This is a genomic window from Microbacterium sp. SSM24, assembly GCF_025989145.1.
In the GTDB taxonomy this organism is placed as follows: domain Bacteria; phylum Actinomycetota; class Actinomycetes; order Actinomycetales; family Microbacteriaceae; genus Microbacterium.
The window spans coordinates 905,209-961,949 of the sequence record NZ_JAPDNQ010000001.1; the positions used below are offsets into that span (position 1 = coordinate 905,209).

Genomic DNA, 56,741 nt, shown 5'->3' on the forward strand with positions numbered 1-56,741 from the left:
CGGCGACGACTGCCACACGGGCACCTCGTGGCACTTGCCGAACTGGGCTGTCGAATAGCCGTTCAGCTTGAGCGTCATCGCCACCGGAGCTTTGGTGTTCGGGCGGAGGGAGCTGTTGCCCGGAGCGGATGTCGCGGTCTCGGTGATGCTGCCCATCCCGACGGAGTGATGGTTCCTGCCGCTCAGCATGGCGGCGCGGGTGGGCGCGCACAGCGCGGTCGTGTGAAACCGGTTGTACGTGAGTCCGCCCGCCGCCAGCTTCTCGGCGTTCGGCGTGTGGCAGGGTCCTCCGAACGCGCTGGATGCCCCGAATCCCGCGTCATCGATCAGCACGATGAGCACGTTCGGCGCGCCCTCCGGAGGGAGCAGCGGTTCGATCGGCGCGTATGAGGTCGCCGGATCCTTGGCGTCGTACGTCGTCAGACCCGGCGCCGAACGGTCGGGAATGGGCAGCATCGTGCGTGCATGACGGTCAGGATTCATCAGCGTTCCTCTGCTCGGGATGGATGTCCGCGCCTGCACGGTAACGCCGCCACCCCCGCGACGCGTCATGCGATCGGGGTGATGCCGCTGGCGAAACCCGCGGCGCAGGTCGACGCCTATCGCGCCGTCGGAGGAACGCACCGAGCTCACGTCGGCTGCGCCGGCCGTCCCCGGCGACGCGCGACGGCCCCGCGACTCAGGGCCGTCGGGCCCGCTGACGGATGAGTCCGAAGACGAGCGTCCCGACCAACAGGATGATGCCGATGATCGCGAGCCAGAACAGGCCCTCGATCGCGAACCCCACCACGGTCAGGATCGCCCAGGCGACGAGCAGAATGACGAGCACGGTCCACATGACCTCAAGCTAAGGCCGACATCGCCCGCCGCCGAGGGGGTTGACTTCGGAGCGCCGACCCGAAGCATCCGGATCGCATCGCATCGCATAGCCCGGCACTGCGAGGCGATTGGGTCGCCGAAGCGCGTGGAGTGCAGCGCAACCCAGTGCGGCGCTACCTGGTCACCTGCTCGAGGATTTCGAGCAGGTGCCGGTAGGGCCGGCCTGTGGCGCGGCTGAGGGCGATCTCACAGGTGCGGTTGACGGAGGCGTACGCGTCGTAGCGCCGGCTCATCACCTCGGCTGCTTCCGCGGAGGTCGCCGAGGCGGTGAGTTCTGGATGCAGCATCCCGCGGTCGCCTGCGAAGGCGCAGCATTGCCAGTCGTCGGCGATGTCGACGCGTCGCGCGACCCGTTCGGCGACCTTCATGACCGCGTCGTCGAGCGACATGCGAGTCGAGGAGCATGTCGGGTGCAGCGCCAGGCTGCCCAGGATCTCTGTGACCGGCAGGGAGGGAAGGATCCGTTCGGCGGTGAAGGCCACGGCATCGATCGTTCGGATGCCGCTGGCGTGTGCGGCATCCAGGAGCAGTTCGAGGCCTTCGCTGCAGGACGCGGCGTCGCAGATGACGGGTATCCGACCGCTGTCGGTCGCTTCCACGAGCACGAGCGCGACGCGGTCTCGCATGGCGTGATACCCCGACACCAGGCCCTTGGACTTCCACGGCGTGCCGCAGCAGAGGTCTCCGATCTCGGGCGGAGCGGCCAGCGCGACGCCTGCTCGCTCGCACAGCGAGAGGAAGGCCTCTCGGACGCCCAGACCGGAGGGTTCGGGGGCGAACATCGTCGTGGTGCAGCTGGAGAAGTAGACGGCTTCCGGATCCGTGTTCGCGATGGGCATCCGCCGCGAGCCGCCCGCAGGCAGATCGGCGGAGTACCGGGGCACGACATCGCGGCCCAGGGTCGCCCTCCCGACCTCGCTCATCGCGGTGGAGATTCCCGAGGGCAGCGCACCGGCAACGCTCAGCGCGACCGAGGCGCTGCGAGTCGCGGTGTCCCAATGGGCGGCTGCCAGACGGCCGATGCGTTCGGCAGCCGGTGTCGCCGCTTCCTGACGCAGTCGGCGGACCAGATCGCCGGTGTGGATGAGGACGGGACATGCGGTCTGGCACATGCCGTCCACGGCGCAGGTCTCGACGCCGTCGTACCGGTACTCGGCCTCGAGAGCGCGCACCAGCGTGAGGTCCTGCGCCTCCGACGCCTGGGCGGCCTCGCGGCGCAGGGCGATCCGTTCACGGGGCGTCAGGGTGAGGTCGCTGCTCGGGCACGCCGGCTCGCAGTACCCGCACTCGACGCAGCGGTCCACCTCGGGTTCCACCTGCGGAGCGACCTTGAGATTTCGCAGGTGCGCCTGAGGGTCATCGCTGATCAGCACCCCCGGATTGAGCACGCCGCTCGGGTCGATGAGCCGCTTGACCTCGCACATCACGTCGTAGAGTTCGTCTCCGACCTGGCGGGGGAGGAATGGCGCCATCATCCGCCCGGTGCCGTGTTCGGCTTTGAGCGTGCCGCCGTGCCTGAGCACGAGGTCGACCACATCGTCGGTGAATCGTGCGTACCGCTCCATCGAACGCGGCTCGTCGAAGCGTTCGGTGATCATGAAGTGGATGTTGCCGTCTTTGGCGTGACCGAAGATCACCCCGTCGTCGTAGCCGTGGGCTGAGAAGAGCGCGACGAGCCCCGTGCAGAGGGAGTACAGCTGGTCGACGGGAACGGCGACGTCCTCGAGCAGCGCCGTCGTGCCCGACGGACGCGACCCGGCGACGGCGGTGAAGAGACCTTTTCGGATGCGCCAGAGGCGTGCCCGACGATCGGGATCGGTGTCGATGAGCACGGGGACGGTCAGGGCATGGCGGGCGAGCGACGCATGGGCCGTCTCCCTGCGTGCGCGAAGGTCGTCCGCGCTCGCTTCCTGGAACTCGACCAGAAGCGCAGCGTGCGCATCCAGGTGCAGCGCACGCAGCTCCTCGGTAGTCCCGGGGTCGGACTGGGCGACACGGAGACTGGCGGTGTCCAGGAGCTCCACGGTCGCGAAGCCCATGTCCACGATCGCCGGCAGCGCCGAGGTCGCATCCTGGAGGTCATCGAACACGAGCAGGCCCGTCGCTGCGTGCGGTCGGATAGGCACCGTGCGGAAGGTCGCTGAGGCGACGAACGCGAGGGTTCCCTCGCTTCCCACGATGAGGTGCTCGAGGATGTCCACGGAACTGTCGTGATCGAGGAAGCTGTTCAGTGCGTACCCCATCGTGTTCTTGATGGAGTGCAGGCGCCTGACGGTCGCCACCGAGGCCGGGTTCCCGCGAATCCGGTCGCGGAGGCGGAGGAGTCCCGCGTGGATGTCAGGCTCGCGGGCCTCGAGCAGGCTGTCCGCCTGGGGGTCGGACGTGTCGACGGTGGTTCCGCTCGGGAGGACCAACTCCACACTGTCGAGGGTGCGGTACGCGTTGTCACGGATGCCGCAGGCCATCCCGCTGGAGTTGTTGGCGACGACCCCGCCGATCGTGCAGGCGATCTCGCTGGCGGGATCGGGTCCGAGCTTGCGGCCGTGCCGCGCAAGGCGGGCGTTGACCTGACGGACGGTCGCCCCCGGTCCGGTGCGGACTGCGACGCCGTCATCGAGGATCGTGATCTGCCGGAATGCGCGCCTGGTGTCGACGATGACTCCCGTCGACCCGGCCTGTCCGCTGAGGCTGGTACCCCCCGACCTGAAGGTCACAGATGATCCGGATGCCCGCGCCTCAGCGACGACGGTGGCCACATCGCCGGCGCTTCGTGCCCGCACCACGGCGGCGGGCACCAGCCGGTAGGGCGACCCGTCGTGCGCCGCGGCCAGTCGGTCGCTGACACGATCGGCGACGGCCAGCCCCGATGCCCGTAGCGCTTCGAGCAGTGCGGGTGGCGGTGGGTCGAGCGTCATGCGGCATCGCCGTGTGGTGCGCTCATCCGGTAGTGATCTGCGAAGGACAGGCGACTCGCCGCGTCCTCGTCCACGATCGCCACCACGTCGGGATGGAGCTGCAGGGCAGACGCGGGAACCGAGGCGGTCACCGGTCCCTCGAGAGCCGCCGCGACGGCATCCGCCTTCCGTCGCCCGGACGCGACCAGGATCAGTCGGCGTGCATCGAGAATGGTCCCCACCCCTTGCGTGATGCATCGGGTGGGCACCTGGTCGAGAGACTCGAAGAAGCGGGCATTGTCGCGCCGGGTCTGGGCGGCCAGGTTCGCGATGTGCGTGCGGCCCGAGAGGGACGAGCCCGGTTCGTTGAATCCGATGTGGCCGTTCCGGCCGATCCCGACGACCTGGACGTCGATGCCGCCCGCGGCTCGAATGGCTGATTCGTATGCGGACGGCGCGTCACGCAGGTCGGCCTGAGCGTCGGGAGTGTGCACCTTCCGGGGATTCAAGCCGAGGGGCACGGCGATCTCCCGGTGCACGACGGCGGCATAGCTTTCCGGATGTCCGGGCGGCAGGTCGAGGTACTCGTCGAGAGCGAACGCCGAGACCCTGCTCATGTCGAGGCGCATGGCTGCGAGCGCTGACCAGATCGGGAGTGGCGTCGATCCGGTGGCGACTCCGAGCACCATGTCGGGCTTCTGTGAGAGGACGGCCGCGAGGAGGGTGGCTGCGGCCGCTCCCCCGGCGTGAAGGTGGGGGACGATGATCACGTCTGTCACGGTCAGATCGCTCCCGCTCTGCTGGCGGCCCAGCTGCTGAATCGCTGCCGGAACTCGGTGAGGTCGGCGTGATCCCGATGGGGATGGACGTTGTTCGTGAGCAGGGCCGCGGCAAGTCGGCGGCGGGGATCGGCGAGCCACATCGTCCCGGTGAAACCCACATGACCGAACGCTTCGACATCGCCGAGGAACGCTGCATCGTTTAGCGCCGGTCCGAGAGCCTGACCGAACGCCGACCCGTGATGTGGTCGCAAGCCGTCCGTCGTCATCCAGGTACGGGCTTGCGATTCGTAGAGGCGATCGTCTGTGAAGCTCTCTGCGAACGCGAGCACGTCCTCGGCGGATCCGAACAGGCCCGCGTTGCCGACGCACCCGCCCAGATAGCGGTTCAGCTCGTCGTGCACCTCGCCCCGCAGCATCCCGGCCCCTGCCCACGGCTGGGCCTCGGTGGCAGCCGCCCGGGCGGGGTCGACAGGTCCGTATCGGACCGATGTCAGGTGGAGGGGCTGCGTGATGAGTTCGTCGAGCAGTGACGGCAGCGTGCTTCCCGTCGCCCGCTCGGCGACCGCACCGGCGGCGATGTAGCCGACGCAGGAGTATCTGTAGACCTCGTCCGGTTCGCTCTCGAGTGCCGTGGCCAGGAGCGCGCGCATCCGGTCCGGCGGGGGAGTCGAGACGTCTCGCCAGATGAAGGATTCCGCCGGCAGGCCCGAGACGTGGGTCAGCAGCATCCGCAGCGTGATCCGCTCGGCGCCCGGTCCCGTCCCGACGGGGAGGACGGTCGCGACCGGTTCGTCCAGGTTCACCCGACCCTGCGCCGCCAGCCGCGTGATCACGGCGGCAGTGAAGGTCTTCGACACGGACGCGAGATCGAAAACGGTGTCTGCCCGCACCGGCGTCAGATCGTCCCTGGCATGCGTCCCGGCGTAGGCGATGTGTCGTTCACCACCCACAGTGATGCCCGCGGCCGCGCCCGAGTACAGGCTCTGCTCGAGACCGTCCTCGAGCAGAGCCTGCAACTGAGCCTGGAGGCTGCCCATCCGCCCTCAGACTGCCTCGACGTTCACGGGCTCGCCGGACTCGATCGAATCGAGGATCGCTCGCAGCACCGCCGTCACCTGGAGACCTTCCTCCCCCGTCGCGAGGACCTCGCCGCGACCATGTGCCGCATCGACGAACTGTGCGATCGCATCCAGCACGAACCCGGTGAGCCGCGGACCGTACGGAGGGACCAGGACGGCCGGGTAGTCCAAGGAGTCGGCCGTGTGGATCTCGACCGTGCGGTTGTGGGTGGTGTCGATGTAGACCGCGCCATCGGAGCCGAGCACCTCGAACTTGAGGTCGGTGTTGGTGGGGTTCCCCGCGGGGAGGATCCAGGCGTGCTCGAACACGGCCAGCGCCCCGGACTCGAACTCGGCCATGATCACGAAGAGGTCGGGCGTGTTGATTCCGCGCGCCTCCAGGGTCCCGGTCAGCGCGCGAGCGGTCACCTTCACGATGCGCTCGCCCACGATCCACTGCGCCACGTCGACCATGTGACTGGCAAGGAACCACAGCGATGACGACGAGGACGCCCACTTGATCATCGAGGCGATGGTGACCGTGTTGCTCAGTCGCGCGTAGACGTACTTGACCTGGCCGACTCGCCCGTCTCGGACAGCCTGGTAGGCGTCGACGAACGGCGGGTTGACCCGGTTGTGGAAGTCCACCATGAGGATGCCGCCGCCCTCTTTCGCGGCGTCGACGATGGCCTTCGCGTCCTCGACGCTGGTCGCGAGCGGCTTCTCCACGAGGAGGTGCTTGCCCGCCTTCGCGGCGGCGACGGCCGGCGCCGTGTGGAGGTGGTCGGGGGTCGCGACGGACACCGCCTCGAGTCCGTCGATGGCGAGGAACTCGTCGATGTCGGTGAACACCGGGACGGGCCCGGACGCGAAGTTCGCGACCGCGTTCTCGGCCAGCTCGCGATTGAGGTCGAGGACGCCGACGAGTTCGACGTCGGGGTGCCGATCGAAGGCTTGGATGTGACGGGACCCGAAGGTCCCGGCGCCGATGACGCCGAACTTCATGATGCTCCTATGGATTGGTGGGATCGCTGAGGTGGAAGGCTGATGAGGTATGGGGGGCGAGAGCGGACGGCGCCCGTCGAGGCGCGCTGAGCGAAGGCGACCGCGCCATCGAGCGGAGTCCCTGCGTCGACCGCGAGGACGAGATCGGGCCCGAGCTCGCGGACGTGTCGTGTGAAGGCCTCCGCGATCACCTCGTCGCGGGAGAGCCCGCCCACGAGCGCAAGCCGCGGCGAGATCGCCTCGCCCATCACGCTGAGCCCCGTCTGGGCGAGTTCTCGCGCTGCCGCAGAGATGATCTCCTGTGCGATCACGTCGCCGCGGCGAGCCGCGGCGGAGACCTGGGGCGCGAACGCTGCGAGCACGCTGGCGGGATTCGGTGCGGAACGCACCGCCTCGGGGACTCGGAGCGGGTCGCCGAACCGCTCGCGGAGGCCATCCAGGAGTGCCGGGGAAGCACCGGGTCGGCCGTCCACTGAGCGCAGAGCGGCAGACAGCCCCCGAGCGCCGATCCACGCAGCGCCACCGTCGTCCCCGAGCTCATGGCCCCAGCCGTCCGAACGCCGCCAGGTCTGTTCGAAGTCGGTGCCGAAGGCGATGACTCCGGTGCCGGCCGCGACAATCGCACCGCCGGTCGAACCCCACGCCCCCATGACGGCGGCAACGGCGTCCGAGACGACCACGATCACCGCATCCGGCCAGAGCGTCGCGGTCGCTTCGCCGAGCACGTCGGGATCCCCGAGCGAGATCAAGCCGGCCGCGCTGACGGCCACGGCTGTCACGGACTCTCCGGCCGGCGCGCGCCGCGCGAGGGCACGCACGGCGTCCGCGTGCGCGGCGTGCCCGCCGATGACGGCGAAGGGGGGACCCTCAGCCTCGATGCGACGGTCGCCCACGACAGCGATCCGGGAGCCCGAACCGCCGAGATCGATCCCGATGACCGCCATGTCATCCGTCCCCGGTGAGCCGACGGATGGCGTCCCGCACCGATCCGTGGGAAGCCTGGAGGGCAGCAGCAGCCGACTCTGCGGACACGGCTGCGACGGACGTCACGACGGCGACGCGGAGATCTCCTCCGGCGTCGTCGAGCAGCCGGGAGCTTTCCTCAGGCGACTCCCCCGTCACGTTCTCGAGAATACGCAGTGTGCGCTCCCGGAGCTTCCTGTTTCCGGCGACCACCGCCACCATCAGATTCGAGTACGTGCGCCCCATCCTGACCATGAGAGTCGTGGAGAATCCGTTCAGGATGACTTTCGTCGCCGTTCCGGCCTTGAGGCGGGTCGAGCCGGTGAGCACCTCGGGACCGGTGTCGGCCACCACGACGTGGTCGGCCAGCTCCGCCAGCGGAGAATCCGGATTGCTGGTGACCAGTCCCGTGAGAGCGCCGACGTTCCGAGATGCGCGCAACGCTCCCTCGACGTAGGGCGTGGTGCCCGAGACCGCGAGACCGATCACGACATCGCCCGACCGCACCGAGTCCATCGCATCGCGGTGGCCGTCCGCGGCGGAGTCCTCGGACCCTTCGACGGCACGCGTGATCGCCTCCGCGCCGCCAGCGATGTGCGCCTGTACCTGAAGGGGATCGATGCCGAACGTGGGCACCAGCTCGGCAGCGTCGAGCACGCCGAGTCGCCCCGACGTGCCGGCACCGAAGTAGTGGACGCGGCCGCCGCCCCGAACACGGTCGACGGCGTCGTCGACGAGTGCGCCGAGGGCCGGGACCGTCTCGGCGACCGCCGTGATCGCCCGCTGGTCTTCGGCGTTGAGCAGTTCGAGGATCTGGATCGTGCTCATGTCCTCGAGACCCGCCGAACGAGGGTTGCGCTCCTCCGTGGCGGGGGTGCGACGTGAGGCTTCGGACGTGGTGGCCATCGGATCCATTTCGCTTTCGGGACCCTCACCGTCGGACGGGAGGAAACTTTATTTCAGAATGCTAACATGTTGGGTAAGTCATTTACTAGCCCGATGGCGACGGATCCCGACTCGCACGAGCGGTATGGTTCTGTCGGCCGCGTATGGGAAGGGGGTGGGGTCGATGAACGAAGACGTCATGCAGGAACTGCGTGCCGCGGTTCCGGCGCTCAGGCCGTCCGAGCGTCGAGTGGCGGAGCTGGTGCTGCAGGATCCGGCGCGCGTGGTGAGTCTCTCGATCACGGACCTCGCCGAGCTGTGCGACACGTCTGTGGCGTCCGTCGTGCGGTTCTGCCGCAGCCTCGGATACACCGGCTACGCGGAGTTCCGGCGCGAGCTGGCTTCCTCGGTGGGACGCGAGCAGGTGTCTCTCGGCCGCTTCGGAGTGTCCGACAGCGACATCGCCGCCGATGATGATGCTTCGGCGGTCATCGCCAAGATCGCCTTCCACGAGGCGCGGGCGATCGAGGCCACCGCCGCGGCGATCGACGCGACGGTTCTCGACGTGATCGCGGACGCGATCGTCGGCGCGCCGAGGGTGGACATCTATGGGGTGGCCTCCAGCGGAATCGCCGCAGCCGACCTCCAGCAGAAGCTGCACAGGATCGGGATGGTGGCGTTCGCCTGGAGCGACGTCCACCTCGCGTTGACCAGCGCCGCCGTGCTCACGCCCGGCTGCGTCGCCATCGGGTTCTCCCACAGCGGTCTCACCGTCGAAGTCGCCGACAGCCTCGCGGCGGCGCGCGACAGCGGCGCCACGACTGTCCTCGTGACGAACTTCCCCTCCTCGCCGATCGCCAAGGACGTCGATCACGTGCTCACCACGAGCGCGAGCGAGACGCGGTACCGGCCGGGCGCGATGTCGGGCCGGATCACGCAGCTGGCCGTGATCGACTTCCTTTTCGTGCGCGTCGCCCAGCAGCTCTCCGATCGTGCCGCGGAACCGCTTCAGCTCACGTACGACGCGGTGCAGACGCATCGCCTCAACTACGGTCGGCGCGGTCGCCGCTGACATGGCTACTTGAGGCTTCCGGCCGTCAGCCCCTTGACCAGCGGGCGTTGCATCGCCAGCACGAAGAGGACGATCGGTGCGAGGATCAGCACCGCGCCGGCGCACAACGGACCCCAGTTGACACCCTGGAAGGTGATGAACTGCGCGGCGAAGACGGTCAAAGTCTGCGCTCGCGTCTGACCGAGCACGAGCGGGATGAGGAACGCATTCCACACCGCGATCGCCGTGAAGATCGCCACGGTCGCGATTCCGGGTGCGACCATCGGGATCAGGACGTAGCGGAAGAGCTTGAACCGATTCGCCCCGTCCACCACTGCCGCCTCCTCGATCTCGATCGGCGAACCGCGGAAGAAGGCGAGCATCAGCCAGGTGCCGAAGGGGATGCTCAGGCCCGCGAGGATGAGCGCGATCGGCCACCAGTTGTCGTAGGCCCCGATCGAACTCACCATGCGGAACAGGGGGACGATCAGGACGACGCCGGGGATGACCTGCACGAGGACCATCACGGATGCCAGCGTGCGGCGCCCCGGGACGCGCAGGCGTGCGAACGCGTAGCCGCCGAGAGTCGCCACGATGACCACGATGAGCGTCGCAGCGAGCGTGATGACCGTGGACGTGACCGCCGCCCGCGCGAAGACCGGCGATGCGAACAGCTCCGCGTAGTTGGCCAGGGTCGGAGTGAAGGTGAAGGCGCGCTCGGCGGGAGCTGCGGCATCCTTGTTCGTCTTGAATGACGTCAGCAGTACCCAGAACAGCGGGAAGACCGCGAGGAGAGCGGCCACGATGAGGGCGAGCTGGACGATCGCATTGCCGGCCAGGCGACGGGTTCTCATACTTTCGTCAATCTGATGTAGAGGAAGTAGACGGGGAACATCAGGAGAGCGAGCGCGATCGACATCGCCGCGCCGTCACTGAACTCGTAGAACTGGAACGTGGTGACGTAGGAGAGCATGGAGACCGTCTCCGTGGATGTTCCGGGCCCGCCCCGTGTCGTGCTGAAGACGATGTCGAAGATTCGCACGATGTCGATGCATCGGACGATCAGGGTCACCATGATCACCGGTGCGAGTGCCGGGAGGACGACGTACCGGGTCGTCTGCCACCACCCTGCTCCGTCGATGGCTGCGGCCTCCAACGGCTCGTCCGACACACCGGCCATCCCGGCGACGAGCATCAGCATGACGAAGGGGATGTGCATCCACGCATCCAGCATCACGATCAGCGCTCGTGCGAGGAGCGGATCCGCGAAGAAGTTCACGTCCCACCCGAAGGCCCCGAGCATCGCGTTGATGATCCCGAGGTCGGGATTGAACATGAACTGCCAGATCAGCCCCACCACCACGGGGGTGAGGAGCATCGGGATCAGCAGAACGGTGCGCGCGATCTGGAAGCCGCGCAGCTGGCGGTGCAGGGCCACCGCCAGCAGGTACCCGAAGGTGAACTGGATGATCAGGCCCGCCACGACGAAGATCAGCGTCGTCCCGAGTGTGCCGAGGAACCGCGGAGTGAAGACCGCATCGATGTAGTTCTGGAATCCGACGAACCGCGACCCGTCGGAGTACAGGCTGACGTCGGTGAACGAGATCCACACCGCGTAGCCGATGGGGATGAGGCCGATCGCGAGCATGAACAGCCACGTCGGCGCAACGAAGCCCAGAGACTCCAGCGCCCCCCTGACGTTCCGCCGCCGCGGCACCCGGCCGGGGCCCCCGCGTGATGCGGGAGCCTCGACCGGCGCGAGTGAGACAGTCACCCCTTGTACCGCCCGGATTGGACGAGGATGTTCATCAGCTGATCCTGGGCCGCGGCGAGACCTTCCTCACGACTCATCTGCCCAGTGGCGATGCTGTTGAGCGTCTGGCTGAGCGCCGTGATGATCTGCGACATCTCGGGGATGCGGTCGATGGGCACACCGGACTCGACGGACTCGCCGACGGCGGCCAGGTACGGAAGCTGCTCCAGGAACTCGGGGTTGGTCGTCGTCGAGATCCGGGCCGGCGGCGGCGCGCCTGCGTCGATGAAGGCGGCAGCGTTCTCCTTGCTCAGCGCCCAGGCGAGGAAGTCCCAGGCCGCAGCCTGGTGGGGCGAGGCACTGGAGATGCCCGCAACCCATCCGTACAGCACGGCGGCGGGGTCGTAGTCGCCGGCCGCCTGCATCGCGGGCGGGAACGTTCCGTAGTTGCCGGCGTTGGGGGACTCGTCGGGGTTGTTGATGGTGCTCCACCAGCCTGATGCGAGCGTCGTCATCTGCCCGACGTCGAGCTGGCTGAAGGAATTCACGGCATCGAAGATCGTCGCGGACGCGGTTCCCGATGGTCCGTACTCGACGAGGTCGATGTAGCGGTCGAGTGCGACGGCCGCGACCTCCGTGTCGAGCATCGGCCGGTACGTCTCGGGATCGAGGAGCCGTCCGCCGGAGCCGACCAGCACCGCGTTGAAGTGATGCGCGGAGCCCGATGCACCGTAGACGCCGACGGCACCGTAGTGACCCGCCTCCTTCAGCGCGTCCGCGTTGTCGTAGACGTCGTCCCACGTCACCGCCGCCTCGAGCCCGAGCTCGTCGTAGAGATCTGTCCGGATCCACTGCAGGTAGGGCTCGGTGGACAGCGGAAGCCCGTAGCTCACGCCATCCTGCTTCGCGTACTCCTTGAGCCCCTCGGGGAAGTCGTCGTAGTCGTAGTCGGCGTCGTCGGCGATGTAGTCGTCGAGCGAGAGGAGACCGTTCGCCGCGACGATCTGCGGAAGGGTGAAGCCGTCCACCTGCGCCATGTCGAAGGTCGACTCGCCACTCTGGCTGGCGAGGATGATGCGCGTCGCGAGCTGCTCGTAGGGCACTTCGACGAACTCGATCGCCACCCCCGTCTCGGACTCGTACTCCGTGGCCAGAGCGCGCAGACCATCAGCGCTCGGGCTCGCGGTGACGAGCATCGTCAGCGAGTCGGGCGTGCCCTCTTCCTGCGGAACGCCTTCCGACGGGGTCGAGCCGGCGCTGCAGCCTGCCAGAACCATGGCCGCGGCAAGGCCCGCGACCAGCAGAACTCCTGATTTCTTCACTGTGTTGCCTCTCTCGATGATGGCGGGACCGCGGCAGACCTTGACGTCATCCGGGTGACTCCCGGGCTCGGGTGACAACACTTTACCGGCTCCTCACCAAAAAGGAAACCTTTTTACTTTTCGGTTCCCTGAGGCAGGAGGAATCGGCACTCGAAGGAACTGTTGCGGGCCCCGTCAAGTCACGTACGCCCAGTGGACCACCTGTGTGGCAACGGCTCCCGCCGAGATCGTGAGAGCGAGTCCTGCCAGAGCGATCGGCCAGCGCGGGTTCGCGGGGCTTCGACATGGCGGTGACGGTGGGATTCGAACGCATGCGGGATGGGGTCACAGGGATCACGTGAGGTCTCAGAGCCGCACGAAATCAACGATCTGGGTTCTCAGGCGCGCAGGAACTCACATTGCGATTCACTGCGTTTGTTCTCGCTTCTGTTCCCACGGCGGGGATGCACGAGGGCGATGAGGACTGCACCACCCTCGCGCACTTCCCAGAGCTCTCAGCTGATGCCGGCGCGGATACGCGCCGCAGCTTCGCCTACGTTGTCGGCACTGTAGATCGCGCTTCCGGCGACCGCGATCCGCGCGCCCGAGGCCTGCACCGAGCCGATGCTGGATGCGTTCACGCCGCCGGCGACCGAGAACGGAACGCCGGCTGCCTCGCCGTCGCGCAGCAGGCTGTCGAGCGAGTAGCCCGGCTGCGCCTGCTCGTCCAGACCGGCGTGCATCTCGACGAACTCGGCTCCGAGCTCCACGACCTGCTTCGCGCGGGCGGGCTTGTCGGCTACGCCGATGAGGTCGACGACGACACCCTTGCCGTGCTTGTTCGCCGCCTTGACGGCACCGGCGATGGTGCTGTCGTCGGCCGAGCCGAGCACGGTGACGAGGTCGGCGCCGGCACCGAAGGCGATGTCGGCCTCAAGCTCACCGGCATCCATCGTCTTGAGGTCTGCGAAGACGACCTTGTCGGGATGCGCGGCCTTGATCGCAGTTATGGCGGAGAGCCCCTCGCTCTTGATGAGCGGAGTTCCGAGTTCGAGGATGTCTACGTACGGCGCAGCGGCCGCGGCCAGCGCGAGCGCGTGCTCGGTCGTGAGGGTGTCGATGGCGAACTGCAGCTTCATGGGTTTCCTTTCGTTTGCTGCGGTCATTCGAGGTTGGAGTGGCGGGGCCACAGGTCGTCGGCCGTCTCGCCGGACGCGAGCCACAGCGTGTGGAAGACCGCGTCACCGATCACGACGACGGATTGTTCGAAGAGGCTGCCGGCGTATTGCGCGGACTTCGCGCCCGAGCGGTCGAGCTTGCCGGCCGCGGGAACGACGACAGTGGCAACGGATGCTGCGGCCAGCGGCGAGTCCGGATTCGCGGTGATCGCGACCACTCGCGCGCCGGCCTTCACGGCGTTGTCGGCTGCCCGTACGATTCCGCCGGTCGTGCCCGATCCGCTCGCGGCGAAGAGCACGTCGCCGGGACCGATCGCGGGAGTGGTCGCATCACCGACGATGTGGACGGCCAGCCCGACGTGCATGAGTCGCATGCCGGTCATCTGCAGCGCGAGACCAGACCGGCCCAGGCCGAAGACGAACACGCGGCGCGCGCTCTGGAGCACCGCGGCGAGCGCGGCGATCTGATCCGAGCGCTCGGTCGCGAGAGTTCCGGTGACGCCGCTCAGCTCGTCGTCGATCAGCTGCAGCGCGTGGGCGGTGGCGGTGGGGGTCATGAGTGGAGGTCTCCTCGGGTCGGGATCAGGGGTACAGTCCGCGCAGTCGGTGCGCATCGGCGACGCGCTCGACGGCGATGACGGTGGCGGTCTCTCGGAGCGAGCGTCCGGTGCGCAGCGTCTGGGCGTACACCTGCTTCCAGCTCTCCGACATCCGCTCGCGCAGGCGTTCCTCGACCTCACGACTGGTCCAGCGATACGCCTGGTTGGCCTGCGCCCACTCGAAATAGCTGACGATCACGCCGCCGGCATTGGCGAGGATGTCGGGCACGACCACGATCCCTCGCTCCCCGAACACCTCGTCTGCCTCCGGCGTGGTGGGACCGTTGGCGCCCTCGACGATGATGCGGGCGCGGACGCGATGCGCGTTCCCCGCGTGCAGCACTCCCTCGACCGCACACGGGGCGAGCACGTCGACGCCCAGTTCGAGCAGCTCGCTGCCGGCGATGGGCTCGGCGCCGGCGAATCCCACGACCGTACCCTCTCGGGCGACATGCGCCTCGAGCTCGTCGATGTCGAGTCCGCCATCGGCGTGGACGGCGCCGTACCTGTCGCTGACCGCGACGACGCGGACGCCCGCATGAACGAGCAGCCGGGCCGCGCCCGCGCCGACCTTGCCGAATCCCTGCACGGCGGCCGTCGGCCGGTACGGCAGCAAGCCGTACGAGCTCAGCGCCTCGAGGGCGACCACCGTGACACCGAGAGAAGTGGCATCGGCGCGACCCAGCGACCCGCCGAGTGCCAGAGGCTTGCCGGTGACCGTGCCGGGCAGAGTCACACCGCGGCCGGTCGAAATTGTGTCCATGATCCACGCCATGGTCTGCTCGTCCGTGCCGATATCCGGCGCGGGGATGTCGCGCTCGGGTCCGATGAACTCGCCGAGCTCACTGGCGTAGCGGCGCGTGACGCGCTCGAGTTCGGCCCGCGAGTGCGTGCGCGGATCGATCGCGACGCTGCCTTTCGCACCGCCGTAGGGGATGTCGACGAGGGCGCATTTCCACGTCATCCACATCGCGAGCGCGCGCACCTCGTCGAGGTCGGCTCCGGGACTGAATCGGATGCCGCCCTTGGCCGGCCCGCGAGAGAGGTTGTGCTGCACCCGATGGCCCGTGTAAAGCGCGATCGAACCGTCGTCGCGACGAAGCGGCACGCTGACGGTCATCTCGCGTCGGGGGCGGGCCAGCATCTCGTAGAGGCCGTGGTCGAGCTCGAGGTAGGCGGCAGCGTCGGACAGTTGGCGCCGCGCTGAGGCGAGCGGCGAGGTGATGATCGGGATGGGGGCTGTGAGCGTCATCACGCCACCGCCTCGGGGACGGGCTCGCTCTCGCGGGCCGCTGAGAAGGCATCGAGAAGGCGGTCCGTGTCGGCCATCTGGTCGTTCCAGATCGCACGCACGATGTCGATGCGGTGCTCTTCGTTCTGCAGACCGGCGAGGTATGCCTGGACGCCGGCGAAACCGCCGGGAGCCTCCTCGTGGAGCGCGATCATGCGGATGGCGAGCTTGGCCTGGACGCCGTACACCGGGATCTGCGGGCCGCGCGGGGCCGCCATGCCGATGTAGTAGAGCTTCTCGAGCCCCTTCGGGACGACACCGCCCGCGAACCGGAGCGGTGCACCGCAGCGGCGCTCGACGAGGTCGTCGGCGAGGAACGGCAGGCTCGAGTGGAAGCCGGTGGCCCACAGGATGGTGTCGTAGTCACGAGCGGTGCCGTCGGTGAAGTGGACGGTCGTGCCGGCGATGCGCTCGATGCCGGGCCGGATCGCGACGCGGCCGTGCTGCACCCAGTAGAGCAGGAGGCTGTTGACGACGGTGCTCCCCTCGGCGAGCGAGCGGTGCTTGGGCACGGGCATGCCCGGGTAGTCCTTGGCCTCGCCGATCGAGACACGGGCGAGAAGACGCGAGATGAGGTCCTGCTCGTCGGGGGCGAACGCGCTCAGCCACGCGACCTCCTGGCGCGGCACGCCGAAGTACGACTTGGGCTGGAAGTACGTGCCCTCCCGGATCACGATGTCGACCTCGTAGCGGTGCTGCGCGGCGTCGACGGCGAGGTCGCAGCCGGAGTTGCCGGCCCCGACCACCAGGACGCGCGAGCCCTCGATGTCGCCTGTGTTGCGGTACGAGCCCGAGTGCACCTGCTTCCCCGTGAAGCCGGCCGAGGCGGCGGGCTTCTTCTGGTGCCAGAGGTGGCCGTTGCCGACAAGCACGCCGTCGTAGTCGATGCGCTCGCCCGAGTCGAGGGTGACAGTCCACCCGGCCGAGCCGACCGGACCGTCGGTGGCGATCGGCGTGACCGCGACGACAGCGGTGTTGAAACGGATGACGTCGGACAGGCCGTGGTGGCGGGCATAGGACTCGATGTACTCGCGCACCTGGTCACGCCGCGGGAAGTGCGGATAGTCGGACGGCATCGGGAAGTCTTCGAAGTGCGTCATATCCCGCGACGTGATCAGGTGGAGAGCGTCGTAGTCGGTATGCCAGTGGCCGCCGACTCGATCGGTCTTCTCGAAGCAGTCGACGTCGTAGCCGGCCCGGCGAAGCTGCTGCAGGGCCGAGACACCGGCGGCGCCGGCACCGATTACCGCGTAGCGGGTCATCTCGTTTCCTTCGTTTCGGAGTGATTCTGGAGGCTTGTCAACGACGCTAGAGAGGTCTCTCTCAGAGGGAAAGACTCAGTATCTGTTGACAGATGAAGGTTTCCCCTATACCGAACGTCTGCCGAGTACGCCGGATGCCGCACCTGCCCGAAGCGGGAGGGTGCGGCATCCACCGCGGTCGGCGAAATCGCCCCGGTCAGGTATATCCGCGCGACAGTCGGCGTTCGACACCTACCGAGATCCACGTCGCCGGGACGGCGATGGCGGCGTAGATGAGACCGGTGATGGCGTACACCGTGAGGTACTCGAACGTGATGTTTGCGATCTGGTAGGCCTGGCTCATCAGCTCGTTGACCGAGATCGAATAGGCGAGCGAGGTTGCCTGGAACGACATGATCGCCAAGCCCATGAGTGCGGGGATCGCCGACCTCAGTCCCTGCGGCAGCACGATCTTCGCGAACGACGTCGACCTGGGCAGCCCGAGTGCGGATGACGCCTCCGTCTGACCTCGCGGCACCGACTGGATTCCGGCACGGATCATCTCGGACGAGTAGGCCGCCGCCGAGAACGTCAGGCCGATGACAGCAGCCCAGAAGTTCTCGAACAGCACGCCCAGCGCAGGAAGCCCGAAGTACACGATGTACAGCACGACGAGGGCGGGGATACCACGGCCGACCTCGACGACGATCAGCGTGGGCCAGCGCAGCCACGGCCTCGCAGAGCTCACGCCGAGAGCGAAGAGCAGTCCGATCGCGTATCCGAAGACCACCGAGAGGATGGTGAGCTGCAGGCTCACCGCGAGCCCCTGCATCAGTCGCGGGAGGTATTCGAGGATCTCCATCACTGCGCCTTCCTCAGCCGGGTGTCAAGCCTTCGGGCGACGATCGCGATCGGGATGCTGATGACCAAGTAGATGCCCGCGGCGATGAAGAAGGGCAGGATGCCGGCGGTCGCGGGGTTCTGCCGGGCGAACATGTTCGCGGCGAACACCATGTCGGCCACGCCGATCGTCGAGGCGATCGATGAGTCCTTCAGCAGCGACAGCAGGAACGTCGTGATCGAGGGGAGCGCGGTGCGCAGCGCCTGCGGGGCGAGGATGCGGCCGAACGTGGTGCGCGTGCCCAGCCCGAGCGCGGCCGCTGCCTCGCTCTGCCCGCGCGACAGGGTCGCGAAGCCGCCCCGGTAGATCTCGGCGAGGTAGGCGCTCGAGATGATCCCGAGCCCGATCACCGCAGCCGTGAGCGAGTCGAGCCGGATGGAGCCGATCTGCACACCGAAGTAGATGAGGAAGAGCCAGACGATCGGCGGGATGCCGCGGATCAGGTCGACCATGAAGCGGATGGTGAGCCGCAGTGGCGACCAGCGGGACCGAAGGCCGAGCATCATCGGGATGCCGCCGACCACCCCGATCGCGAACGACAGCGCAGTCACGAGCAGGGTCATGGGCAGGCCGAGCAGGACGGCCGTCAGGGGATCCATGTCAGCGATCCAGGACGGCGCTGAGGAAGCGGCGCGTGCGCTTCTCGCGAGGGTCTGCCATGATCTCGGCGGGGTCACCCTCCTCGATGATGTGGCCCTCGGCCATCACGACCAGGTGATCCCCGACGTCGCGTGCGAACGACATCTCGTGGGTGACCACGATCATCGTCATGCCTGCCCCGGCGAGCTCACGCATCACCGCGAGCACCTCGATGCCCACTTCCGGATCGAGGGCGCTGGTCGGCTCGTCGAACAGCATCGCTCGAGGGTCGAGCGCCAACGCCCTCACGATGGCGATGCGCTGCTGCTGACCGCCGGAGCAACGACTCGGGTGCTGGTGCGCCTTGTCCTTGAGGCCCACCCGCTCGAGGAGCGTGAGGGCACGCGCCTCGGCCTCTTCGCGGCTTCGGCCGAGGATCTTCTCCTGCGGGAACGCGACGTTGCGCAGTACCGTGAAGTGCGGGAACAGGTTGAAGGACTGGAAGACCATTCCCACCTGGCGGCGCAGCTCGAGGAGCTCCCGATCCTTTATGCGCCGACCCGCCTCGATGGTCTGCGTGCCCACGGTGACAGTGCCCTTGTCAGGGGTCTCGAGCAGGTTGACGCAGCGAAGCAGGGTGCTCTTGCCCGACCCGGAGGGCCCGATGAGTGCAGTGACGCTGCCGGGCTTGACGGTGATGGAGATGTCGTCGAGCACGAGGTTGTCGCCGTAGCTCTTGGACAGGTGTGCGATCTCGACGCCCGCGTGGGCGATCGCGTTGCTCTGGGTGATGAGACCGGGATTCATGAAGAAGCTCCTCGGAGTCGGTGCCGGGCGCCGGCCGTCAGGTCCGGCGCCCGGAGCCTGTCAGCGGATGGAGGTCGCGGCGACGTCTGCCGGGACGAGCAGGCTCGCCGGGAGGTCGTAGTCGGCGAGGATCGACTCGAGCGTGCCGTCCTCGCGGAACTCGTCGATGTGGGCGCTGATCGCCTCTGCGAGCGCGGTGTTCTCCTTGGCGATCGGGAACGCGATGATCGGCATGGACGTCGTGATGGCGATGCGCTCGTCGACCTCTGCGGGCTCGACGATGAAGTCGGTACCGGCGTAGGCGACGGTCGCGACGGCATAGCCGTCGAGCGCTGCCTGGATGCGGCCGCTGACGAGATCCTGCTTGGTCTCGACCGTCCCGGGGTAGGTCTTCAGGTGGTCGCCCAGAACGCCGCTCATGTCAGCTTCCCACGAGAAGCCCGCGACGCTGCCCACGTCGCCGATCGACTCGAGTTCGCTGACCGTCGTCGCACCGTCCTTCGAGATGATGCCCATGCTGTCGTAGTAGGTCGGCGCCGTGAAACCGACCTGCTCGGCCCGCGCTTCGGTGACGTACCACCCACCGGTGATCAGATCGGCCTTCTTCTGCTCGCTGATCATCGGGATGCCGTTGGCGTAGGTGATCGGCACGAATGCGAGGTTCAGGCACTCGGCCGCCGCGATCTTCTTGATGAGGTCGATCTCGAGTCCCGCGGCGTCAGACCCCTTCGTCTGCGTATAAGGGAGGTTCTCGGGGACTCCGACAGTGAGCGTTCCATCGGTGTAGGTCGTGAGGCCATCGTGCGCGGGCTTGCAGCTCGCGTCGACGGTGGATGCAGCCGACGATGCGCAGCCGGCGAGCGCGATGCCGGCGAGGCTCATGGCGGCGACGGTGGCTGCGATTCGGCGGGTGAGAGCGGTGGTCTCCATGGGGTTCTCTTCTCTGTGTGGTCGGGCTGATGGAGCGGGGTGGTGCGGGTTTCTGTGCGGGGAATGGAACGAGTGGTCGGGGTCAGACCGCGGTGAGGCCGCCGTCGATGGTGAAGACGGAGCCGGTGACGAAGGATGCCGCCGAAGAGATCAGGTACTCGATGAGGGGCGAGATCTCGTCGGTGTGCGCGCGTCGACCCAGTGGTGTGAGCGAAGACGTGCCTCCCATCGGCTCGTCGTCGTTCATGGCGGTGGAAACACCACCTGGGCAGATGACGTTGACGCGGATTCGAGGCGCGAGCTCAACCGCGGCGACGCGCGTGAGCGCAATCACAGCAGCCTTGGAGGCGGAGTACGCGGCGTAGCCCGCGGACCCGACGAGCGCAGCCGTCGACGAGACGTTCACGATGGATCCGCCGTCGACGAGCAGCGGGGCTATGGCGCGAATGCCGAGGAACGAGCCGTGGACGTTCACCCGCTCGTGGAGGCGCCAGGTCTCCAGCGTGGTGTCGGTGATCGGATCGTGGCGAAGGATGCCCGCGTTGTTCACGAGCGCCCGGACGCGCTGCTCGGAGCTCGAAAGCTCCTCGGCGAACGTCGCCCACGACTCCTCGTCAGCGACGTCGAGATGGCGGTACACCGCATCGCCGCCGGACGCGCGCAGCACTGCTGCCGTGTTCTCCCCCTCGCGATCGAGCACGTCGGTGAGGACCACCCGCGTGCCCGCGCGGGCGAGGTGGGCGGCGTGCGCTGCTCCCTGTCCGCGTGCGGCGCCGGTGATGATGACGCTGTCGGGGACGGTCATCGAATTACGTCTCCGCCCGACAGCACGACTGTCTCGCCGGTCATGAAGGCGACCGTGCCCGGGGACGAGAGCAGCAGCACCCAGTCCGCGATCTCGTCGGGGTGAGCCACCCGCCCGAGCGGGATGGCTGCGGCCGCGGCATCCATCCGTCCCGTCGCCGCGTTCCCCGGCGTCGCAACCCAGCCCGGGGCGATGCCGTTGACGCGGATGCCGGAAGGCGCCAGTTCGAGAGCGAGGGCCTTGGTGAGCATCACGACGGCGGCCTTCGAGGCGCCGTAGAGCAGCTGCCCCGGCGAGACGGTGAAGGCGTCGACGGACGCGAAGTTCACGATGGCCGAACCGTCGACCAGGCGCGGTCGGGCCGCGGCGATCACGTTCAGGATGCCGAGAACGTTGATGTCGAAGATGCGACGATATGTCGCCTCGTCGTACGTCGCGAGGGTCGTGGGCGGGTAGACGCCGGCGATGTTCGCGACGGCGTGAATGGACGCGCCCGCGGGCAGCAGTCCGTCGATCGCCCGCTCGAGGTCGTCGCGGGAGCGCACGTCGGCGACCGCCGAGAGATACTGGCCGGGCTCGGCATCGTCAGCGTGGCTCGCGACCACGTCGAGCCCGATGACTCTCCATCCGGCGCGAAGGAACACCGACACCGCCGAAAGCCCCATCCCCGATGCGGCTCCCGTGACGACGACGGTGCGCTGAGTGCCCTGCATGTGATTCCGGCCTTTCCGATTCCCGTGAAGCTCTTGAGAACCCAGTGCACCAGCGCACGGAAAGCAGGGCAATGCTTGGTCTCAGATGGTAGACATAGGTTCAACCTTGAGAACGGAGCTCGCCCTTGGCGCTTCCCACCGTCCGCCAACTCGAGTACTTCGTCGCCGCAGCGCGCGTGGGAACGTTCGCAGGAGCCGCCGCCGAGCACCACATCGCCCAGCCGAGTCTCTCCGAGCAGATCAGCGTGCTCGAGAACTCACTGGGCGTGACGCTCTTCACGCGAACGTCTCGCCGGCTGCTCCTCACCGACGCCGGAAAGCAGCTCCTCCCGCTCGCGGAGCGCACCCTCAGCGACGCGCGCGAACTCTCCGAGTGGAGCAAGCGCCTGCGATCCCTCGAAGAGGGCACCGTCTCGTTCGGCACCTTCAACAGCGCGCACCTCTACCTGCTCACCGACCTCATCAGGGAGTTCCACGAGCTCTACCCGTCGGTGCGGATCCAGGTCGTCGGGCTCAACTCGTCAGAGGTGGCCGACGAGGTGCGCGACGGCCACCTCGAGGCAGGACTCGTGCAGCTGCCGATCGACGACCGCGAACTCGACCTCACCCCATCGGTATTCCGAGACCAAGCCGTATATGTGTCGCGCAACCCCGATCACACCACGGGTCCGATCGACATCAATACCTTGGCCAAGCGACCGCTGATCCTCTCCGAGGCGCGGTGGTCTCACGACGATCCGCTCCGCGTCTCGCTGACCGAGCGGGCACAACGCGAAGGGGCCACGATTCTTCCTCTTGTCGAGGTCGAATTCCAGACGCATGCACTCGAACTGGCGGCGCAGGGCGTTGGCGACTCGCTGGTCTCATTCCACGTAGGCCGCCAGTTCATGGAGGCGCGCGGCCTGTCGTGGACCCCGTTGGATCCGCCGATCGTCGAGCACTACGCGTTCGTGACTCGACGCGGCGGGGCGATCTCGCCGGCCACGGCGCAGTTCATGCGACTCGCGCACCGGGTCCTGCAGCGGATCGCCGAGGACGCGCCGTCGATAGACGAGCGCTGACCGCAAGCCGTCGCGATCGCAGTCGAGGCGCGCGACCGGGAGTCCCGCCAGCAGCGAGGTCTGCGACCGTACACCGCCGCCTACGGTCGATCCCCGCCGCTGTCCAGCGCAACGAGAGGCTCGAACCCGGATCCCAGCGCCAATCGACTCAGGGACTCCGCGATCTGCGGCGCCAGAACCAGACCGTCGTCGAGCGCCCTACGCTTGCGTGCGAGCGCGGCCTGGCCGGGCAGCCGAACTGGCGCCGACGCCTGGATGGGGGAGGAATCCCTCACTCGCCGCACGATCTCGCTCGTCGCGGCCGTGAAGGATCCAGAGCCCGAGAACGCGTCGGGATCCCATGCCTGCACCAGCACGTCCGCAGTCCAGCGCTCGGGGGCACCGGCACGGCCGAAACCCGCGAGTCCCTGAGTAAGTGACTCCACGATGAGCGCGAGATTGAAGCCCTTGTGCCCGTGGTCGGATCCGCCGACGGGGAGGAGCGCTCCCCCGCCGGACACGACGCTCGCGTCATTCGTGGGCGTTCCGTCTCTGTCCTGCACCCACTCGCCCGGCAGAGGCTGACCCTCGGCTGCAGCCCGCGCGACGATCGCGTTCGACGTGATGGACGTGCTCATATCGATCAGAATGGGGTCGCCGTCGGTGGGGATGCCGAACGCGATCGGGTCGGGCTGGAAGACCGCGTCGCGGCCGCCGAAGGGCACCACCGTAGCGGCGGACGGGTCCGAGCACGTGATCGATACGACGATCCCCCTCCGAGTCGCCTGCTCGAGATACGCCTGGAGGCACGCGATGTGATGCGCGCGCCGGACCGCCACCGCGGCGATGCCGAAACGAAGGGCTCGATCCACCGCCTCGTCGACGGCTCTGATCGTCGTCCAGACACCGCTGCGCCACTCCGCATCCCAGACGACGGTCGGACCCGTGTCACGGACGATGACCGGACTGGGATCGGCGTTCATCGCGCCGCTCTCCAGATCGTCGAGGTATCGCGCGAGGAGCGCGAGTCCATGAGTGTCGTGGCCGAGAAGGTCCGCTTCGACGAGCGTTCGGGCGACGGCGACCGCAGCCTCGGGGATGAGACCGCGATGGACGAGCAACTGCGAAGCCAGCCGGTGACAGTCGTTGTGGTCGAACCGGGGCGCGCTCATCGCGCCGACCGCACGTATGCCGCGAACAGGTGGACGTCCTCTGGGCGGGGCCCCGCGAAGTGGATGCGCAGCCGGAACGGCGTGTCGGGCAGCCGTCCGACCGCCCAGGTCACGGTGGACTCGAGGTCGGTCACTCGCGACAGCGAAGCATCCGCCGCGGTGTAGCCCTCGAGGGGAGCGAACTGTTCGTCGACCAGCTCGACGCGGAGTTCCGCGAACTCGGACACGAGCTCCGCGTTGAGGACGATCTCGTCGTCAGCGCCGGCGACGAGGACTCGGCTCATGGCGACGGCGGGCTCCGGGCCACGGTAGGCCTCCAGGTGACCGAGCCTGTCCCGCTTCCAGGTCGCGAGAAGCACGGCATCGGCGTCCGACTCGGGCCATGCCGAGTACCAGAACAGAGTGTGGTCGCCGATGTTCGCGAAGCCCTGTCCCTGCATCAGCTGGGGGAAAGCGCTGTGATCGATCGTGGTCTTCGTCTCACGACCCGAAACGATCGGGAAGTCGGGAATCGGTTCGGTGAAGTGGAGTGCGTCGTGACTCACGAGCAGACCGATGTCCATGGTGATCAGCCGCCGATCGTTGGACGGATGCCCGTTCCACATCCCGTAGAACCCGATGACCGTGTCACCGCGGTCCCACAGCGCCGCGCCGAGGTGCACTTGGCGACCATCGATTCCCCCGTGTGTCGTCGGCCTGGGCGGGAGGTCGTCGCGGGCGAACCCCAGCACGCCCTCCTGACTCCAGTTCACGAAGTCGTACGAGACGTGTGTCACGAGCTGACGAGCGAAGCCCGCGGCGGCCCAATGCTCGGTCGCTCCTTGGCCATTGACGAGATAGGCGCCGTGGCGACGGATCCCGCCGGACTGCTCGAAGAAGTACGGGCCGACCGGGTTCGCCTCGTAGGGCACCCACGTCACTCCGTCGGCACTGAAAGCCACGGCCATGCGCTTGTCGTAGAGCTCGGTCTCGAATGAGAGCTTGAACCGACGATCGGGATCGGGATCGTGCGGCTCGTAGAGCACGACTGCGGCCTGAAGATGGCCATCGACGGGGAGGTCGCAGATGTTGTTGTCGGAGTTGCCCCCGTACTCGACGACGCCGAGGCTCGGCTTGGTCCAAGAGCGCCCGTCGGTGCTGCGCGCGAGCATGAGCCGCTGATGGCGGCCTTCGCCGGGGGTGTCGTTCCCGAGGTAGTACATCCAGAGCTCGGGCCCGACGCTGATGACGCTCCCGTAGTACGCCACGGACTCAGAGTCCGCCTCGCCCGGCGCGCCCTTCTCGAGGACCTTGGTGGGCCGGTCGTCGGCCTCCCCGGGGAAGGAGTGCAGACGGAGTCGAAGGCCACGTCGGAAGGGGAACGCGTGATCGTCGAATGCGAACAGGACCTGCTCGCTCATGCGCGACTCTCCGATCGAGCGAGCACTTCCGGGTTCAGTAGCCCACGGGGCGAGCGTCCGCGCATGGCGTCGAGCACGCTCTCCGCCATGAAAAGGGCCGCACGTTCCCGAGCCCGCCGAAGCGCCCCTCCCGCGTGCGGCATGAGGATGGCGTTCGGCGCGTCCAGCAGTTCCTGCGAGATCTCCGGCTCCTTCTCGTACACGTCAAGGCCGGCGGCCGCGATGGCGCCCTCGGACAGCGCGCGGGCCAGTGCGACCTCATCGACGGCCCGCCCTCGACCGGTGTTGACGAAGACGGCAGTCTGCTTCATCTTCGCGAACTCGGCTGCGCCGACGACGTGCAGTTCGTTCTCGGGGACGCTCAGACTCACGAAGTCCGATCGACGCAGCAGCTCGTCGAGCGCGGTGTGCTCGGCGCCCGCGCGGTCGAGCTCCGGATTGGGTCGTGGGTCCGAGTACAGCACCGTGGAGCCGAATCCGGCGAGTCGCTTCGCCACCGCCTGGCCGATTCGACCCGCACCGATCAGTCCGACTGTCGCGTCGAAGAGACCCTGACCCAGAAGGTGGTGGTTGCTCGCCTCGTGGTGGTCCATACGGCCGCCCCGGCTGAAGCTGTCGGCCTCGACCATGCGTCGACCGCCGGCGAGGAACAAGCCGATGATCAGGTCGGCGACTCCGCCCACGATCCAGTTGTACTGATCGGGCGGGCTCGTGACGAGGATGCCGCGTCTCGTCGCCGCCTCGTGGAGCCCGGTGTTCCATTCGCCCCAGTGCGTCGCGATCACGCGCAGGTCGGGGAGCGCCGCCAACATCTCGTCGTCGATCGCATCCGAGTAGGACAGGAGCGCGTGCGCACCGCGAGCGCGATCGATCAGTTCGGCGCGGGAGAGATCGAGATAGCCGTGAACGGTGTCTACCTGCAGCTCGCTCCGGAGCCGCTCGACCGCGACCTCGGGCAGCTCATGGCTGATGAGGGCGCGCCATGTGGGAGTGGTCACGGAGCCGTCACCTCCTTCGTGGGACGTCGTCCCTCGAGCACAGCCACGCAATTGGACACCATCTCGCGGAAGACGTGCTCCCGCTCGAGCAGGAGCGACCCGTCCGAGTGGGGCGTCAGCACGACCTGATCGAGGGTATCCAGTCCTGGCGTGAGTCGCGGCTGCCGTTCCAGCTTGTCGAGGCCCGCGCCCCGAACGCGTCCGTCGCGGATGGCCTCGATCAATGCCGCCTCGTCGATGGCTGTGCCGCGTGTCACGTTGACCACGATTGCTCCCGGCTTGATGGTTGCGAGTTCCTCGCGCCCCAGCTGGTAGTCGGTCCGAGACCAGTCTCCGTGGAGGATCACGACGAAGTCCGAGCGTCGCAGCAGCTCGTCGAGCCCGACCGGTCGGGCTCCGAGCGCAGCCATCTCGGCATTGGGCTCCGAGTCATGATGGAGGAGCTCCAGATCCCAGCCTTGAAGGCGCCGCACGAGCTCTACGCCGGTCCGCCGCGAGCCGTTCAGAATGCCGAGAGTCTTGCCGGCGAGGCCGATGCCCGGGAGGCCTCGCACGCTCTGCTCCGGCTGAACCCACCTGCCGCCCTTCACGAATCGGTCGGCTTCGGGGATCCGCCGCGCCGCGGCGAGCAGCAGACCGACGGCGTGTTCCGCCTCGCTCGGGACGATCCAGTCATGTTCGTAGCCGCCCGTCGTCACCACGATGCCACGCCGACGCGCGGCATCCAGGTCGACTCCCGCGCCGCTCCACTGGTCGGCGATGACGCGCAACTTCGTCGCGCCCGCCAGCGCATCGGCGTCGATCGCGTCGCCGTATGCGACGGCGGCGTCGGCGAGTACCAGGCGACGGAGGAATTCCTCATGCGGAAGCGGAATCGTGTCGTCGTGACGATCGAGTTCGTAATCGTCGCCGACGATGTCGGAGATGTCTCCGGGAAAGTAGCGGGCGATGAAGATGCGGGGACGGGACGCCATGGTGGATCCTTTCGTCGGTTCAGCCCTTGACAGAGCCGGAGATGAGGTCGATGCGCCAGAAGCGCTGGAGGACGATGAAGAGGAGGATGAGCGGCACTGCCGACACGAGCGAGCCCACGATCGCGAGGTTGTTGAAGGCGGGCTCCGTGGGTCCGCGATTGATGAGGAGAGAGAGCCCGACCGTCAGCGGGAACTTGGAGTCGTCGCTGAGCATGATGTACGGAAGCAGATAGTTGTTCCAGATGCCGACGAACTGCAGCAGGAAGACGGTCACCAGACTCGGGAACATCGGTGCCAGCGCGAGTTGGCCGAAGATGCGGTACTCCCCGGCGCCGTCGAGTCGCCCGGCTTCCAGCATCTCGTCCGGCACCGCCGACTGTGCGTAGACCATGCAGAGGAACACGCCGAGCGGGTTCACAAGACTGGGGATCAGCACCGACGCGTAAGAGCCCGCGAGGTTGAGCGACGAGAACAGGAGGTACTGCGGGATCGCGAGCATCACCGCAGGAACCAGGATGCCGGACACGAGAAGGAGCATCGTCGTCGTGCGGCCCGGATAGTGATACTTCGCCAGACCGTATCCTGCGGCAGCGGCGATCAGTGTCGACAGGATCGCGCCGCCACCGGCGTAGAGCAGGCTGTTGCCCACCCATCGCATGAAGGCGCCGTTCTCCCAGCTGAAGAGATTGACGAGGTTGGTCTGCAGGCCGCCGGTGAAGCTCGGGATCAGTGTCGACGTCGTGTACAACTCGCCGTATCCCTTCGTGGACGCGATGAACAGCCAGAGCACCGGATACAGGGCATAGACGACCCCGACGGTGAGCACGACATAGGCGAGCGCCTTGCCGGTGGCGGCTCCCCCGATGAGACGGCCGGCCCTCTGCGTCGTGGCGGCGCTCATCGTTCTGTCTCCGTCAGACGGCGGCGGCTGAGCCCGAGGACGACAAGCGATCCGATCAAGGTCATCGCGGCGAGGATCAGCGACGACGCCGCGGCCCCGTTGAAGTCACTCTGACGGAAGGCCTGGTTGTAGATGTTCATCATCGGCATGAAGTCCGTGGAGATGGCGGTGGTCAGAGGTTTGAGAAGCTGAGGCTCGGTGAACACCTGCAGCGTGCCGATGAGGGCGAAGATCGTCGTGAGCACGATCGCGGGAAGGATCATCGGCAGCTTGATGTTGAGCGCGATCCGCCACTGGCCGCACCCGTCGACCCGCGCGGAGTCGATCACTTCCTGCGGGATGGTGCGCAGGGCGGTGTAGATGAGGACGGTGTTGAATCCGACGACTCCCCAGATGCTGATGTTCGCCAGCGACACGTACAGCATTCCGGAGTCCAGGAAGCTCGGCGCGGAAAGCCCGAACAGTTCGAACGCCTGCCCGATGGGACTCACCTGCGGCAAGTACAGGAATCCCCACATGATCGCCGCGACGACGCCGGGGATGGCGAACGGCAGGAAGATCATGAGGCGCGCGAATCCCGAGAACCGCGTCTTGAGCGCATCGATGATCAGCGCGAGACCGAGTGCAGCGATCATCATCACGGGGGCGAAGATGACGCCGTAGTGGAGCATCCGCTGGACGGACGCCCAGAATGCCCCGTCAGTCAGGACCTCGGCGAAGTTCTCCAGCCCGACGAAGACGGGCTCCTTCGTACCGATGAGGCCGCCGGTCACTCGCTCCTTCTGAAGGCTCAGGACGACCGTGTAGCCGATCGGGATGATCAGGACGAGGATCGACACCGCGATCGCAGGGCTGGTGAACACCCATGGAGCGATCCGGCTGTGGCCGGCTCCGTGACGACGCGCCGCGCGGGCCCGAGTGCGAGGCCGGGCCCGCACAGCTGAGACGAGCATCGCTAGTCAGTCACCTCGAATCCGCCATCTTCGAGATTCGCCACGGTCGCATCCTGCACCGATCCCAGGATCGCGCTGAAGTCGGATCCATCCTGGATGGCCTTCGCGAGACCGTCGGAGAGCTGACCGTAGGCGAAGGGCACGTTCGGTCCGAAGCTGATCGCCTGGCCGATCTGGTCCGCCTCATCCGCGATCACCCACAGGTTCGGGTCCTGCACGAGGAACGCCGGCGGCGGGGTCTCGCGAAGCACCTCACGCGATGCGGTCGTCGTGGTGAAGTTGCCGATGAGCTCGTTGCGCAAGGCCGTGGCCTCCGGGTCCGCCGTGATCCAGTGGATGAACTCGGCCGCACCTTCCCGGTTCTTCGAGTTGGAGGGGATCATGTAGGCGGCTCCGCCCACATAGCTGTCGGCTGTCTCCGACGCATCCCACTGAGGGACGGGAGCAACCGCCCACACCCCGGACTTCGAGGGGTCGGCGGCCTCGATGAGTCCGTTCGCCCAGGTCGAGCCGACGAGTGTAACGATCTGATCAGCCGCGACGGCCGCATTCCACTCCGTCGACCAGTTGCCCGTCACCTTGACCAGCCCCTCGTCGACGAGGCCGCCCCAGTAGTCGAGCACCTTCGCGGTCGGCTCGTCGTCGAACGACACCTTCCACGTGTCACCGTCGGCCGACCACCAATTCGATCCGGCCTGCGTGGACAGTGCGTTGAGCCAGTTGCCGTCGGCGGCGTCCATCGACGCGATGAACGCGTCGGGGTGCGCGGTCTTGATGGTTCGCGCGTCGGCGGCGTACTCGTCCCACGTCGTCGGGGGCTCAAGTCCGAGCGCATCGAAGATGTCCTTGCGGTAGTAGAGGAAGAGGGGGCCGGTGTCGCTCGGAAGCGCGTAGGTGCTTCCTCCGAACTCGACGCTGGCCCATGCGGCCGGCGAGTACTCGTCCTTGAACGAGGCGAGCTCCTCACTCGAGTCGGCGATGGTCCCATTGGCGATCAGGGATGGGATGTCCTGAAGGAACGTCGCTGCGGCGTCAGGGCCGTTACCCGCCTTGTTGGCGGCAGAAAGCTTCGCCTGGTAGTCGTCACCCGCGCCCGGGTTCGTGATCTCGAGCGGCATGTCCGGGTGGGTTTCGTTCCACAGATCGACGATCGGCTGGGTGTCCTCCGACATCGACCAGTCCCACAGCCTGATCACGCCGGACTCGGACTCGCCGCCGCTGTCCGGTCCGGAGCAGCCGCTCAGGACGCCGACGGCTGCGACGGCGGCGGCGACGATGGCCAATGACCTCTTCATGCGCAAACTCTCCCTTGAATTCGATGTCCCGGGTTCGGGCTGAGAAACCGGTTTCTGAACTATATGCACAACCGTCTCACGGCGTCAAACGCCTCGCGGCAATCAGCCTTCGATCGTGGGGAACCCCGAGCTCTCCCGCACCTGCAGCACGCCGGTGAGACGGACGGCCGGCGAGCTGGGGTCGCCGAAGATCACGCGGCGAAGACCGTGCCAGGCTCGCGAGCCGAGGTCTTCCTGAGGAACGGCGACCGTCGTGAGCGGCGGATCGCTGAATCGCGCGAACGGGATGTCGTCGATGCCGACGACGGATAGCCGCTTGGGGACGTGGACGGCCAGCTCGCGCAGGTGCGACAGCAAGCCGAGGGCGACGAGGTCGTTGAAGGCGATGACTGCACTGGCCCCGGACTCGAGAACGGCGCGCGCGCTCGACCATCCCGAGTCGAGCGTCGACCCGGCGATGAGCGTCTCGATGACGACCCCGTCATGTCGGTCCCGCCCTTCTTGGAGCGCCCGCTCGCGCGCTCGATTCGATGCGACGGCATCCGGCCCGCCGAGATACAGGATCCGCTTGTGGCCGAGCGTGACCAGATGATCTATGAGGAGTTCCGTCGCCTGCGCGTAGTCCATGGAGACTTCCGGCACCCCGAGGTCTCCGCGGTCGCGATTGATGACGGCGACGGGAGACGTGCGCGCGAGCACCTCGGCGAGCGCTGCGTCTCCCATGCGGGGAGCGCACAGCACCAGCGCATCGCAGCGGCTCCGGGCCTCGAGAGCCGTCGCGCGCTCGAGTTCGGGATTGCCCTGCGCATCGCCCACGAGCACGCGGTACCCGTCGAGAGCAGCGGCGCGGGTGACCCCGCGCAGGACCGCTTGGAACGTCGGGTTGTCGAGGTCGGGGACGACGACGGCCACCGTGTGGGTCCGCCCGAGCGAAAGATTTCTGGCCGTCTCACTGGGACGATAGTTCAGCTCTGCGATCACCGAGCGAACCCGCTCAGCGATGGCGGGATCGACGGTTGAGAGCCCGTTCACCACGCGCGACACCGTCGCCCGCGAGACCCGTGCTGCCGCAGCGACATCCCCGATGGTGACTGCCTTGGCCTCGGTACGTTTCGCCATGCCCTCATTCCTAGCGTCTCTGACTCCTCACGCTGGCACTTTGCGTAATCGTCGACTTTCAGTCTAGGATCAGAAACCGGTTTCTGAAGGAGTTTAGATGCGAATCGTCGTGACAGGCGCAGCCGGCCGGCTCGGCCGTAGTGTCGTCGCACTGCTGAGCGAGCGCGGACACGAGGTCACCGGCTGGGATCGGGTGGGATCGACGTCCGGCCTCGTTCGAGCTGTCGACGTCTCCGATCGCCCGGCGCTGGACTCCGCCATCCAGGATGCGGAACCGGAGGCGATCATCCACCTCGCGGGCATCGCCGTCCCCTTCTCGGCGCCCGAGGACGTCATCTTCGCGACGAACACGACGCTGGCGCTCAATATCCTCCACGCCGCCGTCGAGCACGCGGTCTCACGAGTGCTGCTCGCCTCGAGCCCCACGGTCGTCGGGTACGGGGAACCCGGATGGACCCCGGCACACCTGCCGCTCGTCGAGAGCAGCCCACGAGCACCCCGCAACGCCTACGCCCTCTCCAAAGTCTGCATCGAGGACATGACCGAGATGTTCACGAGGCTCCATCCGAAGCTTCGTGCCGCGACATTCCGGCCCTGCTACGTGGTCACACCCGAGGAATGGGCCGGTACACCTACACAGCAGGGTCACACGATCGTCGAGCGACTCCTGCGACCGGAACTGGCTGCGGTGTCGCTGTTCAACTACGTCGACGCCCGGGACGCCGCCGCTTTCGTGGACGCGTGGCTCCGCGCCGACGATTCACCGCACGGCGCGCGGTACTTCGTCGGTGCGGCCGACTCCCTCTCCGTCGAGTCTCTGTCCACGCTGCTCCCGCGCAGCGTGCCGGGGACCGCGGTCGCCGCGCCGTCGTTGCACGGCTCTGCCGCGGCGTTCGATTGCGGCGCCGCGTATCGAGACATCGGGTGGAAGCCGACCCGCAGCTGGCGAACCGAGCTCGCCGCCGCCGACCTCAGTGCCATCCTCCCAGCGGTCGCCGCCGGGGACGACAGTGAAGGAGACGCCCATGGGACTGACATTCGATGACGGCCCGCTCTACTTTCCGATCACCGTCTTCGGAGCGTCGGGCGGGGTCGATCTCGCAACGACCGCGAGCCTGATCGAGGAGCGGATGGCGCAGGGCGCCGGCGGAGTCTTCCCGGCGTGCGGCACGGGAGAGTTCGCGGCCCTCGCGCCTGATGAGGCCATCGCGGTCGTCGCCGCCACCGTGCACACCGTCGGAGGCCGTCTCCCGGTCGTAGCCGGAGTCGGCGGAGCGGTCGGCACCGCCGTCCGATCGGCGAAGGCCGTGCAGGACGCGGGAGCTGACGGCATCCTTCTCCTTCCGCCCTATCTCAGTTCGGGACCCCAGGAGGGACTTCGGCGCTATGTCGAAGCCGTGGCCGCAGTGACGACGCTCCCGGTCATCGTCTACCACCGCGCGAACGCGCGGTTCTCACCCGCCACGTTCTCCGGACTCCTGGCGGATCTTCCCAACGTGGTCGGGCTGAAGGATGGCATCGGCGATGTCGCACTCGCGGCAGAGCTCGCGCTCGCCGCCCGTGCGGTGCGTCCTAACGTCCTCCTCTTCAACGGTCTGCTGACGGCAGAGGCCAGTCAACTGGCCTACGCCGGCATCGGCATCCCGCTCTATTCCTCTGCTGTGTTCGCGATGGCCCCAGGCGTCGCGAGAGCCTTCCACCGTGCCCTCGCGCGCGGGGATGCACAAACGTGCGACAAGCTGTTGCGGGAGTTCTTCTACCCGCTCGTCGCGTTGCGCGACAGCACCCCCGGCTACGCGGTTTCGCTGATCAAGGCGGGCATCGCGCTTTCGGAACCCCGCGCAGGTCTGCCCCGCCCACCGCTGGTGGAGCCCTCCGCCGTAGACCTCGAGCGACTCGCCGCGCTGCTGCGTACAGCTGCCGAGCTGACGGCCCAGCCGTGACTCCCACCATCGCAAGGATCTCGATCCACCATCATCGCGCGAGGATGCCGCGCCCCTGGGAGCCGGCGTCACCTGACTGCCACGTCATCGCCGTCCTCGTGACCGACTCCGACGGCCGCACCGGACAAGGCTTCTCATGGACGCCCACGATCGGCGCCGCCGCGATCACGGCGCTGCTCCGCCACGACATCACGAAATTCGCGGTCGGCCGGCCGGCCGACCCCCGCGAGGTCTGGACGGATCTCTGGACTCGTCTGCACGAGATCGGCGGGGGTGGTGTCACGACGATCGCCATGGCGGGGCTCGACACCGCGCTGTGGGATCTCGTGCTGCGATCCGCCGACGAGACATTGCTTGATGCCCTCGGGCGCACGCACGACCGCGCACCGGTGTACGGCTCGGGCGTGAATCTGCATTACTCGCGCGCTCAGCTCGCCGACCAGGTCGGTCGCTGGGTCGCGCGCGGGTATCGAGCCGCGAAGATGAAGGTCGGCACTCCCGATCTCGAACGAGATCGAGCCCGGGTCCGTCTCGCACGAGACATCCTGGGAGACGACCGGCTGCTGATGCTCGATGCAAACCAGCGCTGGGACGTCGAGACGGCCGCAGCATCCATCACCCGCCTCGCCGACTTCGTTCCCGCATGGATCGAGGAGCCGCTGCGCTCTGACGACCTGGTCGGCTATCGGCGCCTGCGACGCCTCATCGATACGCCGATCGCCCTGGGCGAGAACCTGCACAATATCCACCAGTTCCGCACCGTGCTGGAGGCGGGCATCGCGTCCTACATTCAGCCGAACGTCATCCGCGTGGGCGGCATCACCCCGTTCCTCGAGATCGCGCAGCTCGCCGATGAATACGGCGTGCCGGTCGCGCCGCACGCCCTCCCAGACCTCTCCGGCCAGCTCGCGCTCGCGCGGGCCGACACGATCTGGGTCGAAGACATCGAAGATGCCGGCCTCGAGGCACTGGGCGTGCTCACACGGCCATCCCCCGTACGCATCGAGGATGGCTGGGCCGTCGTCGAGGAGCAGCCGGGGTTGGGTTTGGAGTTCGTCGGCGTCGCCTCCGGCGGCGATGAGTCGGTCGCATCCGAGATCGGAGCAGTGTGAACCAGTCCGTCACCTCCACCCCCACATCCTCCGAGGAGCTCGACGACATCCTGGCGCGAGCCGCTGCAGCTGCGGATGCGTGGGCCCAGACGAGCCGCGCCGACCGCGCGGTCGTGCTCGAGGCGATCGCGGATCGACTCGACCACGCGCGGGATGAGCTCGTCCAGATCGCACACGCGGAGACGCACCTCGCACACGCCAGGCTGAGGGCCGAGCTTCAGAGGACCACCTTCCAGCTGCGACTCTTCGGCGACGAGATCCGGGACGGCTCGTACCTGGGCATCAGGATCGACCACGCGGATCCGGACTGGCCGATGGGCGCGCCGCGGCCCGAGCTGCGCCGAATGCTCGTGCCGCTCGGGCCCACCGTGGTGTTCGCCGCGAGCAACTTCCCGTTCGCATTCAGCGTCGCGGGAGGCGACACCGCCGCCGCGCTCGCTGCCGGATGCCCCGTCATCCTCAAAGCCCACTCCGGTCATCCCGATCTGTCGCGACGGACCGGTGCGCTGGTCTCGGAGGCCGTGCGGGACGCCGGAGGAGCTCCGGGCGTGTTCGCGGTGATCTTCGGCACCGACGCGGGCCGCGCCGCCGTGCAGGATCCTCGAGTGAAGGCGGGAGCCTTCACCGGCTCGCTCACGGGAGGCCGCGCGCTGTTCGACCTCGCCAACGCGCGCCCCGACCCGATCCCCTTCTACGGCGAACTCGGAAGCGTCAACCCGGTTTTCGTGACCGAGGCTGCCGCGGCGAGCCGCGCGAGCGAGATCGCCGCGCAATTCGCCGCCTCGATGACGCTGAGCGCGGGTCAGTTCTGCACCAAGCCCGGACTGCTCGTCGTGCCGGAACGATCCTCCATCGTTCGTGAGCTGACTCTTGCTGAGCTGCCTCCGCCTGCCAGGCTGCTGAACGAGCGCATCCAGCGCGGGTATGTCGACGAGCTGCAGAGTCTGCGAAATGACCCCGCGGTGACCGTCCTCGCAGAGGGAGCCGATCCGCTCGCCGATCCGCCAGGCGCAACGCTCTTGCGGGCGGATGTCGACGCCGTCATCGCGCGGCCCGACGAACTCGTCCGCGAATGCTTCGGACCGACCGCACTGGTCGTAACGTACCGAGACGAGACCCGGATGCTCGACTTGGCTCGCATCGTCCCTGGACAGCTGACGGCAACGGTCGTCGCCGAAGGATCGGAGAGCCTGCTTCCGGAACTCCTGCGCCTGCTCGCCGGTACGGCAGGGCGGGTCCTGTGGAATCAATGGCCCACCGGGGTCTCCGTCACGCACGCCCAGCAGCACGGCGGACCCTACCCGGCGTCGACGTCCGCCGGCACGACGTCCGTGGGAACGGCCTCGATCTCACGGTTCCTTCGGCCGGTGGCATATCAGGGCTTCCCCCTCCAGCTGCTCCCCGAGGAACTCCGCGATCAGCCTCCGTGGCAGTCGGCACGACTCGTCGATGGGCTGTGTGAATCGGCGGGCCAGCGGTAGCGGGGCCGGCGTCAGCGCATCCGCGCGCGAGACGTCTTTCGCGCGGCGCGCACGGGCGATGCCGCGACGGCCTCCCCGACCGTGTTGACGATCTCGCCGATTCCTTCGACGACCATTCGCACGACGTCACCTCTCTGCAATGGCCGGGGCTCGAGGATCCCGCGCCGACCCCACAGCTCGGCGAGGCATCCGCCGTTGCCGACGGTCCCCGATCCCAGAACATCGCCGGGAACGACGCGGGAGTTGCGCGAGGCGTACGCGACCAGCTCGGCGAACGTCCAGCCCATGTTCGAGACCAGATCCTCGCCCACGAGCGTGCCGTTCACATACACCTCGGCGCGCACGGCGAGGAATCCTTCGGGGTCGACGTAGGGCGCCAGCTCGTCCGCCGTCACGATCCACGGTCCGAGCGTGGTTCCGAAGTCCTTGCCCTTCGCCGGACCGAGTCTGACCTTCATCTCACGGGACTGGATGTCGCGCGCCGACCAGTCGTTCATGATCGTATAGCCGAAGATGTGGGCGTCGGCCTCATTCGAACGCAGGTTCGCCCCGGTCGAAGACGGCCCCGCGCCGATGACGGCGGCGAGTTCGAGCTCGAAGTCCAGTCGCTCACACGCCGGCGGCGAGAGCTCGTCCTCAGTGCCGATGACGGTGTGCGGGTTGGTGAAATAGAACGTCGGCGCTTGATACCACTCGGGCACGACCTCGCTCTTGCCGTCGACCGCGGCGCTCACCCCCTCGACGTGCTCCTCGAAGGCGACGAAGTCGCGAATGGTGGCCGGGACGAGTGGAGCGAGCAGCCGCACTGCGGCCAACGCGACATGGGCATCGTCAGGACGGAGGCCCCCCGCCACCGCGTCATGAAGGCCGTGGGCGGCCTCGAGTCCGCTCGCGAGCACATCCGCCACCGTCCGCCTCTCGGGAAATGGAATGACGTTCTCGCCCACGACGAAGCCTTCGCTGACGGTGCCGCCGACGGCCCAGCGCGCGATCCTCATGCGCGCACGCGGCTTTCGAGCAGACCCGCCGCGTTCAGCGAGAGGACCGCCAGTGCAACCTCGTCAGGCAGCCCTGCGCGATCGATCGCCGCGACGGGATCCTCGAGCCCCATGTCGAAGGGGAAGTCGCTGCCGAGCACGATCCGATCGGCGCCGGCGACTTCCACGAGAGTCCGGAGCGCGCGGGAGTCGTGAACGACCGTGTCGAACCAGATTCGGCGCAGATAGGACGACGGCTCGTGGTCGCAGTGCCGGGCGTCTGAGCGCACCCGCCACGCGTGGTCGGAGCGCCCGATCGCCGTCGGCAGGTATCCGCCGCCGTGAGCAACGACAAGCTTCAGACGCGGATGACGGTCCAGCACGCCCGAGAAGATCAGATGCGACAATGCCACGGCGTTCTCGACTGGCTGCCCGACGGTGTTCGCCAGGTAGAAGCGGTCGAGCCGCTCGTCGAGACTGCAGCCGAAGGGATGGAGGAAGACGATCGCCCCGAGTTCCTCTACGCGTGACCAGAACGGCTCGAGGCGAGGGTCCGACAGCTCCACGTCCCCGGCGAACGAGGAGATCTCCACCCCGGCAAGTCCGCGACCGAGGACGGCGTCGTCTACGCACTCGAGAATCCGAGCCGGATGCTGAAGCGGAACGACGCCGAGCCCCGTAAGCCGGTCCGCTGACTTGCCGACGTGCTCCGCAACGAGGCGGTTCGTCTCCTGCGCGATCCAGACGGCGAGCTGCTCGCTGGCCCACGGGTAGAAGTGATTCGGCGAGACGCTGACCCATTGCCGGTCCACGCCCTGCGCGTCCATCGCCGCGAGGCGAACATCCACGTCGGTGAGCCTGGGGATGCGTGCGCCCACCATCGGCCCGGAGACCTGGAGGCTCTCGGTGCCGTTGCGGCGCAGCTCGAGAGCGGCGGCGGCCGCGACGCCTTCGGGATCGCGGCGCTCTATCTCGGCGTGCAGCTCAGGCAGAAGGAGGTGAGCGTGGACGTCGGTCACGGGCATCCGCTCTCCGGTCGAGCTCATGCCGGTTCCGCCATCTGTCGTGCGACGGAGAACATCAGCCCAGGTACGTCCGCGTCGCGGACGCCGTCGAGCTGCCATTGGCCGAGCTGGACGGATGCTTCGACTACCGCCGACGCACGTGGCAGACGCCGCGCATGGAAGTCGTCCCACAGCTGCTGATCGAGGGTGTCGCGGGTGACCAGAAGCTCCGTGAGGACGAGCGCATCCTCGAGGCCCTGGGCGGCGCCCTGCGCGATCGTCGGGGGGCAGCTGTGCGCGGCATCCCCGATGATCACGACGTTTCCTCGATTCCATGGCGCGGGCACGAGGTGCTGGGTGAACCAGGTGTAGTTCGCGGCGGCTCCGGCGGCGAGGTCATCGCGGATCGAGTTCCACGGGCCCCCGTAGGCGCGGGACTCGTCGAGCATGATCCGCGTCGCGTCCTCCGCGCTGATTCCCTGGCGGTCCTGCGCCTTCTCGACCAGAAAGGCGTACATGGTGCCGTCGCCAGTCGGGGTGTACCCCGCGATGAAGACGGGGCCGCCGTAGTAGAGTTCGGTTCGCTCGACTTCTGCGGGTCGCGAGACGAATGCGCGCCAGATGCCCATGCCCGTCGGCGTCGGCTCCGTCTCGATGCCCACGAGTCCACGGACGGCCGAGTGAACGCCGTCCGCACCGATCAGCAGGTCGTACGTGCCGGCACTCGCATTGTTCAAGAGGACTTCGACACCGCCGCCCCCTTGGATCACTCCGGTCACCTCGCTGTCGAAGTGCACGTGCGCTCCGGCCTGTTCGGCGTGACGGTGCAGGATGCGCGCGAGGTCCGACCGGGGCATCCCCATCGCAGCGGGGTAGTCCGGTCCGCCTGTCTTCACATCGGGGAGCTCCGCGACGATCGGCGCGCCCGGGCCGGGAGCGCGAAGATTCAAGCCTTCGAACGGGAATCCGGCAGCACGGATGTCTTCCCAGACGCCGAGCGCATCGAACACCCGCAGAGCGTTGCCCTGCAATGAGATGCCCGAGCCGACCGTCGTCAACCCGGTCTTGCGTTCGAAAAGATCGACGTCGACGCCCGACTTGGCGAGCTGAATTGCGGTGGCCATCGCGGCGACACCGCTCCCGGCGATCGCAACGTTGCGCACTGCGGTCATGTCGGAACCTCCTTGTTCTCGATGAATGGTCGCGGTCAGAAGACGGCGACAGGGTTGATGGGCGAGCCGACGGCTCCGGTGATCGGCAGAGGCGGCGCGGAGAGCAGGAAGTCCCAGCGTCTCCGCGCTCGACACGACACCGCGAGGGCATCCAGATCCCACATCTCGCCGATCGTGAGACCGATGTTGGGGATGACGACCTGGTGCAGAGGCTGGAAGCTCGGGGCATCGAACTCGTTCGGCCGCACCTCGAACCCCCAGGTGTCCGTCGCGATGGCGGCGATCTCCGACCGGTGGAGCCAGCCGGCGGTGGTGAGCGACAGGCCCGCGGACGGCCCTCCGGCGTACTCACCCCACCCCTCCCGGCGCGCCCGGGCGAGCCGTCCGGTACGAACGAGGACGATGTCTCCGCGTCCGACCGACACGCCCTGAGCGGCGGCGCAGTCATCGAGTTCGGCGGCGCTGATGGCGTAGCCGTCGGGAAGCTCCGCATCGTCGGGGCGAAGGTGCGCGCCGACGTCGAGGAGCACTCCGCGGGAGACGATGGCGGCGGCAGCGTGCTCGATGCCCGTGACGAGGTCGCCCTCGCTCGTGACGACATCGCCGGCGCGACGGCCGTTCCAGGCCATGCCGTGGTCGAAGATGTGACCGAGCCCGTCCCACTGGGTCGAGCACTGGAGCGGCATCGCGATGACGTCGTCCGCACCGCCGATTCCGTGCGGGAAGCCCTGATTGCCCCGCTCGGCATCGACTCCCGTGTCGGTCATCGTGTGCACGGGGTTAGTGCGGCGCCGCCAACCGCGCTGCGGGCCATCGGTGTCGAAGGCCTGCGAGAGCGAGATGACCTCTCCCTGGCGAACGAGCCCGGCAGCCTCTCTCCGCTTGGCCGCGTCGATGAAATTCAGTGTGCCCAGCACATCGTCGTGGCCCCAGCGCCCCCAGTTGCGATAGGCGGCGGCTCGGGCCGCCACTTCGCTCTCGGGATCGGAGCGGTCGATGTCGGCGGGCGACTCGCTGGGCGGATTCACTCGGCAGCCTCCGCGGTGACATGGACGATCTGCGTGCCGAGCCCGTCGATGGAACCGGCCATGACATCTCCGTCCTTCAGGAACCGCTTCCAATGCTGACCGTTGCCGGCGGGGCTCCCGGTCAGGAGCAGGTCACCCGGAAGAAGCGGCATCGTCTGTGACGCCCCCGCGACGAGCGACGGGATGTCGAACAGCAGGTCGCGAGTCGTGGCATCCTGCATCACTTCACCGTTCAGCTCCAGGCGCAGCCGCACGTCGCCGGCGTCGACGAATGCAGCAGGGACGAGGAACGGACCGGTCGGCAGGAAGCCGGGGGCGTTCTTCGCGCGGTACCAGTCCGTGCCGATCTCCTTCATGTCCTTGCGGAACACGAGGTCACGCGTGGTGATGTCGTTGACGATCGTGTAGCCCGCCACGTGCCCCATCGCCTGCTCACGATCGACCCGGAACGCTTCGCGCCCGATCACGACGGCCAGTTCGAGCTCCCAGTCGTGGACGTCGCTGTAACCCGGCAGCTTCAGCGGCACGTCGTCGCCGACGACGCAGGCGGGCATCCCGACGAAGAAGTAGGGCTCCCCGTTCGCCGCTCGGTCGTCCATCAGCTGAGCCGCGAAGGCACGCGCTTCGTCCGGAGTCCGTGAGGAGTCCTGCGTCAGACCCGCGGCGACGAGTTCGATCACGTGCTGCCGGTAGTTCGCACCGGTCTGCAGCACCTGCCGCGGCTCCACGGGAGCGATGAGAGTGACTTCGGAAAGCGCGAGCCATCGCCCCGCAGTGCTCTCGGCGAGCGTGGACAGGCGCTGCCAGTCCGGTGCGGCGAGGAACTCGTTGAGGCCCCCGGCACCGAGGTCGGCGTCGTCGACCGCTCGGACGCGGTCTCCCACGACGAGGCCGAGGCGGGCCACGTCGCCGTCGCGGAATCGGGCGAGCGCGAACGGAACGGGCGGTGGAGTCGAAGCCATGTGATCTCCTCGCGTCGATGCGTCGGATGAGTGGGATGATGTCCGGGGTCAGCCCTGGCCGTGCTTGGCGTACGGGTTGAAAAGGGCGTCCTTGATCTCGTCAGGCACGCCTTCCTCCGTGGCGCTCGGGCCATCGGCCGGCGGGAAGGACTCCGTCATCGACATCGGCATCGCGCTGTTGCGGTAGAGGTTGTTCGAGCCGAGCGACGGCTTCCAGGTGTTCGGCTGCCAGTCCGGCACGTAGTTGCGGTAGCCGCCGGTGTTGAGCTCGATGCGCAGAGTGGACGGTTCGCGGTAGTAGAGGAAGTTCTGCTCGCCGATGCCGTGGATGGAGGGACCGTACTCGATCGGGATGCCGTTCTCCATGAGCACGTCGGCGGCGATGAGGAGCTCCTCTCGGGTGTCGACCCAGAACGCGTAGTGGTTGACGCGACCTGCGCGCGTGGACCCGTCGAGGACGACTCCGAGGTCATGCGACTTCTCGTTGGTCGTGAGGACGGAGAACACGGAGATCGGTGCCTCGTCGAGGACGGTTCGCGCCATGATGCGGAAGCCGAGCACCTCGTTGTACCAGGCGGCGAAGGCATCGACATCGCTGGTTGCGATGGTGACATGGTCGAGCTGGCGCGGTGCGCCGGCAACCTTGCTGCGGCGGGAGGGGCGGTCGGGGTAGATGGAGGCCGAGTTACCGTCGGTGTCGTGATGACGCGTGACGTCCCAGTGAAGGGTCATGCTGTGGCCCCACGGACCGATGAAACGGAACGCCCGGCCGATATGCGGCACGTCGATCCACTCGCCCACGATGCCGGCTGTCTCGATCCGCTTGGCGGCTTCCTCCAGCGCTTCCAGGCTCGACGTGCGCCAGGCCATCGTCTTCAGCGACGGCTCGTCGCCGGGAACCACGACGACAGAGTACGCGTAGTAGTCGCCCCAGCAACGGAGGTAGACGGCGCCGTCGATGCGATCGACGACGGTCAGACCGACCTGCGACTCGTAGAACGCGACTGATGCCTCGACATCCGGCGACGTGATCGCGACGTACGACAGGTGGGAGAGCAGCTTGATCATCTTCGATCGTCCTTTCGGGGTCGGCGTCATCCGACCCGGTTCCACTCTTCAATATCGACGAGTATCAGGGAATGCCCACTTGCCTATCCCGTGCATAAATGCGGCTTATGTTGTATGGTCGCTGATGCCCGACGCAAAGGACACATGGCCGTGACCGATCGCCCCTCTCTCGCCCGCCTCGATCTCAACCTGCTCATCGCGCTCGACGCGCTCCTCACCGAGCGCAGCGTCACGAAGGCGGCGCAGCAGCTGCATCTCAGCCAGCCCGCCCTGTCGGCCTCCCTCGCGCGACTCCGGGCGCACTTCAATGACCCGATCCTCGCGCGACAGGGGAACTCCTACGAGCTCACGCCGCTGGCGCTCAGGCTCGCCGAGCACACATCTACAGCACTCGACTCCGCGCGGCGGGTCTTCGAGAGCCAGGCGGAGTGGTCGCCGGCTGATTCCACGCGCGAGTTCTCGGTCTACGGATCGGACTACAGCTTCGCAACAGTCGGGCGGGCCGCCTGCGCAATCGCCTCCGAGCGCGCGCCGGGTGTCCGCTTCCGATTCATGCTGCACACCCCAGCGGTCATCGACGATGTCGAGAACCGATTGCGCTCCGTCGACGGCATGATGATCCCCCACGGCTTCCTGACCGACCTGCCGTACCTGGATCTGTGGCGAGACCGGTGGCTCATCGTGGCAGCCATCGAGAACGAGCGCGTGCGTGAGGGCCTCACCCTGGAGGCGCTCGGCGAGCTGCCCTGGGTCTTCACCTACCAGTCCCGCAGCGCATTCACGTCGGCCAGCCGCCAGCTGCAGCAGCTCGGCATCGAACCGCACGTCGAGGCCGTGGTGGAGAGTTTCCTCGCGCTCCCCCACTTCATCGCCGGTACGGATCGACTCGGCCTCGTTCAAGCAGGGTTGAGCGACTCCCTGCTCGGGTCGGGCGATGTGCGACTGATCGAGCCGCCATTCGATGCGACGCCGGTGCTCAACGCCTTGTGGTGGCATCCCGTCCATGGGCGGGATCCCGAGCACACCTGGATGCGCGGGATCTTCGCTGAGGCCGCAGCGACGTTGTCGGCGCCGACCCACGGGTGATCGCGGATCGGCGCCGACGGCACCGGTTGTGCTCCCGCCTGCTCAGGGCGGGGGGACTAGACCTCTGCGGGTGTGCGTCTGATCCCTACTCCCACCAGCACGGCCATCACTGCCGCCGTGACGCCCACGATCCCGACCGCGATCGGCAGGCCGCCGACGGCAGCGGCGAGCACTCCGATGAGGATCGGGGTCAGGAACTGGCCGAGGTAGAAGGCCGTGTTCCACCAGCCGGTGACGCGCCCGCGCTCTTCGAATCGCGTGGAGGCGACGACCCATGTCAGCATCGACGGCAGCAGGAGGCCCGAACCGAACCCGGCCAGGATGGCGCCGACGATGATGCCCACGAAGCCTGGGAAGACCCAGATCAGGATCATTCCGAGCGCCTGCAGCCCGAACGCGATCGGAAGCAGACGACCCGGCGCGAGCTTCGACACCCTCGCGAAGACGAAGCCACCGATAGCGGTGGCGAGCGACGCCGCGGCGGCGACGATGCCGATGGTGGCGGTGTCGTTGGCAGGGACTCCCGTTCCGACCACGAGGTAGGACGTTTCGATGATCAGGACGTAGAAGGTGAACCCGCCGAAAAGGGTGACGAGCAGCTTCACCCAGATGCTGCGCCACGGCACCTTGACCTTGGCTCCGACAGCGGCATGCTTGTCGCTCGGGTCGCCCTTGGGCTCCCATAGCGAGATGATCATCGGGATCGCGATGACGATGCTGATGGCGTAGACCCAGAAGGGCGTGTGCCATCCACCGACGCCCAGCGCACCGCCGAGTGCGATGAACACGGTCGCCGCGAGAGTCGTGGTCACGGTCTGGAGTCCGAGGTACTTGTTCCGGCGAGCAGGCTCGTGGAAGTAGTCGACGATCAGGGTGGTGCACACGGTCATGATCGCTGCTTCGCAGACCCCGACGAGTACGCGGCTGAACAGGATCGCGGGGAGCGCCTCCAGCCAGGCGGGAGCGGTTCCCACGATCGCGTAGGCGAACATCGCGATGATCAGCAGGGTCTTGCGGCCGACGCGGTCGACGACCTGGCCGGCGAACGGTGCGAAGATCGCGATGATGAGTGCCGGAATCGCGACGATCATCGGGACCAGGATGTCGGAGCCGGCGACATCGGCGAAGTGCTCCGACAGCTGTGGCAGCACGGGGGTGATGAGGACGGATCCGAGGACGGGCATGCAGCTGCCCGCGAGCAGCAGGATGCCTTGCCAGACGCCTGCGCGTCGGGTGGCGCGCGCCTCGGGGGGTGGGAGGGTTTCGGTCATGTGAACTCCTTCGTTCACGGCCAATTCGACACCGCCGGAGCGGCATCAGTGAAGCGGAGATCGTTTATGGTGCGCATTACTCGGACTGATGCCGCTGATGCTCTCCACCGGAATGGAATGCGAAGTCGGGCCGCGCATCACGTGGACGCGCGGCCCGACCTCGGTCCCCGCAGCCGATCAGGTGTGCGACGACCCGGCTACCTGCGCAGGTCCGATTTCAGGGGATAGCGGGCGATGCGCTGATCGGCGCTGATTCCCCACAGGTCGGATTGCGGAAGGGCGGACGTCAGGTGATACGGCGTGCCATCTACGGCCGGCCCGACGTCGTTGAAGATGTGACGATATCCGCCTCGCGAGTTCGGGAAGCTGATGACGAACGCCGCCGCGCCGTTGAACGTCACGCCCTTGCTCACCGGGGTCTCGATGGCGCTGGACAGATAGCACGTGCAGGTATTGCCTCCGCCCGTGAAGCGCGACCAGCTGTGCACTCCGTCGGCCTGGAACGATCGCACGTCGTCAGCGACCTTCAGGAAGGGGTAGCCCTCCTTTGCGCCGTTCATCCATGCGGCTTGGCTCGGCGGGTCATAGGGAGGCTCGTTCTGGAGGAAGATCACGCGACCGTTCTCGCCGTTCCAGAGGATCTGAGTCTTCTGGTAGTGCTCAAGCCAGAGCCCGTACGCGGAGACGCTGTCACCGTTGACGATGAGGCCGTGGTCGGCGAGAGAGGTGGTCCAGCCGCTGTCGGCGCGCTTCATCCACGAACCGTCTATCAGCACGTGGTCCTGGTTGATCACCGCCGTGGTGGTCGCCTTTCCGGGGTTCGGCACGAGGATGTGCACATCGGTCAGCGTGGTGGGGTTGGAGGCCTTGCCCGACTTCCTCTTGGCATTCCCCACCTGCAGGAGCACGTCCGAGTTCACGGTCCCGGCGTCGATGTTGAAGCTCGAGAGGATCACGCCGGGGACATCGCCGACGCGAACGGCAGCGGTGCCGGCGGAGGCGACCAGCGTGGCGAATCCGAGGCCCATCACGACGGTGTCCGAGCGCGTGATGTTCAGCGGCTGGTCGAGGAAGTACCGCCCCGGCGTGAGGATCAGGTGCTTTCCCTTCGCGAGCTGTGCGTTGATCTGCGACGCCGTGTCGACAGGCTTCGCAAGATAGAAATCGCTCAGCGAGTGAGACTCGCCTTTACCTCGCCCGACACGCCAGTCCACGCCGCGGGTGTTCTTCTCCGCGTCCGGGACGAACACCTTGTAGCGCCCGCGGTCCAGATAGAGGAACGGGGCTTCGCGCGTGATCGGCGTCCTGTCGAGGCTGATCCGGTCACCCGAGTCGCGCCGCGAGGTAGCGGGCCCGAAATCTGTACGCGGGGCTCCCTTCACCCCGGAGAAGAGATATACACCGCCGAAACCGTCCCACTCGCCGCCGATCTCGCTGTTGCGGACGAAGTACATGCCCTGCGACCACGTACCCGGGCCGTCGGCTGTGTTGCGTCCCTCGCCGAGGAAGACGTCTCCCTCGATCCTGGTGTTCATGAAGTGGCTCCCGAATGCCGGCCCCGACGGGGGCTCGTCCATCAGGTTCACATTCCCCTCCAGGTTCACCCTTCGGAATGGAGCCGTCTGCGACGTCACCCAGTTCATTGTGTGCGCTGCGAACCCCGGCTGGATCGGGTTGATGCTGAGGTTGGTCAGCGAGCGATAGAACGTTCCGAGATTCGCAAATCCTCGGCTGTTGACATACAGCGCGCCGTTGATATCGGTATCGGTCGGCGTCGCCCCGAGGCCCGCCACAGCCGTATTCACGGGCAGCGCTGCGAGGACGATATCTGTTGCGGTGCTGGGGTCGTCCGCACCCGCGCTACTGCCATAGGATCCCGGCTTGAACAAGATCTGCCGGAAAGGGTTGCCTGCGACCGGCGCGATCAGTGCGTTGATCTGAGCCGTCGACATCGACGGGTCGACGACGATCACATTCGGCCCGAAGTCCGGGTTTCGGTCGTCCGAGCCGCCGTGAGCGAACGCGGGAGTGGCGACGGTGAAGCCTGATACGACCAGGGCGGCGGTCAACACTCCTCCCAAGACGCGACGTCGGCGTGCACGTGCGGTGATGGCCATGAACTTTCCTCTCTGTCCATCGGCATCGGCATCGGCGCCCATGCCGGCGCCTCGCGGGCGGGCTTGCATCGAGCCGCGGAAGCCCTCGCGAAATGACGAGCGCACTTCGATCCACCTCGACACACGTGCACGCCGACGAACGTGATCACAGGTTGCCGCGCTCGACGGGTCATGGGAACGCACTTCTGACTATGGGCGCATCAGCCAGCCCAATACGCACCGAGGTCAATCTCCCGGGGGCCGGTGGGATGTGCTCGCCCCAGGGCGGGTCGATGGCAGCTCCCCGCCCTCGTCGACGAGGCTCAGCCGCAATTCACGTGACGGGAATGGGCTCGGCCCGGGCGGGCTGCCACCGCTGATGCGTGGATTCCGAAGGCGAATCGCCATCCGTCAGCAGCGCGAGCCTGGGGCGCACGGCGTCTGTGCGCGCCGTCGGCGGCTTGCGCGACCCCGCGCGGTACGGCGCGATCCAGTCCGCTCCCGCACCGCGGTAGGCCTGCTCGGCCGCCGCGTGCAGAGTCCAGTTCGGGTTGTACAGGTGTGTGCGCCCAAGGGCTACGAGATCCGCGCGGCCCGCGAGAAGGATGGAGTTGACGTCGTCGAACGACGAGATGGCGCCCACGGCGATCACCGACGCCCCGCGCGGCCGGGCGACGCGGTTGCGGATCGCGTCCGCAAAAGGGGTTTGGTAGCTGCGGCCGAATGCAGGCTTCTCCTCCTTCGCGATCTGCCCCGACGACACGTCGACGGCGGCTGCACCGTGGTCTATGAAAGCGGCAGCGATCCCAGCGGCGTCCTCGACAGTGTTGCCTCCTGGCAGCCAGTCGTGAGCCGACAGTCGCACGAACATCGGCCGATCGGACGGCCACACCTCCCGGACGGCATCCATCACCTCCAGAGGGAACCGAAGACGGTTCTCCCGAGTGCCGCCGTATCCGTCGCTGCGAACGTTGGAGATCGGCGACAAGAAGGAGGACAGGAGATACCCATGGGCCGCATGGAGCTCGAGCACGTCGAATCCCGCAGAAGCGGCCCGAGACGCGGCATCCCGAAACTGCTCGATGACCGCGTCCATCCCGGATCGATCCAGTTCGAGGGGGGCCTGGTTGTGGGGCCCGTACGGGAGGGCTGACGGTCCGAGCGTCTGCCAGTTGCCCTCGCTGAGGGGCTGATCGATGCCCTCCCACATGACCTTCGTGGATCCTTTTCGACCGGAATGCCCGAGCTGCACGCCGATCTTCGCGGTGGTCGTGCCGTGGACGAAGTCGACGATGCGGCGCCAGGCTTCCGCCTGGCCGTCGGTGTAAAGCCCCGCACAGCCGGGCGTGATACGTCCGACGTCCGATACGCACACCATCTCGGTCATGACCAGTCCCGCCCCTCCGGCCGCCTTGCTGCCGAGGTGCATGAGGTGGAAGTCGCCGGGGACTCCGTCGACCGACGAGTACATGTCCATCGCCGAGACGACGATCCGATTCTTGAGTTCGAGCGCGCCGATACGATGCGGCTGGAACATCGCCGGCGCGCCCCGTGTGCCGCCTTCGGCGTCGGCGAAACCGTCGTTGACGCGATCGGCGAACTCTGCGTCGCGCAGAGCGAGATTCTCGCTCGTGATCCGGCGGCTGCGGGTCAGCAGGTTGAAGGCGAACTGGAGCGGCTCCTGCTGCGCGTACTGTCCGATCGACTCGAACCACTCCAGGGACGCCTGCGCGGCGCGCTGGGTCGAGGCGACGACCGGGCGCCGCTCGGACTCATAGGCCGCGAGGGCAGCATCGACATGTGTGTGTTCGTGCATGCATGCGGCGAGGGCGAGCGCGTCCTCCATGGCGAGCTTCGTCCCCGAGCCGATGGAGAAGTGAGCGGTGTGCGCCGCGTCGCCGAGCAGGACGATATTGCCAGAACTCCACCGCTCGTTGCGCACGGTGGTGAAGTTCAGCCACTTCGAGTTGTTGCTCAACATCGCCGACCCACCGAGCTCGTCTGCGAAGATATCGGCCACCCGCGAGATGGATGCTTCGTCACTCGTGCCCGGCGGGAGGTGCAGCGCCTCGCTGGCATCGAAACCGGCCTTGCGCCACACGTCTTCATGCATCTCCACGATGAAGGTGCTGCCGGTGTCGGAATAGGGGTAGCCGTGGATCTGCATCACGCCGAACGGTGTCTTCTTCACGATGAAGGTGAACGCTTCGAACACCTTGTCGGTGCCCAGCCACATGTACTTCGACGTCCGAGCATCCAGCGCCGGCCCGAACACGTCCGCATGCCGCGCCCGGATCGACGAGTTCAGACCGTCCGCGGCAACGACGAGGTCGTAGTCCCGCGAGAGCATGTCGACGTCCGGGGCGACGCTGGAGAACCGCAGGTCCACGCCCAGTCCGCGGGCTCGCTCTTGAAGCAGGCGCAGCAAGTCCTTCCGACTCATTGCGGCGAAGCCCTGGCCGCCGACGGTGAAGTCCTCACCACCGAAGGCGATGTCGATATCCGTCCAGCGGGCGAATCGCCGGCTCATCTCGGCGAAGACGACCGGGTCCGCGCTCTCGATGCCGCCCAGGGTCTCATCGCTGAACACGACGCCGAACCCGAACGTGTCGTCCGCAGCGTTGCGCTCCCATACGACGATCTCGCGCGTGGGGTCGAGCAGCTTCGCGAGGATGGCGAAGTACAGTCCGCCCGGGCCGCCGCCGACGATCGCGACTCTCATGAGATTCCTCCTAAAGGCACGACCGCGCGTGCCGACGATGGGGTGGTGGGCGCGGTCACGGTGCGAGAACCAGACCCTCCTGGGCGACAGTGGCCACGAGCCGACCGTCGCGGTCGAAGAACCTGCCGGTCGCGAGTGCCCGCCCGCTTCCGACCGAAGCCGCTTCCTGGGCGTAGAGCAGCCAATCGTCCAGTCGCACGGGGCGGTGGAACCACATCGAGTGGTCCAGGCTCGCCGTCAGCAGGCCCGGGGATGACCAGTGCAGGCCGAGCACACGGAGCGCGGGCTCGAGAATGGTGTAGTCGCACACATAGGCAAGCGCGACCTGATGCAGGCGCGCATCGCCGTCGAGCCGGTCGAAAGGCCTCAGCCAGACCGCCTGATGCGGCGTGCGGTGACCGTCGTGCGTGACGTAAAGCGGGCTCGGGACGTGCCGCATATCGAAGCTTCTGCCGTGCGACCAGTAAGCCGCCGCATCCCCGTCGTAGCCGGCGAGCGCATCGGCCGAGGTGGGGAGGCTCTCCGGGGCCGGCATCTCCGGGACGCCCGGCTGGAATTCGGGCGAGTCGGCACCGGTGTGCAGCGATAGCATCGAGGCGAAGACGACTCTTCCGTGCTGCAGCGCTCTGACATTCCTCGCGGAGTACGCGCGGCCGTCGCGCAGAATCTCGACTTCGTAACGCACGGGAGCGTCGATGTCGACGGGCCGCAGAAAGTAGCCGTGCGTCGAGTGGACGGTCCGGTCCGAGTCCGCGGTCGCCGCCGCTGCGGCGAGCGCCTGGGCAACCATGTCCCCGCCATAGGCCTTCGGCCAGGGGACGTACTGCGGCTTCGCCTCGAACGCCCGGTCGTACAGGGTGGGCTCGATCTCCTGAAGTGCCACCGCACTCAAGAACCGCTGCGAGGTCGGGGTCATGCGCGGCGGAAGTCCGCAAGCAGCGCGTCGTCGACCTCGGGCAGGTTGACGACGATATTGTCTGGCGTGCGCGCAGTCAGCCACACGAGTTCCTCCGTCGTGGACATGTTCGCCTCGACGTGCGGCATGTAAGGCGGCACGAAGACCCAATCGCCGGCGGTCATGTCCAGCCACTGCCGATAGTCCTCGCCGAAGTAGATGCGGCCACGGCCGCGAAGCACGTACCCGCCTGTCTCGGCCTCGCCGTGGTGGTGAGGGAGCGATCGGTAGCCCGGTTCGTTGGAGACCTGCCCGAACCAGATTCGGGTCGCTTCGGTGTGCTGCGGACCGACTCCCGACACCCGGACGCCGCCCCCCGAAGAGAGGGTCTGCGAGTCCTCGTGGCCGGCGCGGGTCACCTGCGGCACCCGATCCCATCGGAGTTCGTCACTCATGCGTGTTCCTTCCGTGTTGCAGTGGCGAGCAGCTCCCGCAGTCGGAAGTGCTGAAGTTTGCCGCTCGGGTTGCGCGGGAGCGCCTCGGCGAAGTGGAGCTCGCGCGGATACTTGTAGGGCGCGAGGGTCGCCTTGACGTGATTCTGGAGTTCGAGCCGCTTCGCGTCATCGCCGGCGATGCCGTCGCGCAGCACGACGAATGCGGTCACGATGGCGCCGCGCTCGGCATCCGGCTTGCCCACCACTCCCGCCTCGAGGACGTCACGATGCGCGCAGAGCGCGGACTCGACCTCAGGAGCGCCGATGTTGTAGCCCGAAGAGATGATCATGCTGTCACTGCGCGCTTCGTACCAGAAGTAGCCGTCCTCATCGCGGCGGTAGGTGTCGCCGGTGACATTCCACCCGGACTCGACATACTTGCCCTGACGATCGCCGTGGAGGTACCGGCATCCGGTCGGGCCGATCACCGCGAGACGACCGAGCGCGCCGACCGGCGCCTCGTTGCCGTCGTCGTCGAGGATCGTCGCGCGGTAGCCGGGCACCGGGCGCCCGGTGCTTCCTGGTCGGATCGATCCGTCGGCGGCCGAGATGAAGATGTGGAGCATCTCGGTCGATCCGATGCCGTTGATCAGCTCGAGCCCGGCCTGATCGCGCACATCGCGCCACACTGCTTCCGAGAGGTGCTCTCCGGCCGACACGGCGCGGCGCACGCCGCTGAGCTTGGTGGCGGCGCCCTCGCGGATGATCGCGCGATAAGCCGTGGGGGCGGTGAACATCACCGTGATGCCGTATCGCTCGGCGAGGTCTGCGAGCTCGGACGGCGTCGCCCTTTCGATCAACACGGTGGAGGCGCCGAAGCGCAGGGGGAAGACGACGAGGCCGCCGAGCCCGAACGTGAATGCGAGCGGGGGCGTGCCGGAGAAGACGTCGTCGGGCACAGGGCGCAGCACGTGCCGGGCGAACGTGTCGGCGTTGGCCAGGATGTCGCGGTGGAAGTGGACGGTGATCTTGGGCGTGCCCGTGGTGCCCGAGGTGGGCGCGAGCAGCGCGACATCATCGGCGGACGTCTGCACGTCGTCATGCACCGTCGGGTGCGCGGCGGCCAGGCGTCCCAGCTCTCCCCCGTCGGTGGCGTCGACGTCGAAGGTGACGACGGTCTCCCTGGTCAGCGGCTCCTGGCCGACGATGTCGTCGACGTACCGGGAGTCGCACAGCGCGAGCTGCGGTCGCGTCGCCGCGAGGATCGGGGTGAGCTCGGCGGCGCGCAGCACATGCATCGTCGTGACGGCGATGGCACCGGCCTTCAGGACGGCGAGCCAGACGATCGCAAGCCACGGGGTGTTGGGTCCGCGCAGGAGCACACGATTGCCTGGGACGATCCCGAGGTCTTCCGTGAGCACGTGGGCGATCTGGTTGGCACGCTCGAGCACCTCGCCGTAGCTCCACGTCGTGCCCGCCGGAGCGCGCATGCACACGCGCTCAGGTCCGAACGAGGCGACGGCGCCGTTGATGAGCTCGGTCGCCGCGTTCAGCCGGTCGGGGTAGACGACGTCCGGGATCGTGAACTCGATCGTGGGCCAGGTCTCCTCTGCGGGCAGACTCGCCCGCGCGAAGCCGTCCACGTGCGCCGTCGATCCGAGTGGCATGCTCCCGCTCCTCGCGTCGAACCGGCACCATCGATTCCGGATTGGAATCAGGTCTATCCCATGTTCGTGACGCTCGTCAACAGATTCACCATACTGATGATGAAATCACTCATCCGCGCCGCGCAGACGGTCGGTCGGATGCCAAGTGCGTGGAGGCCGCCGAGAGGCGATGTGCTGTCCCTAGCGGTCGATCATGTCGCGCACGTATGCGAGCGCCGGTGACTCGAGCCGCAGGACGATCCGCTCCATCAGGCGGGTCGCGGCGTCGCCGGCCCAGTCGCGCCGGAGCAGCTCTCGCGGGAGGCCAGGATCGCGCAGCGGTAACGTCCTCCAGTCGTCCAACGCGAGCATGTAGCGAGCGAACGCCTCGCGCGGAGGGATGTCGCTCCCCCGCATCTCCAGAAAGTGGTCGAGGTCGGGCTGATGCCCGGTGACGAACTCGCGATAGAGACCGTCGAGGTGATCCAGATCCCACCCCGACCGCACCATGCGGATGAGCTCCTGCCCGCCCTCGTATCGGCCGACGAACACGTTCGTGTAGTCGCGCAGATCCAACGCGTCGATCACCTCGAGCGCCTCCGCGCGCATCCGAGCCGGCGCGAGCCATAGCCCTTGACCGATGTTGCCGAATCCGAGGCCAGCGAGTCGAGAGCGGAGCAGGTGCCGCTTCTCACGCTCCCGTTCGGGAACCGAGACGTTCGCCACGCACCAGCCGTCGGCGAGTTCGGCATGCTGCCGCGCGTGCCAGATCACCCGGTCGCCCGCGTCGAGAGCCTCCACCGCGAGCGGCGTGAGGGAGTAGCCGTTCCGCCCGCCTCGGCGCTCCTGAACCAACCATCCGCGTCTCTTGAGACGCGAGACGCTGGTGCGGATGCTGGACTCGTCCGCGCCGACTTCTTCGAGCAGCTCGACCATCGCGGCGACGGGGAGCCAGTTTCCGACGCGGCGGGAGAAGGCGCCGAGCAGCGTCACCAGGAGGGTTCGTGCCGTGTTCGCGCCCATGCCGCGTCCTTCCGGGGCGCAGAGTGGTCGACGCGGTGCACCGGAGCGGATGCGTCACGGGGGCGCCCGCTCCACCATAACCGCCCCGTGCCCGCCTGCTCGGTCAGGGCCGCGTGACGACGGCGATGCCCTGGATCTCGACCACCGCCTCGCGCTGCCACAGCTGCGTGACGCCGATGCCCGCCATTGCGGGATACCAGGCGCCGACGAGCTCCTTCCACACCGCGCCGATATCCCGGCCGCGTCGCTGGTACTCGTCGATATCGGTGAGGTAGATCGTAAGCGAGACCAGATCTGTCGGAACTCCACCGGCCGCTGTCAACGTGGTCAGCACGTTCTCGAGGGCTCGTCGGAACTGAGCGACGATGTCGCCGTCGACGATTCGGCCCTCCGCGTTCAGGGCCGTCTGCCCGCCGAGGTAGACGACATTGTCGGCGAAGACGCCGTGGGCGAAGCCGACGGGCGGCGCGAGCTCCCGGGGATTGACCAGCTGCGGCATGACTGCTCTCCTTGCGTCGACGGTTGCGGCAATGATACCTCTCCTTGTCGTGACGTTCGCAATCCAAATGGGATGATTGCCCAGAGGTAGGAGACTCGTCAGACCCGCGTCTCGCCCTCCAGTCGCCGCAGATGCAGATATACGGTGCTCTTGGAGATGCTGAGCGCCTCGGCGACGAGGGCGACGGAATTCTTCAGCCCGAAGATGCCGCGCGCCTCGAGCTCGCCGATGACTTCCCTGTTCTTGTGCGCGAAGGCGATCCCGTTGTCGTCGAGCACCTTCTGCTGAATCGCTCCCAGCGTCTCGAGGATCAGAGTCTCCGCCGAGTCCACGAAGCTCTCGGCGCGCATCGGGGACTGCTTGCCCTCGACGAGATTCTCGATGATCGAAGAGACCGGTGTCGACAGGTAGAAGTTGATGCAGATCAGCCCGATGACGCGGGAGTCCTCCCCCGCGATGGTGATGGTCGTGGACTTGAGCCGTTCACCCCGCTTGTCGACCACGAAGTAGCTGATGTGGCCCTCGTTCACCCCGCTCTGGCGGATCTCGCTCAGCATCGTCAGCGCCAGGTCGGTGATCGGCGCACCGACGGTTCGGCCGCTGTAGTGGCCGTTGACGATGTGGATGACCGAGCACTCGAGGTCCTCGAGGCTGTGCAGGACGATCTCGTAGCCCGCGCCGAGGTAGTCGGCGAGCCCGTCGACGAAGACGGTGCTCGCCGACATCACCGTGCGGTCGACGGCGGTGAACTCCATGCCCCTTATTGTCGCGTAGCCGACGTCGTCGGCGGCGTCGTCATGGGCCATCGTGGGCGCGTGCGTGCTCACTTGACCCGCTCCAGTCCTGACAGCGAGCGCGCGATGCGATCGATCCCCTCCGTGAAGGTGGCCTCGTCCGGTGCCGCGCCGTACATGATCCGCAGGTGGTTGCTCCCACGAGTGCCGAACATCGTTCCGGGGAGGACGCCGACCTGTGCGTCGTCGATGAGGTGATCTCGCACGAACTCAGCCGTCCCGAGGGCTCCGACATCGGCCCAGAAGTAGAAGCCGCCGTCCGGCAGCGGACAGTTCACCCCGTCGATTCCATCCAGCACGCGCTGGCCGTACGCGCGGCGCTGGCGGAAGACCTCCACCCACGCGTCGGCGTATGCCGGGTTGTCGTACGCCGCGGCGACCCCGTACTGGGCGAAGGTGTTCGTCGCGCCGTGCATGTTGAACGTGGCGAGCTTCAGCACATCCACGATCTCCTTCCTCGCGGCGATGTACGCGACCCGGAACCCGCTGAGACCGAGGTCCTTCGACGTGCCGAAGATGGTGACCGTCCGCTCCCACATGCCGGGCAGCGTGGCGAAGTCCACGTACTCTCTGCCGTCGTACACCTGTCGCTCGAAAGCCTGATCGACGATCACCATGAGGTCGTGCCGCTCCACGACCTTCGCGAGCGCCTCGAGCGTCGCGCGCGAGTAGACCGTCCCGGTGGGGTTGTTCGGGTTGGTGAGCACGATGCATCTCGTCCGGGGGGTGATCGCGCGCTCCACCTCGTCTGCCCGAAGCTGGTAGCCGTCCTCCGCGTACACCGGCACGGACACGCTCGTCGCGCCGATCTGCTGCACGTCGTTGAAGTTCTCCGCGAACCCGGGATCCACGTTGAGGACCTCGTCGCCCCTATTCGGCCGCACGCACATGCGGATCGACATGTAGAGCCCGAATGCGGCGCTGGGTACGACGATGAGCTCGGTCTCCGGGTCGACATCCATCCCGTTGAACGAGGCCAGCTTCCGGACGAGCGAGTCCTTCAGCGTCGGCTCCATGAAGCCGTTGCCCACCGAGTAGTGCGTCCGCCCCGCGTCAAGGGCGTCCTTCACCGCATCGATGACGTGCGCCGGCAGCACAGCACGCGGCGCGAACGGATCGGCGCCGAGGAAACTGATGCTGCGCTGCGGATCGAGCCGGGCATACGGCCCGAAGTCCGGCGCGTTCAGCGCCAGCCAGCTGGGGTCGATTCTCATCCGACCCCCACCGCTGCGGCGTAGGCGATCGCGTCGATCTCCACCCCCACGTTCTTGGGAAGTGCCGCCACCTCCACGGTGCAGCGTGCCGGTGGCACCACTCCCGAGAAGAAGGACGCGTATGCCTGGTTGACCTCGTCGAAGCGCGACAGGTCTGTCACGTAGATCGTGGTTCGCGCGATGTCGTCGACGCCGAGCCCGGATGCCTCCACCACAGCGCGCAGGTTGCTCAGTGCCATCTCGGTCTGACGACCGAAGCTGTCCGGCGCCGGGTCGCCCGGGGCCGCCGGGTCCAGCGGAAGCTGTCCGGAGACGAACAGCAGATCGCCGACCCGGATCGCCTGCGAGTACGGTCCGACCGCGGCCGGCGCGAGATCCGTCGAGATCGCCGTTTTCTGCGATCCGCTGTCGCCCCCGCTCACAGGGGCAGCTCGAACAGATCGCGGTCGAAGACGGTGAGCGATTCGGATCCCGTCTCCGTCACGAGCACCATGTCCTCGACGCGCATGAAGCAGTTGCCGGGCCACCACAGCTTGGGCTCGACGCACATCACCATCCCGGGCTCGAAGACCGTCTTCTGGTCGCTGTGGATCCAGGGGTGCTCGTGGACGTCGATGCCGATCTGGTGCCCCATGAGCCCGAAGTCGCCGTACTTCATGAGGTACTTGCTCAGGCCGTGGGCCTCCATGACGCTGAACACGGTGTCGAAGGTGAAGTCCATCGCCTCGCCGGGCTTGATGCGATCGATCATCAGCAGCTGTCCCTCCTGGAGCGCGCGGTACGCGTCGGCGATCTCACGTGGGGCGGGGCCGCTGTAGAACGAGCGTCCGTAATCCGAGGAGTAGCC

At 67.4% G+C, this 56,741-nt stretch carries 54 protein-coding genes (2 of these 54 only partly in view); 7 read left to right on the top strand and 47 right to left on the bottom strand.

The features are described from left to right. The 8 genes from OL358_RS04220 to OL358_RS04255 form a co-directional block, all read right to left on the bottom strand. On the bottom strand, positions 1-483 hold the beginning of the coding sequence (locus tag OL358_RS04220) for an arylsulfatase (RefSeq protein ID WP_264708686.1). The gene continues 1,884 nt to the left of window position 1, outside the view; 483 of the gene's 2,367 nt are visible here — the first part of the coding sequence; the start codon lies at positions 481-483; its stop codon lies beyond the left edge, outside the window. Between the two features lie 196 nt (positions 484-679). Beyond that, positions 680-838 (bottom strand): hypothetical protein, encoded by a 159-nt coding sequence (locus tag OL358_RS04225; protein ID WP_264708687.1) that lies wholly within the window; start codon positions 836-838, stop codon positions 680-682. A 154-nt stretch (positions 839-992) separates the two neighbouring features. Next, on the bottom strand, positions 993-3,794 hold the full coding sequence (locus tag OL358_RS04230) for an FAD-binding and (Fe-S)-binding domain-containing protein (protein WP_264708688.1): 2,802 nt from the start codon (positions 3,792-3,794) through the stop codon (positions 993-995). Further along, positions 3,791-4,552, bottom strand: coding sequence for a glucosamine-6-phosphate deaminase (locus OL358_RS04235; RefSeq protein WP_264708689.1), 762 nt, complete (start codon positions 4,550-4,552; stop codon positions 3,791-3,793). The genes OL358_RS04230 and OL358_RS04235 overlap by 4 nt, the downstream gene beginning before the upstream one ends. Positions 4,553-4,554: 2 nt before the next feature. Further along, complete coding sequence (locus OL358_RS04240; RefSeq protein ID WP_264708690.1) at positions 4,555-5,592, bottom strand: serine hydrolase domain-containing protein; 1,038 nt, start codon at positions 5,590-5,592, stop codon at positions 4,555-4,557. A gap of 6 nt (positions 5,593-5,598) precedes the next feature. Next, positions 5,599-6,618, bottom strand: coding sequence for a Gfo/Idh/MocA family protein (locus OL358_RS04245; protein WP_264708691.1), 1,020 nt, complete (start codon positions 6,616-6,618; stop codon positions 5,599-5,601). After that, positions 6,615-7,562 (bottom strand): N-acetylglucosamine kinase, encoded by a 948-nt coding sequence (locus tag OL358_RS04250; RefSeq protein WP_264708692.1) that lies wholly within the window; start codon positions 7,560-7,562, stop codon positions 6,615-6,617. Before OL358_RS04250 ends, OL358_RS04245 begins: the two co-directional genes overlap by 4 nt. Position 7,563: 1 nt before the next feature. Next, on the bottom strand, positions 7,564-8,487 hold the full coding sequence (locus tag OL358_RS04255; RefSeq protein WP_264708693.1) for an N-acetylmuramic acid 6-phosphate etherase: 924 nt from the start codon (positions 8,485-8,487) through the stop codon (positions 7,564-7,566). Positions 8,488-8,650: 163 nt separating this feature from the next. On the opposite strand from OL358_RS04255, the gene OL358_RS04260 reads away from it, so the two are divergent. Further along, positions 8,651-9,538, top strand: a complete 888-nt coding sequence (locus tag OL358_RS04260; protein WP_264708694.1) for a MurR/RpiR family transcriptional regulator — start codon at positions 8,651-8,653, stop codon at positions 9,536-9,538. Between the two features lie 5 nt (positions 9,539-9,543). Here OL358_RS04260 and OL358_RS04265 read toward each other — a convergent pair whose 3' ends face one another. The 13 genes from OL358_RS04265 to OL358_RS04325 form a co-directional block, all read right to left on the bottom strand. Further along, positions 9,544-10,371, bottom strand: coding sequence for a carbohydrate ABC transporter permease (locus tag OL358_RS04265; protein ID WP_264708696.1), 828 nt, complete (start codon positions 10,369-10,371; stop codon positions 9,544-9,546). Continuing rightward, positions 10,368-11,165 (bottom strand): carbohydrate ABC transporter permease, encoded by a 798-nt coding sequence (locus OL358_RS04270; protein ID WP_264708697.1) that lies wholly within the window; start codon positions 11,163-11,165, stop codon positions 10,368-10,370. Before OL358_RS04270 ends, OL358_RS04265 begins: the two co-directional genes overlap by 4 nt. 122 nt (positions 11,166-11,287) lie before the next feature. Beyond that, entirely contained in the window at positions 11,288-12,592 is a 1,305-nt protein-coding gene (locus tag OL358_RS04275; protein WP_264708698.1) for an extracellular solute-binding protein, read from the bottom strand. A 494-nt stretch (positions 12,593-13,086) separates the two neighbouring features. Further along, positions 13,087-13,710 (bottom strand): 3-hexulose-6-phosphate synthase, encoded by a 624-nt coding sequence (hxlA, locus tag OL358_RS04280; RefSeq protein ID WP_264708699.1) that lies wholly within the window; start codon positions 13,708-13,710, stop codon positions 13,087-13,089. A gap of 23 nt (positions 13,711-13,733) precedes the next feature. Beyond that, positions 13,734-14,306: a 6-phospho-3-hexuloisomerase gene (hxlB, locus tag OL358_RS04285; protein WP_264708700.1), complete on the bottom strand. Its 573-nt coding sequence runs from the start codon at positions 14,304-14,306 to the stop codon at positions 13,734-13,736. Positions 14,307-14,331: 25 nt separating this feature from the next. After that, positions 14,332-15,600, bottom strand: coding sequence for a Glu/Leu/Phe/Val family dehydrogenase (locus OL358_RS04290; RefSeq protein ID WP_264708701.1), 1,269 nt, complete (start codon positions 15,598-15,600; stop codon positions 14,332-14,334). Then, complete coding sequence (locus OL358_RS04295) at positions 15,600-16,901, bottom strand: flavin-containing monooxygenase (protein ID WP_264708702.1); 1,302 nt, start codon at positions 16,899-16,901, stop codon at positions 15,600-15,602. Before OL358_RS04295 ends, OL358_RS04290 begins: the two co-directional genes overlap by 1 nt. A gap of 196 nt (positions 16,902-17,097) precedes the next feature. Continuing rightward, complete coding sequence (locus OL358_RS04300; protein WP_264708703.1) at positions 17,098-17,742, bottom strand: amino acid ABC transporter permease; 645 nt, start codon at positions 17,740-17,742, stop codon at positions 17,098-17,100. Then, positions 17,742-18,380 (bottom strand): amino acid ABC transporter permease, encoded by a 639-nt coding sequence (locus OL358_RS04305; RefSeq protein ID WP_264708704.1) that lies wholly within the window; start codon positions 18,378-18,380, stop codon positions 17,742-17,744. The genes OL358_RS04300 and OL358_RS04305 overlap by 1 nt, the downstream gene beginning before the upstream one ends. Position 18,381: 1 nt before the next feature. Beyond that, positions 18,382-19,167, bottom strand: a complete 786-nt coding sequence (locus OL358_RS04310) for an amino acid ABC transporter ATP-binding protein (RefSeq protein WP_264708705.1) — start codon at positions 19,165-19,167, stop codon at positions 18,382-18,384. A 60-nt stretch (positions 19,168-19,227) separates the two neighbouring features. Continuing rightward, positions 19,228-20,097, bottom strand: a complete 870-nt coding sequence (locus OL358_RS04315) for a substrate-binding periplasmic protein (protein ID WP_264708706.1) — start codon at positions 20,095-20,097, stop codon at positions 19,228-19,230. Between the two features lie 82 nt (positions 20,098-20,179). Beyond that, a complete protein-coding gene (locus OL358_RS04320) occupies positions 20,180-20,902 on the bottom strand; it encodes an SDR family NAD(P)-dependent oxidoreductase (protein ID WP_264708707.1) in 723 nt (240 codons plus the stop codon). Further along, complete coding sequence (locus OL358_RS04325) at positions 20,899-21,615, bottom strand: SDR family NAD(P)-dependent oxidoreductase (RefSeq protein WP_264708708.1); 717 nt, start codon at positions 21,613-21,615, stop codon at positions 20,899-20,901. The genes OL358_RS04320 and OL358_RS04325 overlap by 4 nt, the downstream gene beginning before the upstream one ends. A gap of 125 nt (positions 21,616-21,740) precedes the next feature. On the opposite strand from OL358_RS04325, the gene OL358_RS04330 reads away from it, so the two are divergent. Further along, complete coding sequence (locus OL358_RS04330) at positions 21,741-22,676, top strand: LysR family transcriptional regulator (RefSeq protein ID WP_264708709.1); 936 nt, start codon at positions 21,741-21,743, stop codon at positions 22,674-22,676. An 80-nt stretch (positions 22,677-22,756) separates the two neighbouring features. On the opposite strand, the gene OL358_RS04335 is transcribed toward OL358_RS04330, so the two are convergent. The 8 genes from OL358_RS04335 to OL358_RS04370 all read right to left on the bottom strand — a co-directional run bounded on the left by OL358_RS04335 (position 22,757) and on the right by OL358_RS04370 (position 31,467). Then, entirely contained in the window at positions 22,757-23,827 is a 1,071-nt protein-coding gene (locus OL358_RS04335) for an Ldh family oxidoreductase (RefSeq protein ID WP_264708710.1), read from the bottom strand. After that, positions 23,824-25,227, bottom strand: coding sequence for a hypothetical protein (locus OL358_RS04340; RefSeq protein ID WP_264708711.1), 1,404 nt, complete (start codon positions 25,225-25,227; stop codon positions 23,824-23,826). The genes OL358_RS04335 and OL358_RS04340 overlap by 4 nt, the downstream gene beginning before the upstream one ends. Then, a complete protein-coding gene (locus tag OL358_RS04345) occupies positions 25,224-26,225 on the bottom strand; it encodes an NAD(P)-dependent oxidoreductase (protein ID WP_264708712.1) in 1,002 nt (333 codons plus the stop codon). The genes OL358_RS04340 and OL358_RS04345 overlap by 4 nt, the downstream gene beginning before the upstream one ends. Further along, entirely contained in the window at positions 26,222-27,199 is a 978-nt protein-coding gene (locus OL358_RS04350) for an NAD(P)-dependent oxidoreductase (RefSeq protein ID WP_264708713.1), read from the bottom strand. Before OL358_RS04350 ends, OL358_RS04345 begins: the two co-directional genes overlap by 4 nt. A 19-nt stretch (positions 27,200-27,218) precedes the next feature. Next, on the bottom strand, positions 27,219-28,100 hold the full coding sequence (locus OL358_RS04355; protein WP_264708714.1) for a carbohydrate ABC transporter permease: 882 nt from the start codon (positions 28,098-28,100) through the stop codon (positions 27,219-27,221). Then, complete coding sequence (locus tag OL358_RS04360; protein WP_264708715.1) at positions 28,097-28,963, bottom strand: carbohydrate ABC transporter permease; 867 nt, start codon at positions 28,961-28,963, stop codon at positions 28,097-28,099. The genes OL358_RS04355 and OL358_RS04360 overlap by 4 nt, the downstream gene beginning before the upstream one ends. A gap of 92 nt (positions 28,964-29,055) precedes the next feature. Further along, the gene (locus tag OL358_RS04365) at positions 29,056-30,348 is read right to left on the bottom strand and encodes an ABC transporter substrate-binding protein (RefSeq protein WP_264708716.1); all 1,293 of its coding nucleotides are present in this window, start codon (positions 30,346-30,348) and stop codon (positions 29,056-29,058) included. A gap of 102 nt (positions 30,349-30,450) precedes the next feature. After that, the gene (locus OL358_RS04370) at positions 30,451-31,467 is read right to left on the bottom strand and encodes a LacI family DNA-binding transcriptional regulator (RefSeq protein ID WP_264708717.1); all 1,017 of its coding nucleotides are present in this window, start codon (positions 31,465-31,467) and stop codon (positions 30,451-30,453) included. A 97-nt stretch (positions 31,468-31,564) separates the two neighbouring features. Between OL358_RS04370 and OL358_RS04375 the strand changes: the two genes are divergently transcribed. From OL358_RS04375 to OL358_RS04390, 4 genes are read left to right on the top strand one after another with little or no spacing between them, the layout of a single operon-like run. Then, on the top strand, positions 31,565-32,512 hold the full coding sequence (locus tag OL358_RS04375; protein WP_264708718.1) for an NAD-dependent epimerase/dehydratase family protein: 948 nt from the start codon (positions 31,565-31,567) through the stop codon (positions 32,510-32,512). Next, positions 32,493-33,410: a 5-dehydro-4-deoxyglucarate dehydratase gene (locus OL358_RS04380; protein WP_264708719.1), complete on the top strand. Its 918-nt coding sequence runs from the start codon at positions 32,493-32,495 to the stop codon at positions 33,408-33,410. Before OL358_RS04375 ends, OL358_RS04380 begins: the two co-directional genes overlap by 20 nt. Before the next feature lie 44 nt (positions 33,411-33,454). After that, positions 33,455-34,522 carry a mandelate racemase/muconate lactonizing enzyme family protein gene (locus OL358_RS04385; RefSeq protein ID WP_264708720.1) on the top strand — a complete coding sequence of 356 codons (1,068 nt, stop codon included), beginning with the start codon at positions 33,455-33,457 and terminating at the stop codon, positions 34,520-34,522. Beyond that, on the top strand, positions 34,519-36,003 hold the full coding sequence (locus OL358_RS04390; RefSeq protein ID WP_264708721.1) for an aldehyde dehydrogenase (NADP(+)): 1,485 nt from the start codon (positions 34,519-34,521) through the stop codon (positions 36,001-36,003). The genes OL358_RS04385 and OL358_RS04390 overlap by 4 nt, the downstream gene beginning before the upstream one ends. 11 nt (positions 36,004-36,014) lie before the next feature. On the opposite strand, the gene OL358_RS04395 is transcribed toward OL358_RS04390, so the two are convergent. From OL358_RS04395 to OL358_RS04420, 6 genes are read right to left on the bottom strand one after another with little or no spacing between them, the layout of a single operon-like run. Then, on the bottom strand, positions 36,015-37,001 hold the full coding sequence (locus tag OL358_RS04395) for a fumarylacetoacetate hydrolase family protein (RefSeq protein ID WP_264708722.1): 987 nt from the start codon (positions 36,999-37,001) through the stop codon (positions 36,015-36,017). Continuing rightward, entirely contained in the window at positions 36,998-38,026 is a 1,029-nt protein-coding gene (locus OL358_RS04400; RefSeq protein WP_264708723.1) for an amidohydrolase family protein, read from the bottom strand. The genes OL358_RS04395 and OL358_RS04400 overlap by 4 nt, the downstream gene beginning before the upstream one ends. After that, positions 38,023-39,156 carry an FAD-dependent monooxygenase gene (locus OL358_RS04405; protein WP_264708724.1) on the bottom strand — a complete coding sequence of 378 codons (1,134 nt, stop codon included), beginning with the start codon at positions 39,154-39,156 and terminating at the stop codon, positions 38,023-38,025. Before OL358_RS04405 ends, OL358_RS04400 begins: the two co-directional genes overlap by 4 nt. A 35-nt stretch (positions 39,157-39,191) precedes the next feature. Continuing rightward, the gene (locus OL358_RS04410; protein ID WP_264708725.1) at positions 39,192-40,184 is read right to left on the bottom strand and encodes a cyclase family protein; all 993 of its coding nucleotides are present in this window, start codon (positions 40,182-40,184) and stop codon (positions 39,192-39,194) included. Beyond that, complete coding sequence (locus OL358_RS04415) at positions 40,181-41,146, bottom strand: fumarylacetoacetate hydrolase family protein (RefSeq protein ID WP_264708726.1); 966 nt, start codon at positions 41,144-41,146, stop codon at positions 40,181-40,183. The genes OL358_RS04410 and OL358_RS04415 overlap by 4 nt, the downstream gene beginning before the upstream one ends. A 48-nt stretch (positions 41,147-41,194) precedes the next feature. Further along, a complete protein-coding gene (locus OL358_RS04420) occupies positions 41,195-42,214 on the bottom strand; it encodes a VOC family protein (protein WP_264708727.1) in 1,020 nt (339 codons plus the stop codon). Positions 42,215-42,364: 150 nt separating this feature from the next. Here OL358_RS04420 and OL358_RS04425 point away from each other — a divergent pair, with 150 nt between their 5' ends. Continuing rightward, positions 42,365-43,300, top strand: coding sequence for a LysR family transcriptional regulator (locus tag OL358_RS04425; protein ID WP_264708728.1), 936 nt, complete (start codon positions 42,365-42,367; stop codon positions 43,298-43,300). A 56-nt stretch (positions 43,301-43,356) separates the two neighbouring features. On the opposite strand, the gene OL358_RS04430 is transcribed toward OL358_RS04425, so the two are convergent. The 12 genes from OL358_RS04430 to OL358_RS04485 all read right to left on the bottom strand — a co-directional run. Further along, the gene (locus tag OL358_RS04430; protein ID WP_264708730.1) at positions 43,357-44,571 is read right to left on the bottom strand and encodes an MFS transporter; all 1,215 of its coding nucleotides are present in this window, start codon (positions 44,569-44,571) and stop codon (positions 43,357-43,359) included. Positions 44,572-44,768: 197 nt separating this feature from the next. Beyond that, complete coding sequence (locus OL358_RS04435; protein ID WP_264708731.1) at positions 44,769-46,730, bottom strand: adenylyl cyclase; 1,962 nt, start codon at positions 46,728-46,730, stop codon at positions 44,769-44,771. Between the two features lie 271 nt (positions 46,731-47,001). Beyond that, the gene (locus OL358_RS04440; RefSeq protein ID WP_264708732.1) at positions 47,002-49,389 is read right to left on the bottom strand and encodes a bifunctional salicylyl-CoA 5-hydroxylase/oxidoreductase; all 2,388 of its coding nucleotides are present in this window, start codon (positions 49,387-49,389) and stop codon (positions 47,002-47,004) included. Positions 49,390-49,444: 55 nt separating this feature from the next. After that, entirely contained in the window at positions 49,445-50,305 is an 861-nt protein-coding gene (locus OL358_RS04445) for an acyl-CoA thioesterase (protein WP_264708733.1), read from the bottom strand. Continuing rightward, positions 50,302-50,739, bottom strand: coding sequence for a cupin domain-containing protein (locus OL358_RS04450; RefSeq protein WP_264708734.1), 438 nt, complete (start codon positions 50,737-50,739; stop codon positions 50,302-50,304). Before OL358_RS04450 ends, OL358_RS04445 begins: the two co-directional genes overlap by 4 nt. Further along, entirely contained in the window at positions 50,736-52,385 is a 1,650-nt protein-coding gene (locus tag OL358_RS04455) for an AMP-binding protein (protein WP_264708735.1), read from the bottom strand. The genes OL358_RS04450 and OL358_RS04455 overlap by 4 nt, the downstream gene beginning before the upstream one ends. Before the next feature lie 180 nt (positions 52,386-52,565). After that, entirely contained in the window at positions 52,566-53,387 is an 822-nt protein-coding gene (locus OL358_RS04460; protein ID WP_264708736.1) for a PaaX family transcriptional regulator C-terminal domain-containing protein, read from the bottom strand. Positions 53,388-53,490: 103 nt separating this feature from the next. Next, complete coding sequence (locus OL358_RS04465) at positions 53,491-53,886, bottom strand: RidA family protein (RefSeq protein WP_264708737.1); 396 nt, start codon at positions 53,884-53,886, stop codon at positions 53,491-53,493. A 98-nt stretch (positions 53,887-53,984) separates the two neighbouring features. Then, positions 53,985-54,713: a transcriptional regulator gene (locus OL358_RS04470; protein WP_264708738.1), complete on the bottom strand. Its 729-nt coding sequence runs from the start codon at positions 54,711-54,713 to the stop codon at positions 53,985-53,987. After that, positions 54,710-55,894 carry a pyridoxal phosphate-dependent aminotransferase gene (locus tag OL358_RS04475; protein ID WP_264708739.1) on the bottom strand — a complete coding sequence of 395 codons (1,185 nt, stop codon included), beginning with the start codon at positions 55,892-55,894 and terminating at the stop codon, positions 54,710-54,712. Before OL358_RS04475 ends, OL358_RS04470 begins: the two co-directional genes overlap by 4 nt. Beyond that, on the bottom strand, positions 55,891-56,316 hold the full coding sequence (locus OL358_RS04480) for a Rid family detoxifying hydrolase (RefSeq protein ID WP_264708740.1): 426 nt from the start codon (positions 56,314-56,316) through the stop codon (positions 55,891-55,893). Before OL358_RS04480 ends, OL358_RS04475 begins: the two co-directional genes overlap by 4 nt. Beyond that, positions 56,313-56,741: the final stretch of a M24 family metallopeptidase gene (locus OL358_RS04485; protein ID WP_264708741.1), read on the bottom strand. It continues 744 nt past the right edge of the window; the window shows 429 of its 1,173 coding nt (coding positions 745-1,173); its start codon lies beyond the right edge, outside the window; it ends in the stop codon at positions 56,313-56,315. The genes OL358_RS04480 and OL358_RS04485 overlap by 4 nt, the downstream gene beginning before the upstream one ends.

Bases quoted from the DNA above. Each gene is read 5' to 3' on its own strand.
- OL358_RS04380 (WP_264708719.1), top strand. From the start codon at position 32,493: ATGGGACTGACATTCGATGACGGCCCGCTCTACTTTCCGATCACCGTC.
- OL358_RS04300 (WP_264708703.1), bottom strand. From the start codon at position 17,742: ATGGAGATCCTCGAATACCTCCCGCGACTGATGCAGGGGCTCGCGGTG.
- OL358_RS04430 (WP_264708730.1), bottom strand. From the start codon at position 44,571: ATGACCGAAACCCTCCCACCCCCCGAGGCGCGCGCCACCCGACGCGCA.
- OL358_RS04475 (WP_264708739.1), bottom strand. From the start codon at position 55,894: ATGAGAATCGACCCCAGCTGGCTGGCGCTGAACGCGCCGGACTTCGGG.
- OL358_RS04340 (WP_264708711.1), bottom strand. From the start codon at position 25,227: ATGAGCGAGCAGGTCCTGTTCGCATTCGACGATCACGCGTTCCCCTTC.
- OL358_RS04265 (WP_264708696.1), bottom strand. From the start codon at position 10,371: ATGAGAACCCGTCGCCTGGCCGGCAATGCGATCGTCCAGCTCGCCCTC.
- OL358_RS04260 (WP_264708694.1), top strand. From the start codon at position 8,651: ATGAACGAAGACGTCATGCAGGAACTGCGTGCCGCGGTTCCGGCGCTC.
- OL358_RS04320 (WP_264708707.1), bottom strand. From the start codon at position 20,902: ATGACCGTCCCCGACAGCGTCATCATCACCGGCGCCGCACGCGGACAG.
- OL358_RS04375 (WP_264708718.1), top strand. From the start codon at position 31,565: ATGCGAATCGTCGTGACAGGCGCAGCCGGCCGGCTCGGCCGTAGTGTC.
- OL358_RS04445 (WP_264708733.1), bottom strand. From the start codon at position 50,305: ATGACCCCGACCTCGCAGCGGTTCTTGAGTGCGGTGGCACTTCAGGAG.
- OL358_RS04230 (WP_264708688.1), bottom strand. From the start codon at position 3,794: ATGACGCTCGACCCACCGCCACCCGCACTGCTCGAAGCGCTACGGGCA.
- OL358_RS04465 (WP_264708737.1), bottom strand. From the start codon at position 53,886: ATGCCGCAGCTGGTCAATCCCCGGGAGCTCGCGCCGCCCGTCGGCTTC.
- hxlB (WP_264708700.1), bottom strand. From the start codon at position 14,306: ATGACCCCCACCGCCACCGCCCACGCGCTGCAGCTGATCGACGACGAG.
- OL358_RS04365 (WP_264708716.1), bottom strand. From the start codon at position 30,348: ATGAAGAGGTCATTGGCCATCGTCGCCGCCGCCGTCGCAGCCGTCGGC.
- hxlA (WP_264708699.1), bottom strand. From the start codon at position 13,710: ATGAAGCTGCAGTTCGCCATCGACACCCTCACGACCGAGCACGCGCTC.
- OL358_RS04370 (WP_264708717.1), bottom strand. From the start codon at position 31,467: ATGGCGAAACGTACCGAGGCCAAGGCAGTCACCATCGGGGATGTCGCT.
- OL358_RS04460 (WP_264708736.1), bottom strand. From the start codon at position 53,387: ATGGGCGCGAACACGGCACGAACCCTCCTGGTGACGCTGCTCGGCGCC.
- OL358_RS04305 (WP_264708704.1), bottom strand. From the start codon at position 18,380: ATGGATCCCCTGACGGCCGTCCTGCTCGGCCTGCCCATGACCCTGCTC.
- OL358_RS04440 (WP_264708732.1), bottom strand. From the start codon at position 49,389: ATGAGAGTCGCGATCGTCGGCGGCGGCCCGGGCGGACTGTACTTCGCC.
- OL358_RS04310 (WP_264708705.1), bottom strand. From the start codon at position 19,167: ATGAATCCCGGTCTCATCACCCAGAGCAACGCGATCGCCCACGCGGGC.
- OL358_RS04455 (WP_264708735.1), bottom strand. From the start codon at position 52,385: ATGCCACTCGGATCGACGGCGCACGTGGACGGCTTCGCGCGGGCGAGT.
- OL358_RS04435 (WP_264708731.1), bottom strand. From the start codon at position 46,730: ATGGGCGCCGATGCCGATGCCGATGGACAGAGAGGAAAGTTCATGGCC.
- OL358_RS04250 (WP_264708692.1), bottom strand. From the start codon at position 7,562: ATGGCGGTCATCGGGATCGATCTCGGCGGTTCGGGCTCCCGGATCGCT.
- OL358_RS04355 (WP_264708714.1), bottom strand. From the start codon at position 28,100: ATGAGCGCCGCCACGACGCAGAGGGCCGGCCGTCTCATCGGGGGAGCC.
- OL358_RS04350 (WP_264708713.1), bottom strand. From the start codon at position 27,199: ATGGCGTCCCGTCCCCGCATCTTCATCGCCCGCTACTTTCCCGGAGAC.
- OL358_RS04420 (WP_264708727.1), bottom strand. From the start codon at position 42,214: ATGATCAAGCTGCTCTCCCACCTGTCGTACGTCGCGATCACGTCGCCG.
- OL358_RS04450 (WP_264708734.1), bottom strand. From the start codon at position 50,739: ATGAGTGACGAACTCCGATGGGATCGGGTGCCGCAGGTGACCCGCGCC.
- OL358_RS04255 (WP_264708693.1), bottom strand. From the start codon at position 8,487: ATGGCCACCACGTCCGAAGCCTCACGTCGCACCCCCGCCACGGAGGAG.
- OL358_RS04270 (WP_264708697.1), bottom strand. From the start codon at position 11,165: ATGCTCGCGATCGGCCTCATCCCCATCGGCTACGCGGTGTGGATCTCG.
- OL358_RS04400 (WP_264708723.1), bottom strand. From the start codon at position 38,026: ATGAGCTCGACCGGAGAGCGGATGCCCGTGACCGACGTCCACGCTCAC.
- OL358_RS04245 (WP_264708691.1), bottom strand. From the start codon at position 6,618: ATGAAGTTCGGCGTCATCGGCGCCGGGACCTTCGGGTCCCGTCACATC.
- OL358_RS04325 (WP_264708708.1), bottom strand. From the start codon at position 21,615: ATGCAGGGCACTCAGCGCACCGTCGTCGTCACGGGAGCCGCATCGGGG.
- OL358_RS04395 (WP_264708722.1), bottom strand. From the start codon at position 37,001: ATGAGGATCGCGCGCTGGGCCGTCGGCGGCACCGTCAGCGAAGGCTTC.
- OL358_RS04240 (WP_264708690.1), bottom strand. From the start codon at position 5,592: ATGGGCAGCCTCCAGGCTCAGTTGCAGGCTCTGCTCGAGGACGGTCTC.
- OL358_RS04290 (WP_264708701.1), bottom strand. From the start codon at position 15,600: ATGACGCTCACAGCCCCCATCCCGATCATCACCTCGCCGCTCGCCTCA.
- OL358_RS04295 (WP_264708702.1), bottom strand. From the start codon at position 16,901: ATGACCCGCTACGCGGTAATCGGTGCCGGCGCCGCCGGTGTCTCGGCC.
- OL358_RS04335 (WP_264708710.1), bottom strand. From the start codon at position 23,827: ATGAGCGCGCCCCGGTTCGACCACAACGACTGTCACCGGCTGGCTTCG.
- OL358_RS04225 (WP_264708687.1), bottom strand. From the start codon at position 838: ATGTGGACCGTGCTCGTCATTCTGCTCGTCGCCTGGGCGATCCTGACC.
- OL358_RS04315 (WP_264708706.1), bottom strand. From the start codon at position 20,097: ATGGAGACCACCGCTCTCACCCGCCGAATCGCAGCCACCGTCGCCGCC.
- OL358_RS04385 (WP_264708720.1), top strand. From the start codon at position 33,455: ATGCCGCGCCCCTGGGAGCCGGCGTCACCTGACTGCCACGTCATCGCC.
- OL358_RS04405 (WP_264708724.1), bottom strand. From the start codon at position 39,156: ATGACCGCAGTGCGCAACGTTGCGATCGCCGGGAGCGGTGTCGCCGCG.
- OL358_RS04415 (WP_264708726.1), bottom strand. From the start codon at position 41,146: ATGGCTTCGACTCCACCGCCCGTTCCGTTCGCGCTCGCCCGATTCCGC.